The sequence below is a fragment of the Pseudophaeobacter sp. C1-32P7 genome (assembly GCF_041008775.1).
GTDB classification, from domain to species: Bacteria; Pseudomonadota; Alphaproteobacteria; order Rhodobacterales; family Rhodobacteraceae; genus Phycobacter; species Phycobacter gallaeciensis_A.
Map to the genome: position 1 here is coordinate 1 of NZ_JAXGFR010000016.1, position 57,231 is coordinate 57,231.

Below are 57,231 nucleotides of genomic sequence, written 5' to 3' on the forward strand. Positions count from 1 at the left end.
TCAACCGTCTTTCCGATCCGTCATCAGCGTCTCCGCCGCGCCCCGTAGCGCCTCAGCGCCGCCGGTGAAGGGGGTTCTAGTCCCAACTCCAAATACCCGCAACCCCAAAATCAACAAAAACCGAAAAAACGGGAATTTTTCCACAATACCTAAAAAAATCAATTCCTTAGACTACGTATAAATCTGGCCCCGATGTGCTATTGAGCGGTATCTTCTCCTTTTTGCAGGCCCTTTCGCCCACACTCGGCGAGGGACGCTTAGTCCTCCACAGGGTTATCCACAGAGCACCGTTGAATCACACCTGAATCGGGTTGGAATCGGATGGGAATCGCCCGGACGAGAGCCGGTCAGAGGGCCAAACCGACTCGACGACCATCGAAAATTGCCTGCGCCGCCATCCGGGGCGCATCGGCATCACCGACGAGTTGCGGCGTAACACCCAGCCCGATCAACTCGTCCCGCAGAGACATATCCGCATGGTTCGGGACCGCCATTACCAAATCGTCGGCCGGAATGGCCCTTTGCGAGCCGGTCAGCAGGCAGGTCACCGTCGCGCCCTGCCCGTCCCAGCCTGCGATGGCGGCCTCGGTCACGAAGGCGACACCCAGCTCCGCCAGTGCGCGGCGCAGGTGGAGATCCGTGGCCGAACGCTGCAGCTCCTTGCCCACCATCGGGTCCGGCGTCACCAGCGTCACCCGGCGCCCGTCTTCGGCCAGCCGCCAGGCGGTGCCGCAGCCGCGCCAGTTGCCGCCTTCATCCAGGACGATCACCTCCTGGCCCAGACGGGCACGGCGGGCCATCACATCCTCGGCGGACCAGACGTGGCCGTGTTCGATCCCCGGCAGGTGGGCCAGATGCGGTAGGGCCTTTTGGAACCCGGTCTCCGGCGGCTGGCTGCCGGTAGCCAGGACCACCCTATCGGCGCCCTCGCCCTTTATGTCCTCCGCATCCATATAGGTGTTGAGCCGGACATCAACGCCCAGACGAGTGAGCTGGCGATCGTACCAGCTGATCAGATCGGTGATCTGCCCCCGGCGTGGCTGCAGACCAGCCAGATGGAATTGCCCCCCCAGATGCGCAGCCGCCTCGACCAGGGTCACGTGGTGGCCACGCTCGGCCGCAACCCGGGCAGCCTCCAGCCCGGCGGGACCACCGCCGACCACCAGCACCTTTTTCGGATCGCTCGTCGGGGTGAAGCGATCACCGCCCCAGTCATGCTCTCGCCCGGCGGATGGATTGACCAGGCAGGAAATCCAGTAATCCCGGCTGCGCCTGCCCCAACACTGCTGGTTACAGGACAGGCAGCCCCGGATGTCTTCCGCCCTGCCCGCTTCGGCCTTTGCCACCAGATGCGGATCGGCGATCTGGCCGCGCACCAGGGACACCAGATCTGCCTCTCCCGCGCCCAGAAGGGTATTGGCATTCTCCGGCGTGCGGATATGACTTTCGGATGTCACAAGGGCCTGCTGCACAGCGGCCTTCAGCGTTCCGGCCAGATCCGAGGTCAGCTTCTCCCCGTGCTGAAAGCTGGGCAGCAACCGGGCGAAATCGAAATAGGAACCGGAGCCAACGGTCACATAGTCCATGGCACCTTCGCTGTCGTGCAGGGCGATGATCTCGGCCATGCTTTCACGGCTGAGCGCCACATCCACCCCCGGTTCGTCATTGACCGACAGGCCGATAATAAAGTCCTCACCGCAGGCGCGGCGGATGCGGTGCAGGATCGTGCGCGAGAGGCGCGTTCGGTTTTCAAGGCTGCCACCCCAGCGATCATCGCGCTGGTTGGAAAAGGGGGTCCAGAACTGATCGAGCAGGCAATGATAGGCGGCCCAGACCTCGACCCCGTCAAAACCCGCCTTCTGGCAACGGATGGCCGCCTGAACGAACCCTTCGATGCTCTCTTCGATCTCTGCCTCGCTCATGGCGTGGCTGGCGTCACTGTCGTGAAAGCTGGGCCCGCCCGAGGGCGACCAGGCCGCGTGCCAGGAATTGTCCTGATCGCCGTGGGCGCCCACGTGATAGAGCTGCTGGATCATCACCGCGCCTTCGGCCTGCGCCGCTTCGGTCAGGCGGCGGAAATGCGGGATTACTTCATCGCTGGAATGGAGGAAATTCCCGCGCGTCAGCACCGCAGCGGCATGCACCGGCATCGGTTCGACCACGATCATCGCCGCGCCGCCCAGCGCCCGTTCGCGATAATAGGGCGAATGCGCCTCCCCCGGCAGGCCACCATGGGCCATGTTTGTGGTATGGGCGCCAAAGACGATGCGGTTGCGCAGGGTCTTGTGGCGCAGGGTTACGGGGCGAAAGATATGCGGAAAGGTCGTCATGACTCAGCCCTCCAGATCGTTCAGTCCTGCTATCAGGTCGCCGGTCATCCCGGCGGCCTCCATATGCTGGCGCAGGCGCTGGTTATAGCCGCCCGGCGTATTCAGCGCCGCAATCAGATCGGCACAGCCTGTCTCGGCAAGGCTGGTGGCCACCAGCATCCGCAGGAAGGCCTCGCCCTGTGCGGGGTCCGAGACCCGCGTGCCCAGCCAGTCCGCCGCATCGCCCACCATGCGCGCCACCGGCGACAGCACCGCCTGTGCGCAGAGATAGGCGTCCAACTCGGCGCTATCTTTGAGGGCAAATACGGTATTGCGGGCACCAAAGAGAGCGTTGACCAGTTCGATGTCGCCCAGCGCCATGATGGCAGAGCCGCCCTGTGCGATGCCCGGAAAGGGCATCATCACCGCCGAAGCCCGCGCAGGTGCGACAAGCTCCCCCACCCGTGCCAGATCGGCGCCCGCCATGAAGGAGATCACCTGCTGATCTGCGCGGAAGGTGAGCGGCGCCAGAATGTCCGGCGCAGCCTCCGCCATCAGCCCCAGAAAGATCACATCGCTCTGGTCCAGAACCTGCTGGTTGGGCGCAGCCGAGACGTTGTCAAAGGCGCCTACCAGTTCGGCGGAGACATGCGCGCTGCGCTCGGAGACCGTGATCTGATGCCCGTCGCCTGCGATACCACGCACCACCGCGCCCGCGATGGTGCCGGTGCCGATGACGCCGATCCGCATATCAGATGTCCTTCATCAGGCGCAGGGCATCATAGATCGCCGCATGGGTGTTACGGGCAGACACCGCATCGCCGATGCGGAACAGCTGGAAGGTGCCATCTGCATTGCGCGTCACATCCTGCGGCGCACCTGCGATCAGTGCCTCGTGATCCAGCTCGCCTCCATTGCGGCTGAGCGGCTTCAGATCGAAGTAGAGATCATCCAGCGGCAGGGTACCATAGTTCACCACCGCCTGATCATAATCGGCGGTATAACTGTGATCGCTGTAATCGGTGCCGATGGTGGCAGTCAGCACATTGCCGTTCTTCGCCACATCAAGCAGACGACGCGTCACGGTAAAGCGCACATCCTTGTCCTGAAGGCTACGCATGTAAGGCACCAGGTTCATCGCCATGATATCCGGTGCGAACACACGATCCGGCGTCATCACCTCGACCGTGCTGCCTGCGGCAGCCGCAGCCTCGGCCGCCATCAGGCCGGGGTGATCGCCGCTTTCGTCATAGATCAGCACGTTCTGCGCAGGCTTCACATCGCCCGAAATCAGATCCCAAGCCGAAATCACGTTGGCAGCTTCCTCCTTGACCTCAAACAGGTGGCCGTTGGGCAGACCGCCAGTGGCGACGATCACCACATCGGGGTTGAGGGCGGTGACATCCGCCGCCTCGGCCCAGGTGTTGAAATGGAAGGTCACATCACGCGCCGCGCACTGCGCCATGCGCCAGTCGATAATACCGATCATCTCGCGTCGGCGCGGGCTTTGCGCCGTCAGCAGGACCTGCCCACCGGGATCGGCGGCAGCCTCGAACACAGTTACGTCATGACCACGCTCGGCGGCAACACGCGCTGCCTCTAATCCGGCAGGGCCGGCGCCGATGATGACAACCTTCTTCTTTTGCGTCGCCGCCGGAATGTCATGCGGCATGGTCAGCTCGCGACCCGTTGCAGCGTTGTGAATGCACAAGGCATCCCCCGCCTGATAGATCCGGTCGAGACAATAGGTGGCGCCGACGCAGGGCCGGATGTCTTCCTCGCGCCCTTCCATGATCTTTTTCACCACATGGGGGTCGGCCATATGGGCGCGGGTCATCCCCACCATATCCAATAGCCCCGAGGCCACCGCATGGCGCGCCGTGGCCACATCGGGAATACGGGCGGCGTGAAAGGTGGGCATGCCGGTGGCCTGTTTCACCGACCCGGCAAAATCAAGATGCGGCGCGGCGGCCATGCCCTGCACCGGGATCACGTCGGTCATCGCCGGGTCGGTATGGATGCGCCCCCGGATCACGTTGAGGAAATCCACCATGCCGGTGGCAGAGAGGCGTTTGGAGATTTCCAGCCCCTCTTCAGGGGTGATGCCACCTGCCTGATCCTCATCCGCCGTGTAGCGCAGGCCGACGATGAAATCCTCGCCGACCCGGTCGCGCACCGCCTGAAGCACATCCAGCGGCAATTTCATGCGGCTTTCCAGACTCGCGCCGCCATAGGGACCATCCAGATCATTGGTCAGCGGCGACCAGAACTGATCCAGAAGGTGCCCGTAGACCTGCAATTCGATACCATCCATGCCGCCTGCCTTCATCCGCTCGGCGGCATCGGCGAAATCGGTGATGATCCGTTCGATATCCCAATCCTCGGCCAGTTTCGGAAAGGCCCGGTGCGCCGGTTCGCGGTGGCGGGTGGAGCTGACCGAAGGCAGCCAGTCGCCCTTGTTCCAGTTGGTGCGGCGCCCCAGATGGGTCAGCTGGATCATTACCGCCGCGCCATGTTCGTGCACCCGGTCGGTCAGCGCTTGAATCCAGGGCACCACCTCGTCCTTATAGGCCAGCACATTATTGAACACCGGTGGGCTGTCCTTGGACACCGCTGCCGACCCCGCCGTCATGGTCAGCGCCACACCCGCCTTGGCCCGTTCGGCGTGATAGGCGGCATAGCGTTCCTTTGGCATGCCATCCTCCGGATAAGCCGGTTCATGGCTGGTGGTCATGATCCGGTTGCGCAGGGTGAGGTGTTTCAGTTGGTAGGGCTGCAAAAGCGGATCATTGGACATCTTGGCGCTCTCCTTGCGGGCATCTGTTGCGGGGTGGTCAGGTCAATGGTGAAACGGAAACGGGTTCAGGAAAAGGCCTCAGTGTCGGCTTTAATACCAGGCATCGGGGACCTCGGCTTTCTTCCGGGTGATAAAGGCCTGAAGCGCCTCATCGGTGGCCTCATCCATGGCAGGCGCCTCATAAGCGGCCAGCTGTGCCTTCCAGCGGGCGTTGGCGCGGGAGGCCGCATCGACGCCGCCCTTTTCATCCCAGGTTTCCCAAGGCTGGTGATCGTCCACCGCGCTATCCCAATAGGCGGTCTGGTAATGGCGCAGGGTGTGCTGGGTGGAAAACAGGTGCTGCCCGGGGCCGCCTTCGGCAAGAGCGTCGAACCCAAGCGTGTCGTCGTTGACCTCGAACCCGTTCAGATAGGCATGCAGCGCCCCGCAAAGGTCCGTATCAAGGATGAATTTCTCGTAGGACATCGACAAAAGCCCGTCGAGGAAGCCCGCCGAGTGCAGGATGTAATTCGCGCCGCATTGCACCGCCGACATCATCGACATCATCGCCTGCTGCATCGCCTGCGCATCCGGCAGTTTCGAGGTTGAGAAGTTCCCGGCGCAGCGCAGGGGCAGGTTCAGACGGCGCGCCAGCTGCCCCATGGCAAGCGAGGCCAGCGCCGGTTCCGGTGTGCCAAAGGTGGGAGAGCCCGACCGCAGCGACATGGAGCTGATGAAGGAGCCCAGAATGGTCGGGGCACCGGGACGCTCCAGCTGGGTGATGGCGCAGGACACCATGGTTTCGGCCAGGCATTGCGCCAGCGCCCCGGCCATGGTCAGCGGCGCCACTGCCCCGCCCAGCAGGAAGGGCAGATGGATCGACCCCTGCCCCGCCGCCGCATAGGCACGGATCCCCTGCGAGGTGACGCCATCGATCACCAGCGGTGAGGTGGTGTTAAAATTGCCCATGACGACGCAATTCTGATCGACGAAATCCGCACCAAACAGGATGCGGCACATCTCGATACTGTCCTCGGCACGCTCGGGCGCGGTGATCGAGCCCAGGAAGGCCCGGTCGCTATAGCGCATATGGGCATAGACCATATCCAGATGCCGCTTGTTGACGGCAATATCGGTTGGCTCGCAGATGGTGCCGCCGGAATGGTGCAGAAAGGGGCTCATCTGCGCCAGTTTCACGAAATTGCGGAAATCGGCGATGGTGCCGTAGCGGCGGCCATTGTCCAGATCCATCACGAAGGGAGAGCCGTAAGAGGGCGCCAGCACCATGGCATCGCCGCCGATCTCAACCGAGTTGGCGGGATTGCGGGCGTGCTGGGTGAATCGCGCGGGCGCGGTTTTCAGAATCTCCCGGATCATGCCGGGGGCAAATTTCAGATTCCAGCTGCTGGCGGTCAGATCGGTCACCTCGGCGCCCGCTGCGCGGAACAGGGCAACGGTTTCGGGATCGTCGCGGAACTCCAGTCCGATTTCGGACATGATACGCTCGGCGGTGGCCTCGATCTGCGCAAGACTCTCCTCGGACAGGATGTCATAGGTGGGGATACTGCGGCTGATATAGGGCACGCGCAGGTGTTCGTTCTGCCCCGGCTCTGCCGTGCGCCCGGCGCTGCGGCGCGCCCGCCGACCCCGCGATTTGACTGCCACCTCTGCCATCTGTGCGACCTCCTCTTATCGAATTGACATCATCAGTTGACATAAGTGTTAATTCAATAATCACATACGTCAACTTTGATTGCGTCACGAGGATGTCGCTGTTATGCAAAATACCATGAACGCTTCTCAGACCCTTGCAGAACTCTCCCAGCAGACCAGCAGCGCGGATGCCTGGCTGATGGCCGCCTATGAAGAGCTGACCGCCCATGGCGTCGGCGCGGTGAAGATCATGCCGCTGGCGAAAAAACTGGGGGTCTCGCGCACCAGTTTCTACTGGTATTTCAAGGATCGCGAGGCGCTGCTGGAGGCGATGATCCGCCACTGGGAGGACAAGAACACCGGCAATCTGGTCGCCCGCACCGAAGCCTATGCGGAGAATCTGTTCGAGGCGGTGTTCAACCTCTTTGATTGCTGGCTAGACCCGGATCTGTTCGATTCCCGGCTGGATCTGGCGATCCGCAACTGGGCGCGCAGCGACCCGTCGCTACAGGCCCGACTGGATCTGGCCGATGCTCGCCGCAAGAGGGCGATGACCGATATGCTGATCCGGTACGGGTATGATCCCGAGGACGCCGAGATCCGCGCACTCACCATGATCTACACTCAGATCGGCTATATCTCGATGCAGGTGCACGAGGACGCGGCCCAGCGTCTGGCGCGGATGCCGGGCTATATGGAGGTCTTCACCGGCCAGAAGCCCGCACAAAAGGACATCGACCGCTTCATGGCGCGCCATCGCTGAACAGCGCGCTGTTCCTTAGTCGTTGAAGATCGCCACCGCCCGAATGAACCCGGCAGAGGCACCCTTGATCTTGAAGGGAAAGCAGGAAATCTCGAATCCCGTGGGCGGCAGCTGGTCAAGGTTGGTCAGCTTCTCCATATGGCAATAGCCCACCTCCATCGAGGCGCGGTGCCCTTCCCAGATAATCGCGGGATCGCCCGATTTTGCGTATTCCTGCGCCGTCAGCGGAAAGGGCGCGTCCCAGCTCCAGGCATCCGTGCCCGTGACGCGTACACCCCGTTCGGTCAGGTACAGCGTCGCCTCCCGCCCGATGCCGCAGCCCCGCACCAGGTAATCGGGATGCCCATAGCGCGCCCCGGCCGAGGTATTGACCACCACGATATCAAGCGGCTGCAATTCGTGGCCGATCCGGTCCAGCTCGGCCTCCACATCCGCGGCTGTAACCACATAGCCATCGTCGAAATGGCGGAAATCCAGTTTTACCCCCGGCGCCATGCACCATTCCAGCGGCACCTCGTCGATGGTGATCGCCCGCTCCCCGCCATTCATGGTGGAATGATGGTGATAGGGCGCATCCAGATGGGTGCCGTTGTGGGTGGCGATCTGCAGCCGTTCGATCGCCCAGCCCTCACCGCCGGGAAGATCCTCCCGTTTCAGCCCCGGGAAAAAGCTCATCACCTGTTCAGCGGTCTGATCGTGAGAAAGGTATTCGATCTGCGGCAGCATGATCTCTGGGTCGGACTGGATACCTGTTTCTAGAGCAACGGAAAGATCGACAAATCGGCGCGGCATGGGAAATCCTTTTTGAAATCTGCCGCGATGCTAGCGCCTCAGGGCAGGCATGAGAACAGGGTTCTGTTGTCTCGAAACCAAGGTTCCAGAATGCCCTTGAGCGCCGTGACCTTGGCCGATCCTTGCAGGTCCCGGTGGCTTAGCAACCAGATCGGTGCGTAAGGCTGTACCGGCAGTTGCGGCAGCGGCACCAACTGCGGATAGGCGCGCCCAAGGAAGACGGGCATACGCAGGGCACCCATCCCCGCCAGCGCCGCCGCAATCATGCTGGGCATATCATCAAGCCGTGCCCGCACCCGTATATCGGGATGGATCTTGCTGGCGGCGGCGGGCGGCGCATCGTGCCCCGCATAAAGCACCCATTCCAGCGGTGCCTGCGGATCGCGCGCCGCCGCTTCGGCGATCTCGGGCAGCGCGAAAAACCCGCTCTGCTGTTCGGCAAGCTTGCGCCCCACCAGCGTCTCTTGCGGGTGGCGACTGATCCTGAGCGCCAGATCAGCCTCACGCCGGGCGAGATCCAGAACGCCATTGGCCGCCCTGACGGTCAGCTCCAACTGTGGGTGCGCGGCCGTGAACTTTGCCAAAAGCGGCGCCAGGAAGGTCTGGATCAGCAAGGGCGGCGCGGTGAGGCTCAAAGGGCCGCTCAGATCCTGCGCCCGGCCCGACAGGCGCCGCATCGCCGCCTGCTCCTCGGCCTCCATTCGGGCGGCGGCCGCAGCGATTTCATGCGCCTCTTCGGTCGGATGATAGCCCTCGGGGCGGCGTTCGAACAACGGACGACCCAGCGCCTCCTCGGCGCGGCGGATGCGGCGCGCCACGGTGGTATAGGTCAGCCCCAGCTGAGCGCCCGCAGCGGCCAGATTGCCGCCGCGCACCAGCGCAAGAACGGTCTGCATATCATCCCATGTGATCTTCATGCGTGCGTTTTTTGCATGTCCAATGTCGAAATTCACGCGTTTTTCTACACCGCACCGCCGGGCATTCAGCACGGGTTGAAACACGGGTCGCAAAACCGACCACTCCACAGAAGGAAACGCATCATGGTCTATGCCTATGTCAATCTGCCCATCACCAACCCGGACAGCCTTGCCGCCTATCGCGAAAAAGCAGGCGCCGCGCTTGCAAAACACGGGGTGCGGGTCGTGACCTCCTCCCCGCAGCAGCGGGTGATTGAAGGCTCCCGTGACGAAACCGGGGTCGGCGTGATCCTGGAATTCGACAGCACCGAGGCTGCGCTCGGCTGGATCAACGATGAAGAGTTGAAAGAAGTGCACGGCCTGCGTCAGGCCGCGGGCAACGGGGCCATCACCCTGTTGGGCTAACCCATACAAATAAAACCGGGCGCAATGTGGATGACATTGCGCCCGGTAACAGTCTCATTTGGCTGGATTACTCGGCCGCGATCTGCTCTTCCGCCTTTTCGACCCGGACCGCCGAGAATTTGAACTCGGGGATCATGCCGTAGGGGTCCAGCGCCGAATTGGTCAGCACGTTGGCTGCCGCCTCGACATAGGCGAAAGGCACAAAGACCATATCTTCGGACACGGCCCGGTCGGCGCGCGCCATGATCTTGATCGAACCGCGCCGGGTGGAGAGACGCACCATGCCGCCGGGCTCGACACCCAGTTTGCGCAGGGTCTTCGGATGCAGCGAGCAGTTCGCTTCCGGCTCTACCGCGTCCAGCACCAGCGACCGGCGGGTCATCGCTCCGGTGTGCCAATGCTCCAGCTGGCGGCCGGTGGTCATGATCATCGGATACTCATCATCCGGCGCCTCATCCGGGGCGATCACTGCCGCCGGCGTGAACATTGCCTTGCCACCTTCGCGCGGGAAGCCATCGCCGAACACCACCGACTGGCCCGGGTCCTCGGGCGACAGCGACGGGTAGGCCACGGTCTCGTTCTCCAGCCGCTCCCAGGTGATGTTGTTGAGCGATTTCATGTTGAGCTTCATCTCGGCAAAGACCTCGGACACATCGGTATAGGTCCAGGGCAGACCGATCCGCTGCGCCAGATCGACGGTGATCGACCAATCCTCGCGCGCCTCACCCGGAGGGGTGACAGCCGGGCGGACCCGCTGCACCTGCCGGTTGGTGTTCGAGACGGTGCCGTTCTTCTCGTAAAGGGCCGAGGCGGGCAGGATGATGTCGGCAAAGTTCGCAGTCTCGGTCAGGAAGATATCCTGCACGATCATCAGTTCCAGCTTAGCAAAGGCCTCCCGCGCGTGATCCGCGTCGGGGTCGGACATCGCCGGGTTCTCACCCTGGATGTACATGCACTTGATATTGCCCGCATAGACCTGATCGACGATCTCCGTCACCGTCAGGCCCTTCTCGTTCGAGAAGTCGCCGCCACCCCAGACATCGGTAAAGGAGCTGCGCACTTCGTCGCTGGTCACCGTCTGGTAATCCGGCAGGAACATCGGGATCAGGCCGGCATCGGATGCACCTTGCACATTGTTCTGACCGCGCAGCGGGTGCAGGCCCGTGCCCGGACGCCCGACGTTCCCGGTCATCAGCGCCAGACTGATCAGGCAGCGCGAATTGTCGGTGCCGTGGATATGCTGGCTGACGCCCATGCCCCAGAAGATCAGCGCAGATTGCGCGCCAGCGAACATCCGGGCCAAGCGGCGCAGCTGCTCCGGCGGAATGCCGCAGATTTCGCTCATCTTCTCAGGGGTGAACTGGCGCAGATGCTCTTTCTCGGCGGCCCAGTTGTCGGTCCAGCGGTGGATGTACTGGCTGTCGTAGAGCTCCTCCTCGACGATCACGTTCATGATCGCGTTCAACATCGACACATCCGCCCCGGGACGGAACTGCAGCATCTCAGTCGCGTAGCGGCGCATGCCGACACCGCGCGGATCCATCACGATCAACTTGCCACCGCGTTTCGTGAACTGCTTGAAGTAGGTGGCCGCCACCGGGTGGTTCTCGATCGGGTTGGCACCGATGATGATCGCCACATCGGCGTTTTCGATCTCGTTGAAGCTGGCGGTCACCGCACCGGAGCCGACGTTTTCGATCAGCGCCGCAACCGAGGAGGCGTGGCACAGACGGGTGCAGTGATCGACGTTATTGTGCTTGAAACCCTGGCGAATGAACTTCTGGAAGAGATAGGCTTCTTCGTTGGTGCATTTTGCCGAGCCAAAGCCCGCAACGTTGCGCGGATCCTCGTTGCGCAGCTTGATCAGCCCCTTGGCCGCGAGATCCAGCGCCTCTTCCCAAGTCGCTTCGCGGAAATGGGTGGAGAGGTTGCCCGGATCGACGTTCAGCCCCTTGGCCGGCGCGTCGTCGCGACGGATCAGCGGCTTGGTCAGGCGGTGCGGGTGGTGGATGTAGTCGTAGCCAAAGCGGCCCTTCACGCAGAGGCGGCCTTCGTTCGCCGGGCCATTGATGCCCTCGACGTATTTGACCTTGCCGTCCTTCACCTTGAGGCTGACCTTGCAGCCGACGCCGCAGAAGGGGCAGACGCTCTCGGTTTCGGAATCGTAATCCTTGCTGTCGCCAACCTGCGCCTCGTCCACCACAGAGGCGGGCATCAGCGCACCGGTCGGGCAGGCCTGCACGCATTCGCCGCATGCCACGCAGGAGGACGCGCCCATCGGGTCGGCGATATCAAAGGTCGGATAGGCATCGTGACCGCGCCCGGCCATACCGATGACATCGTTCACCTGCACTTCGCGGCACGCACGCACGCAGAGGCCGCAGGAAATACAGGCGTCAAGGTTCACGCTCATCGCGACATGGCTGTCATCGAGCAGCGGAATGCGGCCCTCTTCCAGCTTGGGGAAACGCGACTCCGAAACTCCGTTCAGCTCGGCCATATCCCACAGGTGCGAGGACTTATCGTGCGCCTCTTCCTGCTTGGGTTGGTCGGCCACCAGAAGTTCCATCACCATCTTGCGGGCGTTTTCGGCGCGCGCATTGTTGGTGGTGACAACCATGCCCTCGGCGGGTTCGCGGATACAGGAAGCTGCGAGCGTGCGCTCGCCTTCGATCTCCACCATACAGGCGCGACAGTTGCCGTCGGGGCGGTAGCCCGGCTGCGGCTTGTGGCACAGATGTGGGATCTTCAGGCCGCGACCGTTCGCGACTTCCCAGATGGTCATGCCCGCATCTGCGGTGACCTGTTCGCCGTCGAGGGTAAAGGTGATTTGCTTCGACATGGCTCAGATCTCCTTGGCTTGCGAAGATGAGAATAGGGAAGTGCCCGACCCGGGGTGGGCGTGAAGCGCCCGCCCATGGGGGCGGGTCGGGCGCTGTCCGGCGTTACCCGCCGGGCGGAACATCAACTGAAGGATCATGTTCAGATTTCCTCCGGGAAATGTTTCATGGTCAGGCGGATCGGGTTCGGCGCGGCCTGGCCCAGACCACAGATAGAGGCATCGACCATGGTCTGGCTCAGCTCCTCCAAAAGGCCCTGATCCCACTTGTCGGCCTGCATCAGTTTTACCGCCTTCTCGCAGCCAGCCCGGCAGGGGGTGCACTGGCCACAGCTTTCATCCTCAAAGAACCGCAGCATGTTGAGCGCGGCCTCGCGGGCGCTGTCCTGATCGGACAGGACCACCACGGCAGCCGAGCCGATGAATGTGCCATGTGGTTGCAGCGTGTCGAAATCGAGCGGGATATCGTCCATATGCGCTGGCAACAGACCCGAGGACGGACCGCCCGGCTGATAGGCCTTGAAGGCGTGGCCATCGAGCATACCGCCCGCAGCCTCGATGATATCAGCGATGGTGGAACCTGCGGGCAGCAGATGAACACCGGGGTTCTTGACCCGGCCCGAGACGGAGTAGTTGCGCAGCCCCTTGCGACCGTTTTTTTCAACCGAATTCAGCACTTCGGGGCCAAACCGGCAGATGCGCGCCACCCAGTAGAGGGTTTCGACATTGTGCACGAGCGTCGGCTGACCAAAGATCCCCACCTGCGCCACAAACGGCGGGCGGTGGCGCGGTTCACCGCGCTTGCCTTCGATGCTTTCGATCATCGCGCTTTCTTCGCCGCAGATATAGGCCCCTGCCCCGCGGCGCAGATCGATATAGCCTTCCTCGACAATACCAGCATCTTCCAGCGCCTTGATCTCGCGGCGCAGGATTTCCAGCACCGCCGGATATTCGTCGCGCATATAGAGAAAGGCTTTCTCGGCCTCGACCGCCCAGGCACCGATCAACATGCCTTCAAGGAACATATGCGGGTCGCGCTCAAGATGGTGACGGTCCTTGAACGTGCCGGGCTCTCCCTCATCGCCATTCACGGCCAGATAGCGGGGACCGGGATTGGCGCGCACAAAGCCCCATTTCTTGCCCGAGGGGAAACCGGCGCCGCCCAGACCGCGCAGACCGGCCTCAAGCACCTTGTCCTGCACCGCTTCCCAGTCGCCGCCCGCGCGCAGCTCGGCAAGGATGCGATAGCCGCCATCGGCGACATATTCGGCATAGGTTTGGTAATCGGGGATCTGCGGGTGCGTGTCACCGGCGTGAACGGCGGCAATCGCCTTTTCCGCGGTGGCGTGATCGATGTGATTGTGACCGATCTCCAGCACCGGCGCCGTGTCGCAACGGCCCATGCAAGGCGCGCGCAGCACACGCACCTCGGACGGGTCCAGCCCATCCTCCAGCGCTTTTTGCAACTGCTGGGCACCGGCCAGTTCGCAGGACAGGCTGTCGCAAACCCGGATGGTCAGCGCAGGCGGCGGGGTCTCGCCTTCCTTCACCACATCGAAATGTGCGTAGAAACTGGCGACCTCATAGATCTCGGCCTGACCGGTGCGCATTTCCTCGGCCAGCGCCCGGATATGCGCCGCACTGAGACAGCCATACGCATCTTGGATGAGATGCAGGAATTCGATCAGAAGATCGCGATTGCGGGGGCGGTCCCCCAGAAGTGCCAAGACTTCCTCGTGGGCCTGATCGTCAAGCTGACGACCCTTGGGGGTTTTGCGTCCCTTGCCCTTGCCGGATTTCCATACGCCCTTGCTATTGTCCAACGGTGCCACGTTGATCTCCACTTCGCTGGTGCCATGCGCTTTGGCATTTCATCAGCTGTGAATATCGTCAAATCGCATATTCATAAGGCACGATAACGAAGACTTATTGTTCAAAGGCGGCAACCACGTCCCTCAGCGCCCGGACCGTGGTCAGCTCGGGCTGGCGGTCCAGCGTGGCCATGCAGATCGGCCGCGCCTGTTCCGGCGCCTCCAGCCGCAGCACCCGGGTTCCTTCGATCGGGCCCAGCGCATCGGCCAGCGCTTGCGGCAGGATGGTAGCCACAAGCCCCTCACGCGCCATAATAATAGCGGACATAAAGCCGCTGGATTCCGACAAGACCTCGGGCCGCAGCCCCTGCTCGGCAAAGATCCAGTCCAGAATACGCCGGTTCTGCATCGATTGATCCAAGAGGCTCAGCGGCAGTTCAGCAGCCTGTGCCCAGCTGATTTCACCGGCGCCCGCGCCCGTCTGCAGAGCGATCTGCGCCACCAAGCGGACCGGCGCCAGAACCACATAGCGTTCATCGTAAAGCGGCTGCCTGATCACAAGATTTTGTTCGATGGAGTCCATATACGTGAGCCCCGCATCCAGCGTTCCCTCGAATAGACGCTGCTGGATGGCCGCCGAAGACATCACGTTGATTCGAGCTAGAATGCGCGGGTGGGCTTGTTGCAGCCGATTGACCAACCGCGCCGCGAAACTGGTGGCCGTCGGCACCACACCCAGATCCAGCGTGCCAGTAACCTGCCCGCGGGCCGCCGCGATCTCCTGCTCCAGCGCCCGGGCGTCATCTAGCAGCGACCGGCCCCGCGCCACGATCAGCTCGCCTTCGCCTGTCAAACCCTGAAACCGGTTGCCGCGCCGCACGATGGACACGCCCAACTTGTCCTCCAGGTTGCGGATCCGCATCGAGAAGGCAGGCTGCGACATGCCGCATTCTTGTGCAGCTTTGGCGAAATGCTGGTGTCGGGCCAGCGCCGTCAGCAGTTGTAGGTCTTTGAGCTCAATCATGCGGTGACATTAGGGGCTTGCAGAGTGCAACTTCAATGCCGCGCGGTTCGGTCCAGATCACAATGACTTTTCCAATAATCGAAAGCTCGCGATGCCTGACATAGGCAGAATGCGATGCCATGAATGGAATCGGCGGGTAGCCGCCCCTGTGCCGTCAATATTCAACCATCAAAAACGCCATGAAAACCGCGAGATAACACTTACAATTTTAAGCTTGTTATCTCCAATGCCCGCCTGCACACGCTTCCCTTCCCCCTGTTTCAAGGCTGTGTCTTCCTTACTGCGCCCTGTCACACAATCGTGATTTTGAATGTAATTCAGAGGCTTGCTGCATTTCGCAGGAACGCCCCTGACCAGTCGCTGCAACGCAGAATTTCCCTTCAAAACCTGGCCCAAAGGCCGCCCGGGACCCTCACTGCACCGTTAATTCATCCGTAAACCCTTGGACCTAGCGTCGATCATGGTCTGCATCCCGACCTAAATCACAGCAAAGAGTATCCAATGCGTATAGTTACCTGTTCCGCCCTGTTTTCCCTTGTTCTGTCGCCCGTCTGGGCCAACGACTTTGAGCCAAGCATGAAAGCGTATCTGGAAAATAGCATCCGTGACTGGGCAACCGCCCCGGTTCTGATTGATGCCATCAACGGGCAAAACGCCCGAACTTCCGGCTATTCGCAGGCTCAGATCGATGCCATGGACACAGCTTGGCGCGCCGAAGTGGGGACCGCCTCCACACCGACGATCACGCCTGTGCTGGAGAATGCCGCCGCCGACTTCCTGCGCGAGCAGGTGGTAAAATCGGGTGGCCAGATCACCGAAGTTTTCGTCATGGATGCCCATGGGCTGAACGTGGCTTCCTCGGCGGCGACCTCTGACATGTGGCAAGGCGACGAGGCCAAGTTCCAGCAGACCTACCCCGTCGGCCCGGATGCCGCGCACTTCGGGGATGTCGAGCTTGATGCATCTACCCAAAGCTATCAGGCGCAAATCTCGCTTACCATTGTGGATCCCGCAACCGGCGCTCCGATCGGGGCAATGACGGTGGCTGTTGACGCTGAATCGCTGATGTAATCCAGCGCGTTCCACGCACTGCAAAAGATCGAAAGGTGCACAAATGAAAGTCCGTCTTCCCTCGATATCCCTGTTCAAAGGCATGTCGGTATTCATGAAATGCTGCCTGTTGATCGCGGCAACCACTCTGGTGGTAGCCGGATCGCTGACCTACAAGAACGAGAAGACCTTCAAGGCCGCCGTTGAAAAGGGCGTCCGCACGCTGGGCAGCGGGGTCACAATCACCGTGGCAGCCCGCAGTGGCGGCGCCATCCGGTTTGGGGACTCGGACCGGCTGTCGGCTGATATCGAGAAACTGATCGAACTGTCCGATGGCCGCGCCCTGGCAGGGGTTGCCGTAAACAAGGATGGCAAGGTCGTTGCAACCGGTGGAGAAATCAGCGAAGCCGACCTGGCAAAGCTGAGCGAGCTCGGCCATGCCTCGGCCCAGTCTGGTCAGACGGAAATGTCGGCGGACGGTTACTATGTTGCTGCTCCCGCGACGGCCGGGGCCGATGGATCCGTCATTGTGGGCTCTGTCGCAATGCTCTGGTCGCCCGAGGTGGCATTTGCCGAAGCCGCCTTTGACGAAATGATGTCCATGGTCTTCGCGATTGCCGCCTTTGTGATCATGTGTACACTATCGGTCTTTGCACTGCGCTCTATCCTGTCGCGCCCGCTCAGCAGCGTCACCAAGTCGATCGACGTGATTGCCGACGGCGATTACGACACCGAAGTCAGCCACCTGGACCGCCGCGACGAAATCGGCCGGATTGCCCAGACGCTGGATCATTTGAAGTCCCAACTGGCCGCCGCCCGTGAGGTGGAAGAGCAGCGCAAGGTGGCCCAGGCTGAGCAGAAAAAGGTCGTCGAAACGTTGAACGTGGCGCTGCAGGACATGTCCGAAGGCGATCTGAGCAAGACCATCGACACGCCCTTTGCCACCGAATACGAAAGCCTGCGCCAGAACTACAATGCCACCGTGGAAAAGATGGTCGGCATCATCGACGCAGTGATCGACAATTCGACCCGCATCCGGGAAAACTCCGAGGAAATCAGCCAGTCGTCCAGCGATCTGTCGCAGCGCACCGAAAGCCAAGCGGCCACGCTGGAGGAGACTGCAGCGGCCATGGAAGAGCTGACCGTCAGCGTCCGCTCGGCCGCCGATGGCGCCAAGGAAGTTGAAACCATCGTGACCGAGGCGAAATCCACCGCCGAGCAAAGCGGCAAGGTGGTGACCGATGCGGTCAACGCGATGTCCCAGATCGAAACCTCTTCCGAAAAGATCTCGCAGATCATCTCGGTCATTGACGATATCTCCTTCCAGACCAACCTTCTGGCGCTGAACGCCGGGGTGGAAGCCGCCCGTGCAGGCGAAGCAGGCCGTGGCTTTGCCGTCGTTGCCTCGGAAGTACGTGCCCTGGCGCAGCGTTCCTCGGATGCTGCTCAGGAGATCAAGGGCCTCATCGCCGAAAGTTCCCAGCATGTGAACAAGGGCGTTGATCTTGTCGGCAAGGCCGGTGACGAGCTGAAGAAGATCATCGACCGCGTCGGCACCATCTCCGGCCATATCTCCGAGATCGCCGGCGGCGCGCGGGAACAGTCGACAACACTGGCCGAGATCAACACCGGCGTCACCCAGCTGGATCAGGTCACCCAGCACAACGCCGCCATGGTCGAAGAGGCAACCGCCGCAGCCCAGATCCTGCGCAACGATGCCAACGAACTGGCCCGGCATGTCTCGGTCTTCAACACCGGGGGCGGTCGTCGCCCCGTGGCCAGCATCGCAACGATGCCCGCGCCTTCGGCCCACCCGGCACCCGGCAGCGAGAACGACGATTTCTTTGCGGACGAGCCGCCTGCGAAAGTGGCGGTAGGCTGGGAAGACTTCTGATCCCTGCCCACTCCTCAAGGATAAAAAAACGCGGCCCAATAGGGGCCGCGTTTTTCATTGTAAGCGGGACACCATCGGCCTTTTGGGAAGGCCCCAGTGTCAACTTCCGTAAACGCTGCCCCAGCGCTCGATCAGCATCTGTTGCAGCGCTTTCGCCTTGCGGTTCCATCCACGCGCGCCTGGCGGGCGCTCGCGGTCGGCGCGTTTGATCCGTGACCGGGCCGTGGTGTTAGCAGCAAAGATCGCAAAGGCCAGCTCGGTACCGTCGGCAGCCGTCATGAAACCGCCCAGCCCCGAGACGAAATTCAGGGTCCCGGTCTTGGCCAGCACCTTGATGGGATGAGATTTCAAGACCCGCCCTTTGCGGTCCCGCATCGGAAACGGTTTCAGCAGGGGCTTCAGCTGCCCTGCCCCATGGGCCGCGATCAGCACCGTGACCAGATCATCCGGCGTCATCCGCGAGGCATCGCCAAGGCCCGAATGATCCACCAACCGGCTGTCTTTCATACCGTATTTACGCGCTGCCCAATCGCTCATCTGGGCAGCGGACTGCCGCAGCGATCCGGGACGATTACCCGCTGCTGCTGTCGCCGACATGCCGATCATTTCAGCCATCAGATTGTTGGAATACTTCAGCATCGCCTTCAGCATCACACTCAGCGGCGGGCTCTGATGCTGGGCCAGAACCTGCGTCTGCGGCAGGCTCTGCGTGACCTTGGCCTTGCGCAGGGCAATACCGTGCGACCGCGCCAGGGTCCGGAACACATCCCCTGCATATTCCGCCGGACGCCGCACCGGCAACCAGCGCGAACCACCATTGCCCAGCGCCTGACTGGCCACTGTCCATGTATCGGCGCCGCCCCGGTCCGCATAGGTATAGACCGGCAGGGCGCGGTTCTTCACCGCCATGCGCGCCATGGCAACTTCGGGGCGGTATTTCTCGGTGCGGGCATCCATGCTGACGGACCAGCCCTTGGCCCCGCGTTTCCATTCGAAATGAACACGGTTGAAATTGAGCGCGATGCCAGACACCGCCGGGCTGTAACCCACGTGATCCGGCTGCTCCGGATCGATCGACTGCACCTGTGGCAAGGCGCCATCCCAGACTTTGAAATCGCCACGCACCTCACGCAGGCCCGCGGCCTTCATGCTACGCGCCAGCTGCGCAAGATGGTCGGTGTTCAGCATCGGATCGCCGCCACCAGCAAGGATAAGATCACCATGCAGCACGCCACTGCGGATCTGGCCTGCGGCCAGAATATGGGTGGTAAACCGGTGTTCAGCCCCCAGCACATCCAGCGAATAAAGCGCCGTCAGGGTTTTTGCGACGCTGGCCGGCGGCAGCCCGGCCGCGCCCGCTTGCGATTCAAGCCGCGCCCCGGTTTTGACATCCGCCACCGCGCAGGCAACCTTGCCCTGCAGGCCAGAGCCCGCAAGCACCGTCTCCAGATCCGCCACCGCCGCAGCGGTCCGTTCTTGTGTCCGAGCTACAGGACGCAGGGACACTGTCGGCGCATTGGCCCAGCTTGCAGATCCAGCTAGCGCCGCCATCCCGGCGCCAAGGAATTTTCGTCGCGATATCATATCTGTCAGTGTCTTATAAAAACTGCCAAACGACAAACCCGGGCGGCTTTTTCTGTTTCGCCTCCGTGCCCTGCCTGCTACCGCTGGCCCCCATGTTCCAAGCAGTCACTATCATGTTCATCGCCATGTCAATGATCCCCGCCGGGGATCTTTGCGGGAAGTTATTGACCAGCAGCGGTCTGGCAACACCCGGGTTCGTGGCCTGGTCGCGTTTTGCCATCGGTGCGCTGCTGGTGCTGCCCTTTGCCCCCCCGGGGCAGCCTGCGGCTGCTGAAGGATTGGCGGATCTGGCTGCGCGCGAGCCTCATCACCGGCGGCATCCTGTCGATCCAGACGGCCCTGCAGACCGAGGCGATCGCCGATGTCTTTGCCGCCTTCTTCATCGGGCCGGTGATCAGCTATGTATTGTCCGTGACCCTTTTGCGGGAAAGTACCACGCCGCTGCGCGCAATCCTGATGGGCGCGGGCTTTTGCGGTGTGCTTCTGGTGGTCCGCCCCGGCTTCGGTGGCTCGGCCAATCTGATGTATGCGGTTCTGGCGGGCTGTTTCTACGGCTGTTTCCTGACGGCGTCGCGCTGGCTGGCCCATATCGGCAAACCGGTCGAGTTGAGCTTCACCCAGCTCCTACTCAGCGCGCTGTTCCTGTTGCCGCTTGGCCTTTCGAACCTGCCCGAGGTGACCCTGTCCACCGCCGCGCTGACCGTCGGAAGCGCGACCTTCTCAATGCTGGGTAACCTATTGCTGCTCTATGCCTATAGCCGGAGCGAGGCCTCGCGTCTCGCGCCCACGGTGTATTTCCAGCTGATCGCGGCGGTGCTGCTGGGCTGGGCTGTCTTCGGCCAGTTGCCGGACCTTCTAACATGGGCCGGGCTTCTGGTGGTGATCAGCGCCGGGATTGCCTCGGCCAGCCTACGACGCTGACCAGTCCCCTCGTGCGCGGATTTCCGTCGAACTGGTATCGACCATGGGCACATTGAGGAAACACCAGGCAGGAGTCTCGGCCCCGGCCAGCAGGTGGCTCTGGCTGCTTTTCAGCCGGTATTGCCCATAGATCTTCGCAGCCGGAGACAGCCGCGCCGAGATCCGGTCGCCGGGACGCGCCAGCACCCCGACCGGCACCGTCTCAAGGATCTCTCGCCAGTCCTTCCAGCGGTGAAAATGGGTGAGGTTGTCCGCCCCCATCAGCCAAACAAATCGCACGCCGGGATAACGCGACCGCAGATGCCGCAGGGTCTCCGCCGTGTAACGCGTGCCAAGGCGCGCCTCGATATCGCTGATCTCGATCCGCGGATGCTGCATCATCTCCCGCGCCGCCGCGACCCGCCGCTCCAGCGTGGCCGGGGCACGGGATTTGAGAGGATTACCGGGCGACACCAGCCAGAGCATCCGATCCAGCCCAAGCCGTTTCAGCGCCGCAAGACTGATCTGCACATGCCCCCGATGCGGCGGATCAAAGGAGCCGCCAAGCAGCCCCACGCGCATGCCGGGCCGAAGATATGGAAATCCACAGGTCATGGCCGCTTGATGCGCATAGTTCTGCGGGGAAATCAATTGGCTGCGCCCCTCGGTTCGGACGCGGGTCCTTCCCAGGTGAGGCAAACCGCGCATTAGAGCGTTGCACTGATGGTTTATGCACACCTCCAAGATGCTGTGCGTGTCAGAGCCTCAGCCCCGCGCGCCTACCCGATTGCTCCTTCCCTGCCCATCCGCTATCACACCGGGCAGCGAATTTCCCCGATTATGGAGCAGTCACATGGCCGCCTATCAATACGTCTACCACATGCAGGGAGTCTCCAAGACCTACCCCGGTGGCAAGAAATGCTTTGAAAACATCCACCTGTCCTTTCTGCCCGGCGTGAAGATCGGTGTCGTCGGCGTCAACGGCGCCGGTAAATCGACTCTGCTGCGCATCATGGCCGGGATCGACAAGGATTTCACCGGTGAGGCCTGGGCCGCAGAAGGCGCCAAAGTGGGCTATCTGCCGCAGGAACCGCAGCTGGACGAAAGCCTGTCGGTGCGTGAAAACGTCATGCTGGGTGTTGCGGAAAAGAAAGCCATTCTGGACCGTTACAACGAACTGGCCATGAATTACTCGGATGAGACCGCCGAGGAAATGGCCAAGCTGCAGGACGAGATCGACGCCCAGAACCTCTGGGATCTGGACAGCCAGATTGACGTGTCGATGGAGGCGCTGCGCTGCCCGCCGGATGACGCAGATGTGAAAACCCTCTCGGGCGGTGAAAAACGCCGGGTCGCCCTGTGCAAACTGCTGCTCGAAGCGCCGGACATGCTGCTGCTTGACGAACCGACCAACCACCTGGACGCCGAAACCATCGCCTGGCTGCAACAGCACCTCATTGATTACAAAGGCACAATCCTCTGCGTCACCCACGACCGTTATTTCCTCGATGACATCACCAGCTGGATTCTGGAGCTGGACCGCGGCGCCGGTGTGCCTTGGGAAGGCAACTATTCTAGCTGGCTGGAGCAGAAGGCCAAACGGCTGGAGCAGGAAGCCCGCGAAGACAAATCCAAGCAGAAAACGCTGGAGCGCGAACTGGAATGGATGCGTCAGGGACAAAAGGCACGCCAGGCCAAATCCAAGGCCCGTATCGCAGCCTATAACGAGATGGCGAACCAGTCCGAACGCGAAAAGGTCGGCCGCGCCCAGATCGTCATCCCCAATGGTCCGCGCCTTGGCTCCAAGGTGATCGAGGTCCATGGTCTGTCCAAACACTATGGCGACAAGCAGCTGATCGAAGGGCTGGATTTCTCGCTGCCCCCGGGTGGCATCGTCGGCGTGATCGGCCCCAACGGCGCCGGTAAATCAACCCTGTTCCGCATGCTGACCGGGCAGGAGCAGCCCGACGATGGCAGCGTCGAATTCGGCGATACGGTAAAGCTTTCCTACGTCGATCAGTCGCGCGATGATCTCAATGACAATGAAACCGTCTGGGAAGCGATCTCTGGCGGCGCCGAGGTCATCGAACTGGGCGATGCACAGGTGAACTCGCGCGCCTATTGCTCCTCCTTCAACTTCAAGGGCGGCGATCAGCAGAAAAAGCTGAACCTGCTATCCGGTGGTGAGCGCAACCGCGTGCACATGGCCCGGCTGCTGAAAGAAGGCGGCAACGTGCTGCTGCTCGACGAACCGACCAACGATCTGGACGTGGAAACCCTGCGCGCGCTCGAAGACGCGCTGGTGGATTTCGCGGGCTGCGCGGTTGTCATCTCGCACGACCGTTTCTTCCTCGACCGGATCTGTACCCACATCCTGGCCTTTGAAGGCGATGCGCATGTGGAGTGGTTCGAGGGCAACTTCGAAGATTACGAAGAAGACAAGAAACGCCGCCTTGGCGCCGACGCGCTGGAACCCAAGCGCCTGAAGCACAAGAAGTTTGTGCGCTAAACCTCGGCCGGGTCTGTCAATATGGCAGGCCCGGGTCTGACCTTGGGGAGGTGCGAAAGCGCCTTCCCACGGGGAAGGTCAGGCGTGGGCCGTGCGGCTCGCACCCACGTCCCGTAGGACAGATCACAACTGGTACACTTCAAGGACTGACATCTGCGAAGAGCTCCGCCCATTTAAGCCTTAGACAGTCCCACAGACAGTTTGCCCCCGCGGGAACCGACCCGACCTGCCGTGGAATTTTCACAGCGTCGCCGCAGACCCATCCAGATTTAAACAAAATCTTAAGAACTATTGTCTGTAGTGAAAGACACGGGCTGAGGTATCTTCCTTTCGTCGATCCACCCGGAAACAGGAGAAGACATGGCACTTGCAGGCATCATGATGGGAACGCTGACCGGTTTCTTCTCGGCGCTGTTCAGCCTTGTTGTACTGGGCCATTCCGTCTGGACCAGCCTTCTGGTCTACTCCGGCGTCGGCATTGCAACAGCGCTGGTGCTGACGATCGCGGTGCTGTTGCGCAATCTTGCTGATGCACCGCACCTGACTGACGAGGCGACGGCCGAGGCTTGAACGCTGCGTCCAGCCTCGAACGCAGCCCGCTTAGGCGACCGTTACGCCGGGCTTTGCACCCACCCCACAATCTGACCTTCGCTTAGCGCGCCTGACTGGCGTTTGCTCTCGCGGCCACGCTCAAAGGCGACCATGGTCGGAATACCGCGAATCCGATAGCGCGCCCCGGTGGACTGGTGATCCTGGGTGTTCAGCTTCACCAGCCGCGCCTTGCCCGCCAGTTTTTTCGACGCCTTGGAGAATTCCGGCGCCATCATCCGGCAGGGGCCGCACCAGGGCGCCCAGAAATCCACCACCAGCGGCAGGTCGTCATTCTTGGCCGCCTTTTGCAGGATGGCCGGATCGATATCCAGCGGCGCATCCGGGATCAGAGCCGCGCCACAGGTGCCGCACTTGGCGCCTGCGGTCAGTTTCTCCTCGGGCACCCGATTCAGTTGGGCGCAGGACAGGCAGGTCAGGGTTTTGGCTCCCATGACAGGATCCTCCTCAAAAGGGGTCTGGCGCAGAGGGCGCTGCGCCTCTGCTAAAATATTCAAAATTCCATATAGGAATGAAACCGTCCCCAGCAAGAGGCGCACATGCACTGTCAATCACTGCCTCAGGTCATTGTGATCACACCTCTGACTGCATGCTTCCCGCCCCCATTGACGCAAATTCAGCACCAGATCAAAATATTGATCTGTAACGTTCCATAGTAAATGAGGCCGATATGATTTCACGCCGCCTGTTTCTCGCCAGTTCCGCCCTCGCCGCGACCCTTCCTGGTTTTGCCGCTGCTGAGGGTGCTTTCGATCCGACTCCTCAGGTCGTGAGAATCAAGAAAGAATTCGCCCCCGGGCAAATTCTGGTCCTGCCCCGGTCCTATTACCTCTATTTCGTGACAGAGCCCCGCAAGGCGATCCGTTATGGGGTCGGGGTCGGCCGGGCGGGCCTGGAATTCACCGGCAGCGCGGTGATCGAGGCCAAGAAGGAATGGCCCACCTGGCGGCCGACGCAGGAAATGATCGAGCGCAGCCCGCGCACCTACAGCCGGTTTGCAGGCAACAAGTACATCCAGCCGGGCGGACCCGATAACCCATTGGGCGCGCGGGCTCTTTACCTGTTTCAGAACGGCATCGACACCTATTTCCGCATCCATGGCACCAACCAGCCGGACACCATCGGGCATTCCGTTTCCAACGGCTGCATTCGCATGCTGAACGAACACGTGGTGGACCTTTACGAACGGGTTCCGCTGGGCACAGTCGTGACCGTTCTTTAGGCGCCGCGCGCATCGCAACAGGCGCATTTTAGCCACACAGCAAAAATCCCCACCAAGATAAGGCGCGCGTTTTTCTTGCGTGATGGGGGCAGGATGGCCAATGCTGTTACTGCGACGTTACGCGAATGACATTACTGTACGCCTTACAGGCACGGTCGTGACCATCTGCTGATGCGGCCGCCTGACCGCACCGGCGGTTAGACTGAGACTAGACTTTAGGAGTACAGACGATGGCCACAGGCACCGTCAAATGGTTCAACACAACCAAAGGCTATGGATTTATTGCCCCCGATGCGGGCGGCAAAGACGTATTTGTTCACATTTCAGCGGTTGAACGCTCGGGCCTGACCGGCCTCGCAGACAACCAAAAAGTATCCTACGAGCTGCAACCGGGCCGTGATGGCCGCGAGTCGGCCGTGGATCTTCAACTGCTCTGACTGCCGGGTAATTCCTCCGGACCAGCGCTACGATGCCGCAGCTCCCTGCTTGGGGGCTGCTTTCTCGGTCGTTCTTGCTGCAGTGTTAAGGGTCGGCTCAGCCCGAAACCCGTGCCACGAGTTGCAGCGCGACCGGACCTAGCGCCTCGATATTTTCCCGAACGCCTTCGGCATTTGGGTGGATATCGTCGTCCTGCATGAATTCTTGCGCCTTGGCAGGATCCCCTCCGACACGTTCAAAAATCCCGGCGAAGGCATCCGGGTGCAGCAGGGCACCGAACTCCTCGGCCAGATCCGGGTACACAGCGTTGAACGCGGCCCGATAATCGGGTCCATAGTTATTGGGCGCCCGCATGCCGACCAGCAGGACCTCGGTGTCGGCCTGTTCTGCGGCGCTCAGGATCTTGCTCAAATTGGCGCGCATTTCCTCGGCCGACAGGCCGCGCAGCAGATCGTTGCCGCCCAGAAGGACGATCAGAGCGTCGGGGTCATCCGCCAGCGTCCAGTCGATCCGCGCCGCCCCGCCCGCGCTCGTGTCCCCCGAAACGCCCGCGTTGGTGATCTCGACCTCGGCGCCGTGCGCCTGCAGCCAGTGTTCCAGCTGGGGCACGAATCCATCCCCCTGTGGCAGGCCATATCCCTGCACCAGACTGTCGCCAAACGCCGTGATCCGCACCGGTTCGGCCCAGGCCGCAGAGACACTGATCAGAAATCCGATTATCACCCATACCTTGCGCATTGTCACAATCGCTCCATATCCGAAAGAACACATTCAACAGGCCGCCTTTATGACAGATCAAAACCGCCCCGTTCTTCACCTCAAAGATGCGTCTTTGACCCTGAATGGCAATACCGGTCCCGTCCGTATTTTGCAGGACATCACCCTGGATGTGCACAAGGGCGAGACACTGGGCATGATCGGCGCCTCGGGATCGGGGAAATCCTCGCTCTTGATGCTGATGGGCGGGCTTGAACAAGCCACCGGTGGTACCATTACGGCACTGGGGCAGGATCTGACCGCGATGAACGAAGACGCGCTGGCCCATTTCCGCCGCGATCACATGGGGATCGTCTTTCAGAACTTTCACCTGATCCCAGCGATGACAGCGCTGGAAAACGTGGCGACCCCGCTGGAGCTGGCCGGGGTTACGGATGCCTTTGAACGCGCGCAGGCGGAGCTCGACGCTGTCGGTCTTGGCCACCGTTCAGGCCACTACCCGGCGCAGCTGTCCGGCGGCGAACAACAGCGGGTGGCGCTGGCCCGCGCCCTGGCGCCGCGCCCGGCGATCCTGCTGGCGGATGAACCCACCGGCAATCTGGACGAGGCCAACGGCGCCGCCGTGATGGACCTGCTATTTGGCCTGCGCGACCGTTACGGCGCCACGCTGATCATGGTCACCCATGCGCCGGAACTCGCCACCCGCTGCGACCGGGTCGTGCGACTGCGCGATGGGCATCTGCTGGATGATCGGGCCGCGCATGAGGCCGCGGAATGAAGTTTCCAGATCTTCGCCTCGCCTGGCGTTTTGCCCTGCGTGAGTTGCGCAGCGGGCTGAAGGGATTTCGCATTTTCCTGGCCTGCCTTGCGCTGGGCGTCGGGGTGATCGCCGCCATCGGATCAATCCGTGCCTCGATCGAGGCCGGGCTAACCCGCGAGGGTGCCACCATGCTGGGCGGCGATGCGGAAATGTCCTTTACCTACCGCTTTGCTAACGAGGAAGAGCGCGCCTGGATGGCCTCCATCGCTGAGCGCAGCTCGGAAATTGCCGACTTCCGCTCCATGGCAGTAGTGGGCGAGGAACGCGCGCTGACACAGGTGAAGGCGGTCGATGGGCTTTACCCGCTGACGGGGACCCTGCGCCTGTCGCCCGACATTCCGCTGGAAGACGCGCTGGCGGGATCGAACGGGGTGCCCGGCGGTCTGATGGAGCGGGTCCTGGCGGATCGTCTGGGCCTTGCGCCCGGGGATGTCTTCCGTCTTGGTACCCAGGATCTGCGCCTCGCGGCCATTATCGAAAACGAACCGGATGCGGCGGCATCCGGCTTCACCCTTGGTCCCCGCACCATTGTTGCCACTGACGCGCTGGCGCAGTCGGGTTTGCTAGAGCCAGGAACGCTTTATTCCTCGAAATACCGGCTTGATCTGCCCCCCGGTGCAAACCTTGAACAGCTGCAAGCTGCCGCCGAGGAGCGGTTTGCCAATTCCGGCATGCGCTGGCGCGATGCCCGCAATGGTGCCCCCGGCATCACCTCCTTTGTAGAGCGCCTGGGCGGGTTCCTGGTGCTGGTCGGCCTCTCCGGCCTCGCGGTGGGCGGTGTCGGCGTTTCGGCCGCCGTGCGTGCCTTTCTGGCGGGCAAGACCGAAACCATTGCCACCCTGCGCACCCTTGGCGCCGGGCGGCAGGTGATCTTTCTCACCTATTTCCTGCAAATCGGGGTGCTGGCGCTCTTGGGCATTGCCATGGGCATGGCGATCGGCGGGCTTGGACCGGTTCTGGTGGGGCCGCTGATCGCCGCGCAGCTGCCATTTCCCGCGATCTTCTCAGTCTACCCCGGCGCGCTGGCCGAGGCGGCGCTTTATGGTCTGCTGACCGCCTTCATCTTTGCGCTCTGGCCGCTGGCCCGGGCTGAGCGGATCCGCGCAGCGGCACTGTTCCGCGATGCCTTTGCCGGTGGCAGCAGCCTGCCCGCGCCCCGTTATGTGCTCGCAACCGCGCTGGCACTGGCGCTGCTGGTGGCCGCGGCGGCCCTGTTCAGCGGATCGGTGCGGCTGACGCTCTGGACCGCTGGCGGCCTGGGCGGGGCGCTGGCCGTCCTGATGGTGGCCGCGCTGATCCTTGGCGGTCTGGCCCGGCGCGCTGCGCGCATTGCCCGTGGACGCCCGGCCCTGCGATGGGCGCTAGCGGCGATTGGCACCTCCCGCGATGGCGCGGCTCCAGCCGTTCTGGCGCTGGGTCTTGGCCTGACTGTTCTGGCCGCCATCGGACAGATCGACGGCAATATGCGCCGCGCCATCACCGGCACCCTGCCAGATGTCGCGCCCTCCTATTTCTTCGTCGACATCCAGCGCGATCAGATGCCCGCCTTTCTAGATCGGGTCGAAGGTGACCCCGCCGTCAGCCGTATCGAAAGCGCGCCGATGCTGCGCGGGGTCGTGACTGGCATCAACGGTCAGCCCGCCAGCGAAGTCGCTGGAGATCACTGGGTGGTGCGCGGCGACCGTGGCCTCACCTACGCAGGCGCCAAGCCCGAAAACACCCAAGTCACTGCGGGGGAATGGTGGGGCGAAGACTACAACGGCCCGCCACAGATCAGCCTGGCCGAAGAAGAGGCCGGAGAGCTGGGCATTGCCATCGGCGACACCATGACGGTGAATGTACTGGGCCGCGACATCACCGCAACAGTCACCAGTTTCCGCTCGGTCGATTTTTCCACCGCCGGGATGGGTTTCGTGATTGCCATGAACGAATCCGCGCTGGCCGCTGCGCCGCACAGCTATATCGCCACCGTCTATGCCGAAGAGCAGGCCGAGGCGCAGATCCTGCGGGATCTGGCCCAGGAAATGCCGAATATCACCGCGATCCGGGTGCGCGATGCGGTGGACCGGGTGTCCGACATCCTGCGCCAGCTGGCAGCGGCGACTTCATACGGGGCGGCGGCAACTCTGCTGACCGGGTTCCTGGTGCTGCTTGGCACCGCAGCCGCCGGAGAACCCGCCCGCCGCTACGAGGCTGCTTTGCTGAAAACACTCGGGGCACCACGCGCGCAGATCCTGAAAAGCTTTGCGTTGCGCTCCATCATTCTGGGCGCAGGCGCGGGCATGGTGGCGCTGGCGGCAGGTATCGCCGGAGCCTGGGCAGTGAATTCCTATGTGTTTGAAACCAGCTACAGCATCATCTGGCCGAATGCGCTGGCCGTGGTCGGCGGCGGGATCCTGACGACACTGCTGGCAGGTCTTGCCTTCGCCTTGCGTCCGCTGGCGGCACGCCCGGCCCGCATTCTTCGCGCCCGAGATTGATCAGCTGCCCCGACAACGGGGCGGCAACTGCGATCACTGGGTGCAGGTAGCTGGTTGCAGCAAGCGCATCAGATCCGGATTGTCGCAGATCAGAGAATCCAATGAGACGTTGTCGAGGGATTCGTAAAAAGCCTGCGCCGCATCCGAAAGGGCCAGCCGCAGCCGACAGGCATCGACCAAGGGACAGGTGTTATCGGCGTCAGCAAAACATTCCACCATCGGCAGATCGCCTTCGATATGACGAAACACGTCACCGATCCGGATCTCTGTGGCGGTTCGCCCCAGGCTCATACCGCCATTGCGGCCCCGCTGGGTGTGCAGGTAGCCAAGCTGGCTCAGCTGATTGATCACCTGCGCCAAATGATTTTCTGATATATTGCAGGACTCTGCGATCTCTGATTTGGTCACCAACCGGTCAGCATTGGCCGCACAGTACATCAGCAACCGGACGGCAATATTCGTCCTCTTTGTAATTCGCATCGTTCTGCACCCCTCAAAACATGCAGATTACAGTATATATTTTTTCAGCGCCCGATTTGACATAGATCAAATGGCAAGGAGGACCCGAGATGACCCAGACCGCTCCGTATTTCTTCGGATATGGCAGCCTCGTGAACACGGCGACCCACGATTACAGCGATCCGCGCCCTGCCCGACTGAGTGGCTGGCGCCGCACCTGGGCACATACCGATCTGCGCGACGTGGCCTTTCTGACCGCCAAACCGGCGCCGGGCGATAGCATCGACGGGCTGATCGCTGCTGTTCCCGGCGCGGATTGGGCGGCGCTTGATGAACGCGAGTACGCCTATGACCGGGTTCTCGCTTCGCAAGCGGTGGGCCACGACCTGCCCGGCGCGCCGGAAATCTCGGTCTACGCGGTTCCGGCTGAGCGCCAAGCACCGGGGTCGAACCGCCATCCGATCCTGCTGAGCTATCTTGACGTGGTGCTTCAGGGATACCTGCAGGTCTTTGGCCGCGAAGGCGTGATCGACTTTGTCGCGACCACCGATGGCTGGGACGCGCCTATTCTGGATGACCGCGACGCGCCCCGTTATCCGCGCCACCAACCCACCACCGCGCAAGAACGCAGCCTGTTTGACGATCTGATCGCATCAACCGGCGCCCGCAGACTGCGCCCTGCGTCATGATCTCGAAAACACTGCTCTATTTCCAGCGCCTGACGCGCCAGCTGTGGCTGAGGGTGGTTCTGATCTCGCTCTGCTCCGTGCTCGCTCTGGCATTGGCGCCGCTTCTGACCCCCATGCTGCCTGAGGGGCTGAGCAACCGGTTCGGGCGTGACGCAGTCCTGCCGATCCTGACCATTCTTGCCTCTGGCATGCTGGCGGTAACGACCTTTTCGCTCAACGTCATGGTCAGCGCCTACCGGACCGCCTCTTCGATGTCCACGCCGCGGGTCTACCGACTGCTGCTCGAAGACACGGTCACGCAAAGCGTTCTTGCCACTTTTGTCGGCGGGTTCGTCTATTCGCTGTGCGCGATCATCCTGTTCCGGGCCAAGGTCTACGCGCCTGAATCCGCCATTGTCGTCTTTGCCATGACCATCTTTGTCGTGGCACTGATCGTCATCGCCATCCTGCGGTGGATCGACCACTTGTCGGGACTTGGCAGCATGGACCACACCCTGCGTCTCATTGAAACCCGTAGCCGTACCAGCCTGAAACAGCAGGCAAAACGCCCCTGCCTAGGGGGCAAACCCGCTGACAGCGATGAACAGCCAGAGGGCGCCCTGCCCATTCCGGCCCGGCGCAGTGGTTTCGTGCGTTTTGCCGATATGGCGCGTCTGAACGAGATCGCCGCCGAGGCAGGCGCGCATATCACCATGCACCGCGCCCCGGGTGATTTTGTCCTGCGCGGCCGCCCTGTCGCTTGGGCAGAAAGCGGCGATGAGAGCCTCTGCAAGGAAGCCGCAAAGGCCATTGAAATCGGCGATGTACGCAGTTTCGATCAGGATCCGGTTTTTGGCCTGACGCTGCTGGCCGAGACCGCGCAAAAGGCCCTGTCGCCCGGGGTCAACGACCCTGGCACCGCAATTGAGGTGATGGGACGGCTGGAACGCCTGCTGTGGGAAACGCTCCCCGAAGATCCGACCGAGGATGACTGCATGTTTGAACATGTCAGTATGGTGCCAGTATCGCCCAAGCTTTTGCTGGACAGCAGCTTTGCCCCGATTGCCCATTGCGGCAAGGAGGACCCTTTCGTGATGAAATGGATGCAGCAAGCGCTGACTGCCCTCGCCTCGCATCCGAACAGGGAACTGGCGAATTCCGCTACCGACATGGGCAAAGAGCTGAAAGCATAGCCCTAGATCTGCTGGAACGACTGGCCTTCAAAGAAAAAGACGGCCCGGAAACCGGACCGTCTTTTTTATCTGGTCAATCAGGCGCAGGTCGCACCCCGGCCTCTCAGCCCTTGGCGCGGACCTTCTCCATCAGCGCCAGAAGGGCACTCATGTCGGGGCCGCGTTCCATGCCCGTGACTGCGTGGCGCAGCGGCATGAAGAGGGATTTGCCCTTGCGGCCGGTCGCCTCTTTCACCGCAGCGGTCCAGCTGCCCCAGGTGGTGGCGTCATACGGGCCATCAGGAAGCAGCGCCATCGCCTCGGCAATGAAGTCCTTGTCTTCATCCGCGATCAGCGGCTCAGCCCCGTCGCGGCACAGCGTCCACCAGCCTTCAAGGTCTTTCAGCGTGGTGATGTTTTCCTTGGCCATATCCCAGAAGGCGGCCTGTTTTTCCGCCGGAACACCCAGCGCCTCGACCTGCTCCTGGACGGCTTCCAGCGGCAGGCTCTGCAGATAGCGCCCGGTGAGCGGGAACAGATCCTCAACGTCGAATTTCGTCGGCGCGGCGCCAAAACGGTTGATGTCGAAGCCCTCGATCAGCTCGGCCATCTCGCTGCGCAACTCGACCGGGTCAGAGGAGCCCAGCCGCGCCATCAGGCTCAGCAACGCCATCGGCTGCACGCCCTGTTCGCGCAGATCGCGCAGCGCCAGCGTGCCAAGACGTTTCGACAGCGCCTCACCCTGCGGACCGGTCAGCAGCGAGTGATGAGCAAATTCCGGCACCTTGCCGCCCAGTGCCTCGATGATCTGGATCTGGGTCGCGGTATTGGTCACGTGATCCGATCCACGCACCACGTGGGTGACGCCAAATTCCGTGTCATCCACGACCGAGGCCAGCGTATACAGGAACTGCCCGTCGCCACGGATCAGAACCGGATCCGAAACCGAGGCCGCGTCGATCGAAATATCGCCAAGGATACCATCGTTCCATTCGATGCGCTGGTGGTCCAGCTTGAACCGCCACACACCATCGCCGCGCTCGGCGCGCAGGGCGGCTTTTTCATCTTCAGACAGCTCCAGCGCAGCGCGGTCATAGACCGGCGGCTTGCCCATGTTCAGCTGCTTCTTGCGCTTCAGGTCCAATTCGGTCGGCGTCTCGAAAGCTTCGTAGAACCGGCCCATCTCGCGCAGCTTGTCAGCCGCTTCATGGTAGCGGTCCAGCCGTTCAGACTGGCGTTCGATCCGGTCCCAGCCAAGACCCAGCCACTCCAGATCCTGCTTGATCGCATCGACATATTCTTCCTTAGACCGCTCGGGGTCAGTGTCGTCGATGCGCAGGATGAACGTGCCGCCAGCCTTGCGGGCGATCAGGTAATTCATCAGCGCGGTGCGCAGGTTACCCACATGGATATAGCCGGTGGGCGACGGAGCAAAACGGGTGGTGGTCATGAATGGTCTCCTGTTGCTGTGCCCCATCTCACATGGAACGGGTTTTGTCCAGTTTTGGCACCCATAGCGCCCTCTCCTTTCGGTTTGGTGTCTTTGCTGGGGCCAAAGCGGGATTTGCCGCCGCAGATCCTCGAAAACCGACACGATCCCGTGACCTCGCGCTGCGCGTACCTTGTCCCCCGCCAAAAAGCCCTATCTCGACCCCAAAGACCGCATAACAAGTGCCAACCAACACAGAGGAGACCAGAATATGACCGTAAAGATGTCCCGCCGCAGCGTGCTGACCGGCGCAACCGCCCTCCCCCTGGCCGCGACCGTCACGCCCGCCTTGGCAGAGGGCCACGCGGCCATGGCACCGGCCACCCACGCTCGCAGTTTCAAGCTGGGCGATTTCACCGTGACGACCCTGCTGGACGGCAGCCTGCCTCGCGACGGCGCCAAGGCGATTTTCGGCGGCGGTGCAACGGACGAGGAATTCGCCGAAGTCTCGGCCCAGAACTTTATCCCCGCCGAAATGGCGCAGTTCTTTTTCACCCCCACGCTTGTCGATACCGGCAAAGAAAAGATCCTCTTCGATACCGGGCTTGGTCAGGGCGGCATCCAGAAAGCCCTGGCAGAGGCAGGCGTCACCCCGGATCAGATCGATGTGGTCGTCATCACCCATATGCACCCCGACCACATCGGCGGCATGACCACCAGCGGCGCCGCGACCTTTGCCAATGCGCGCTATGTGACGGGGCGCACCGAGTATGATTTCTGGGCCAAGATGGACGCCGAAAACCGCGTTGCCGATCTGGTTTCCAAGAAGGTGACCCCGATGGCCGAAAAGATGACCTTTGTCGAGGACGGCGGCGAAGTAGCCTCTGGTATCACGGCGATGGCCGCTTTTGGCCATACGCCCGGTCACATGACCTATATGCTGGACAGCGGCGATCAACAGTTGCTGCTGACAGCGGATCTGGCCAACCATTATGTCTGGTCCTTCGCCCACCCGGAATGGGAGGTCCGGTTTGACATGGACAAGGCTGCTGCCACGGCATCGCGCCGCCGTATTCTGGATATGCTGTCCGCCACGCGCACGCCAATGATCGGCTATCACATGCCCTTCCCGGCAGCCGGTTTTGTCGAAACCCGTGGCGAGGGCTTCCGTTTTGTCCCGGTCAGCTATCAGATGATGGGCTGAGAATTGCGCCGCGCGCCTTAGCGGGCGGTGCCAATGACTTCGGGCGCGGGCACGGCTGTCCGCGCCTTTTTCGTGAACCGGCTCAGCGCAAAGGCGCGCGGGTCCACGATGGGCGCATCGCCCGTCACCAGATCTGCGGTCAGCCGCCCGGCAGCAGGGCCAATGCCAAAGCCATGGCCGGAATAGCCGGTCGAGACGAAAAGGCCCGGCAGATCGTCCACCTGCGAAATCACCGGAATGGCGTCCGGGGTCACATCAATCATGCCGCCCCAGCTTTGCACCACATCAGCAGACTGCAGGATAGGAAAGGCCTTTTGCGCCGCGGCCCAGCTGTTGCGGATCGCCTTTTGCGAGGGCGCGGGATCCAGCACCCGGCAGGTTTCGAACGGCGTGCGCTGATCCGGTGCCCAGCGCCGGTCCTGCCCCGCCTCGATCCGCCAACGGTCGGACAGGCGGAAGCGGAGGGAGCGCCATTCCTCCAAGAACGCCGGGAAAAACTTCAGTGCCAGCCGCAAGCTATCGGGAACGATGTCCACCACGTTTTCGGTGCCATCGGCGATGGAATAGCCACCATCGGCGCGCTTGCGCATGGCAAATCCGGCGGCCCACATGGCCGCCTCGGGACCGCCCTGCACCGCCGAGGTTCTCAGCACAGAATTCAACACCTTGAGCTGCGGCAGCGCCACACCCGCATTGCCAAGGAACAGCCGCGACCAGGCGCCGCCCGCAACCACCACGGCCGAACAGCCGACACGGCCGCGTTCGGTCATCACGCCGCTGACACGTCCAGCCTCGGTTTCGACGCTGCGCACGGCGCATTCGGTCATCACCTTGGCCCCGGCGGCCCGTGCAGCGCTGGCGATGGCATGGGTGGCCAGTTGCGGCTCGGCCCGGCCGTCTTCGGGCGTATACAGCGCCGCGATGATGCCGGTTTGGTGTCCCGGCATCAGCTCCGCCAGTTGCTCACCGCGCACCATCTGTGCCGGAATGTCATAGGGGGTCAGATGCTCTGCCCAGGCCGCCAGTTCGGCCTCGGCCCGCGCCCGTTCGGCAGTGAACAGAATACCGGATCGGGTATAGCCGGTGGGATGCCCGGTGCGGGCCTCCAGCCCAGGCCAGATTTCCATCGCCTTGGCCATCAGGGGCAATTCGCGTGGATCACGCTGCGAGATGCGCACCCAGCCCCAGTTGCGCGAGCTTTGCTCGGCACCGATCTGGCCCTTTTCACAAAGAAGAACGGAATATCCCCGCTCGGCCAATTCGAGAGCGGTCGTGGAGCCGATGATTCCCCCGCCGATGACAACTGCATCGACACGTTTGGGCAGGGCAAGATCAGCTTGGAAATGTGGCAGCTTAGGTCCAGGCATAAGAGGTCTATGCCGTGCCCCGCGCCCCTGGTCCATGGGGCAAGAGCGCTCTTTCATCCACCCCGTGCAAGCTGTGGCTTTTTCGCGTCAGCCCAGGCACGCGGGGGTATGGTTTTCCTGCCCCCGGACGCGCACTCTTGCTGGCAAATACGCCGGTTCAGCCCGGATCGCGCCAGCGGTTTGCAATCGGGTAACGCCGGTCCAGCCAGAAGGCGCGCGGCGTCAGGCGGGTGCCCGGAGCGGACTGGAAGCGCTTGTATTCACTGATATAAATCAAGTGCTCCACCCGTTTCGCCACATCGCGGTCAAACCCGGCAGCGACGCAATCGGCAATCGAGCCTTCCTCGTCCACCAGGATCGTGAGCAGCGCATCAAGCTCGGGGTAATCGGGCAGGCTGTCGCTGTCTTTCTGATCCTCACGCAGCTCGGCACTGGGGGGTTTGTCGATTACATTGGGGCGGATCACCTCGCCCGCCGGGCCCATCATCCAGGGCCGGTGATTGGCATTGCGCCAGCGGCAGGTTTCAAAGACGCGGGTTTTGTAGAGATCCTTGATCGGGTTGTAGCCGCCGTTCATATCGCCATAGATCGTGGCATACCCCACCGCGACCTCGGACTTATTGCCGGTGGTCAGCAGCATCTCACCAAACTTGTTCGACATGGCCATCAGCAGAAGACCGCGTAGGCGGGACTGGATGTTTTCCTCGGTGATGTCGGCATCGCGCCCTTCGAACAGCGGCGCCAGCGTGTTGGTGATGGCGGCCCGCCCTTCGCTGATCGGCACATAGTCGTAATGCACGCCCAGCGCCTTGGCGACGGCTTCGGCATCTTCCAGGGATTCCGCGCTGGTATATTCCGAGGGCAGCATCACGCAGCGCACATTTTCGGCCCCGATGGCATCGACGGCAATGGCAGCGACAATGGCCGAATCCACCCCACCGGACAGACCCAGAAGCGCCTTTTTGAACCCGGTCTTGGCCATGTAATCGCGCAGGGATTCGACCATGGCACGGTAGTCCTGCTCCCATTCATCGGGGAAATGCGCTTTCTCGCCCTCGACCGCGCGCCAGCCTTCGTCGGTGCGTTCAAGATCCAGCTGGGTCACCGCCTCGTCATAAAGCGGCATCTGCAGCGCCAGCGCGCCGCCAGGGTTCAGCACGAAACTGCCACCGTCAAAGATCTGATCGTCCTGCCCGCCAACCATATTGAGGTAGATGACCGGCAGATGGGTTTCGATGCAGCGCGCCACCATCATGTTATAGCGCACCTCCATCTTGCCGCGGAAATAGGGCGAACCGTTCGGGATCAGCAGGAACTCGGCGCCGGTCTCTGCAAGCGTCTCGGCCACGTCTTCGTGCCAGCCATCCTCGCAGATCGGGCTGCCGATGCGGGTATCGTCAATCGCATAAGGCCCACCCAGCGGCCCGGCATCAAAGACGCGAACCTCGTCAAAGACGGTTTCATTGGGCAGGTGGTGTTTCAGGATGCGCGATGCGATCCGCCCGTTCTTGAGGATCAGATAGGCATTATAGAGCTTGCCACCCTCGGCCCAGGGCGCGCCGATGGCCAGCGCGGGCCCGTCGGCACAATCCTGCGCAAGCTGTTCGGCAGCCGCCATGGCGGCGCGGTGGAACACCGGCTTCATTACCAGATCCTGGGTGTTATAGCCGGTCAGGAACATTTCGGGCAGCGCCACAAGCTGCGCACCGGCCTTGCGACCTTCCTCCCAGGCCGCGTGGGCCTTGGCCGCATTGCCCGCAATATCGCCGACCGTCGGGTTCAGCTGCGCCAGAGAGATACGGAAACGGTCTGCCATGGTGGTCGTGCCCTTCGCAAAACTTCTTCTCAGCCGTTTACCAGATCCCCGGCCAAGGGAAAGAGTGCAGGCCGCAAAAGACATTGCGACAGGCCGCCCTGTCGCATAGTTTCGCAGCTGAGATGCAACATCAGGCGGTGTTCCATCCGCAGACTGGCACCGCGCCCGGCCCATTGGTCCGGCGCAGAACTAAAGGGCAGGCAGAAGTTTCATGACCCGTTTCGGCTCCGTATTCGTGATTTCAGCAGCTATGGCGCTGGCCTCTCCCCTGCAGGCGCAGGACGGTCAGGTCCTCACCACGCAGGATGAAATCGGCGGCGAATACGAAGGCACCTTTCGCGGCGGCCTGCAGCATGGCACCGGCACCTACCGGCTTCCCAATGGTTATGAGTATTCCGGCAACTGGGTCGATGGCGAAATCCGCGGTCAGGGCGTGGCGCGCTATCCAAATGGCGCCGTCTACGAAGGCGAGTTCGCCAAGGGCAAACCCGAGGGGCTCGGCAAGATCACCTTTGCCGATGGCGGCACCTATGAAGGCGAATGGACCGATGGTCTGATCAGTGGTCAGGGCATCGCGGTCTACGCCAATGGCGCGCGCTACGAAGGCAGCTTTGTCAACGGCCAGCACCATGGCAAGGGCGTGATGCGCAATCCCGGCGGTTATGAATACGCTGGCGACTGGGTGGAGGGCCGCAAGGAAGGCGAAGGCAAGATCGTCTATCCTGACGGTGCAACCTACGAAGGTGGGATCGCAGACGGTCTGTTGCATGGCACCGGCACGCTGACCATGCCCGACGGGCTGATCTACGAAGGCGACTGGGCCAACAACCAGATGCACGGCACCGGCAAGCTGACCCAGCCCAACGGCGACGTCTACGAAGGACCGCTGGAAAACGGCCGCAGGCAGGGCATCGGCAAACAGACCCACGCCAATGGCGACGTCTATGTGGGCGAATTCCAGGATGACCTTCGCCATGGCACCGGCACTTTCACCAAGACCGATGGCTACGTCTACGAGGGCGAATGGCTGGCGGGCCAGATCGAGGGCACGGGCAAGGTGACCTATCCTGACGGCTCGGTCTACGTGGGGGAATTCCGCGATGATCTGGCTGATGGCACAGGTAAGATCACCTATCCCGATGGCTCGACCTATGAAGGCGACTGGATCGCCGGTGTCATCGAAGGCACCGGCACCGCCACCTATCCTAACGGCGTGACCTACACCGGCGGCTTCAAGAACGCCCGCAACCATGGTCAGGGCGTGATGACCTATGCCAGCGGATACCGCTATGAAGGTGAATGGCAGGACGGGCAGCGCCACGGTCAGGCCAAGGTCACATATGCGGATGGATCGGTCTACACCGGGCAATTTGCCAACAGCCAGCGCCACGGCAATGGCCGGATCGAGATGCCCGGCGGCTTTGTCTACGAAGGCGACTGGCAGGAAGGCAAGATCACCGGCGAAGGTGTTGCCACCTATGCCAATGGCGACGTCTACGAAGGCAGCTTCGTCAACGGCAAGCGGCAGGGCCCCGGCAAGATGCGTTATGCCACTGGTCAGGAAACCGACGGTGACTGGCAGAATGGCGCCTTGGTGACCGAAACTACTGAAACGGACGCCGCTGCGGACGACAACGCCGCCAGCACCGACAACTGATTCAGCGGCGGCCTGCCCTTCGGGTCAGACCGTATCGCCCGCTTCCAGCCGGGCCAAAAAGGAGTCAGCCTCTTCCAGAATCTGCGCGCGCTTCTCCGCATCCATCCGGTCCCAGCTGCGATACATGTTGCCCATGCGCGGATTTGCCGAGAACCGCTCCCGGTGTCGGTCGAGGAAATGCCAGTAGAGCAGGTTGAACGGACAGGCGCCCTCTCCCACCTTGCGGCTGACGGAATAGGTGCAGGATTTACAGTAATCCGACATGCGATTGATATAGGCGCCGCTGGAGACATAGGGTTTGGAACCCACGATACCGCCATCGGCAAACTGGCTCATCCCGACGGTATTAGGCGCCTCGACCCACTCAAAAGCATCGGCATAGACTGCCAGATACCATTCGTGCACCGCCTGCGGATCAATCCCGGCCAGAAGCGCGAAATTGCCGGTCACCATCAGCCGCTGGATATGATGGGCATAGGCCTCTTCCCGGGTCTGCGATACCGCCTGTGACAGGCAGTGCATGCCCGTCTCAGCGCCCCAGTAAAGCGGCGGCAGCGCGCGATCATGGCCCAGCACATTGCGCTGCGGATAGTCCTCCCCTTCGAGGAAATAGATCCCACGCACGAATTCGCGCCAGCCAAGGATCTGCCGAATGAACCCTTCGGCGGCGTTGAGCGGCACATCACCTGCTTTCCACGCCTCTTCGGCCGCGACGCACAGCTCCATCGGATGCAACAGACCGATATTGAGATAAGGCGACAGCACCGAATGGTAGAGCCATTTCTGCCCTGTCATCATCGCATCCTGATAGTCCCCGAACAGTGGCAAGCCATGCCGGATGAAATGCGCCATTGCCCTCAGGGCATCGGCACGGGTGACCGCGAAATGGAACGGACGCAGATCGCCGAAGTGGTCCCCAAACCGCCGCTCGACAAGGTCCAGAACCTCTTCCGTCTCGTCATCCGGGGTGAACTGCGTGGGCCCTGGGGTCTTTATGTCCTTGGGCGGTGCCTTGCGGTTCTCCTGATCGTAGTTCCATTTGCCCCCAGCGGGGTTGTCACCCTCCATCAGCACTCCGGTCTTGCGCCGCATCTTGCGATAGAAATACTCCATGCGCAGTTGCTTGCGCCCCTCGGCCCAGTCGTTGAAATCAGCCCGCGTGGCAATGAACCGCGTATCCGGCTTGAGGCCGACCTTCAAAGGCAGAGACTGCAGATGCCGGATCAGCCGCCATTCCCCCGGCGTTGTGGCGATCACCTCATCAGCGCCGCTCTGGGCCGCCCGGCGCAGGATTTCCTCCGCGATGGAGCCGGTGTTGTCCGCATCGTCAAGCCGGGTATAGGCGACAGTCCAGCCCTCTGCCCGCAACTGCTCCGCAAACTTCCGCATCGCCGCGAGAATCAGCGCGATCTTCTTGGGATGGTGACGCACATAGGTACCTTCCTCGGCAACCTCGGCCATGACGATGATGTCGGTGTCCTTGTCCGCGACCTGCAGCGCCGACAGCGACAGGCTCAGTTGATCGCCAAGAATTAGGATGAGTTTTGCCATGTGTCCTGCCTCTGCCGCACCTTTTGCCTATGGCTCATCGCCAAGGCTCTGGCGCAGCTAGGAGGAATTTCCCACAAATCAAATCTGCCCGCACCAAAGCGCTCTGCCGACCGCCAAATGGTCAGGATCACTGAGCTATTTTCGCTCTTTCCATTCGCGGCGCGCTCTGTATAACTTTGCCGCATGACAGCTCGCGCACATATCTTCGGCCCGGCCACCGCCATTTGCGGTGCGGCTCTGCGCGACCTACTGATCCTAACCCGCCTCTGAGCGTGCCATTCGGCGCGCCCGCTCAGAGGAGGAGGCTTGCGCGCCACGAGAATGGATCCAGGACAGAGTTTTAAGAAAGCTACCGACATGACGACTGCACTTGAAAAAGATCGCGTATTGATCTTCGACACCACTTTGCGCGACGGCGAGCAGAGCCCCGGCGCCACCATGACCCACGATGAAAAGCTGGAAATCGCGGGCCTTCTGGACGAGATGGGCGTCGACATCATCGAGGCCGGTTTCCCCATCGCCTCCGAAGGCGATTTCAAAGCGGTGAGCGAGATCGCCGAACGCTCAAAGAACGCGGTGATCTGCGGTCTGGCGCGCGCCAATTTCAAGGATATTGACCGCTGCGCCGAAGCCGTGCGCAAGGCTGCCAAACCCCGCATTCACACCTTTATCGGGACATCGCCCCTGCACCGCGCCATTCCGAATCTCACCATGGATGAGATGGCCGAGCGGATTCACGACACGGTGACCCATGCGCGCAATCTCGTCGATGACGTGCAATGGTCGCCCATGGATGCGACACGCACCGAATGGGATTATCTCTGCCGGGTGATCGAGATCGCCATCAAGGCCGGCGCCACCACCATCAACATCCCCGACACCGTTGGCTATACCGCGCCGCTGGAATCGGCTGATCTGATCCGCCGCCTGATCGAAACCGTACCGGGCGCGGACGAGGTGATCTTTGCCACCCACTGCCACAACGACCTGGGTCTTGCCACGGCCAACGCTCTGGCCGCCGTCGAGGGCGGCGCGCGTCAGATCGAATGCACCATCAACGGTCTGGGCGAGCGAGCCGGCAACACCGCGCTCGAAGAGGTGGTGATGGCGCTGAAGGTACGCAATGACATCATGCCTTGGCACACGCAGATCGACACCACCAAGATCATGCATATCTCCCGCCGGGTCTCCACCGTCTCTGGCTTTCCGGTGCAGTTCAACAAGGCCATCGTCGGTAAGAACGCCTTTGCCCACGAAAGCGGCATCCACCAGGACGGGATGCTGAAGAACAAAGAAACTTTCGAGATCATGCGCCCCGAGGACGTAGGTCTTTCAGGAACCTCGCTGCCGCTTGGTAAGCACTCAGGCCGTGCGGCGCTGCGCGACAAGCTGAATAACCTTGGCTATGAGGTCGGCGACAACCAGCTCAAGGATATCTTTGTCCGCTTCAAGGAGCTTGCCGACCGCAAGAAGGAAGTCTTTGACGACGACATCATCGCGCTCATGCGTTCTGGCGAGGATGCCGAGAACGATCATCTGCAACTGGTGTCGATGAAAGTGATCTGCGGCACCGGCGGCCCGGCCGAAGCGACGCTGGAAATGGAGATCGACGGCAAGGATCTGAGCGCCACGGCACAGGGCGATGGCCCGGTGGATGCCGCCTTCAAAGCGGTGCGCGAGCTTTATCCGAACTCGGCGCACCTGCAGCTTTATCAGGTTCACGCCGTGACCGAAGGCACCGATGCACAGGCAACGGTTTCCGTCCGGCTGGAGGAAGACGGCAATATCGCCACCGGCCAGTCGGCCAACACAGATACTGTGGTTGCCTCGGCCAAGGCCTATATCAACGCGCTGAACCGGCTGATCGTGCGCCGCGGCAAGGTCGGCGAAGGCGCCGATACCCGCGAAATCTCCTACAAGGATGCGACCTGAGCGTCTGAAAGATTCGGCGCCGTGCCGCAGGCGCGGCGCTAGGCCCAACGCCTTGTCGCCCATCTCTGATGGGCGGCCAAGGGGGCGGGAGATCCCCCCTCCCCTACAGGTCTTCGCCTCAGCCCTGATTGAGCCTGTCGAACAGGGCCGAAATACGCGCGGCTTCCTCTTCGGCGCCAAAGGGCGCATTCACTACGAACATACCTGATCCAGCCATCCGGTGCCCGGCGCGCACCGGCGGAAAGCGCACCTCGTGGCGCAGGGCGCCCGGCAGCGCCTGCGTCTCTAGCGCGCTCAGCATCTTTTGATGCGCCCCATCTGTCAGGATCGGATACCACAGCGCGATGACGCCGACGTTCCATTTCCGGTGCAGCTTGCCGATGATGCCGGGGATACGGGCGTAATCGGATTTCACCTCATAAGACGGATCGATCAGCATGAGCCCTCGGCGCGGCGTCGGCGGTGCCAGCGACAGGGCCAGCTCGAACCCATCCTGCTGATGCACCTTGGCATGCCAGGGCCTCAGCGCCTGCCGCAGGGCAGCGTATTCCTGCGGGTGCAATTCGGCAAAATGCAGGCTGTCGATCTCGCGCAGCAGGGCCGCCGCCACCAGCGGCGATCCGGGATAGCTGGTCTCGCCAAACCGCTCGCGGCAGGCATCAATGGCGCGGCTCAGCGGATGATCCTCCCCCAGTCCGTGATTTTCCAGCACCCGGGAAATCCCCGCGGCCGCCTCCCCCGTCTTAAGCGCCTCGGGCGCCTCCAGCTCATAGACGCCCCGCCCGGCATGGGTTTCGATATAGCTGAGCGGTTTGTCCTTGCGGGTCAGATAGGCCAGCATCCAGGCCAGAAGCGCGTGTTTCTGGACATCCGCCAGATTTCCGGCGTGGTAGATATGTTGATAGGACAGCATGACACAGCCCCTACCCCGGTTGGCGCGCCATAGAAAGATCCTTTCGCCGATGCTGCGCCGCAAAACGCCCTGCCCGGCATCGTCCAAGAACCACCCGAACCACAGTGTTCAACATGCCCAAGGCGTGGCCAACCCCCATGTTTCACAGGCGGAAAGGCGCTAGTTGGAGGTAATCGGCCCTTTCGCGGCAGCGCTGCGCTGCTTATAAGATCTACAATGCGCGTTGGCAGCAGAGTCGCGGGCACGAACGGCAGAACTTACAGGATCCCTCATTTATGGCGCTCTTTGGAAATCTAGGCGGTCTGTTCACTTCGGACATGGCCATCGATCTCGGCACTGCGAACACTCTGGTCTATGTCAAGGGCCGTGGCGTGATCCTGTCCGAGCCGTCGGTTGTTGCCTATCACGTCAAGGACGGCGTAAAGAAAGTTCTGGCCGTGGGCGAGGACGCCAAGCTGATGCTGGGCCGCACCCCCGGCTCGATCGAGGCGATCCGCCCGATGCGCGAAGGCGTGATTGCGGACTTCGACACCGCCGAGGAAATGATCAAGCATTTCATCCGCAAGGTGCACAAACGCTCGACCTTCTCCAAGCCCAAGATCATCGTCTGCGTGCCCCATGGCGCGACCCCGGTTGAAAAACGCGCGATCCGTCAGTCGGTTCTCTCCGCAGGCGCCCGCCGCGCCGGGCTGATCGCAGAGCCCATCGCAGCCGCCATCGGCGCGGGCATGCCTATCACCGACCCCACCGGTAACATGGTCGTGGACATCGGCGGCGGTACCACCGAGGTGGCGGTTCTGTCCCTTGGCGATATCGTATACGCACGCTCGGTCCGCGTCGGCGGCGACCGCATGGACGAGGCAATCATCTCCTACCTGCGCCGCCAGCAGAACCTTTTGATCGGTGAAGCCACCGCCGAGCGTATCAAGACCTCCATCGGCACCGCCCGCATGCCCGACGATGGCCGAGGCCAGTCGATGCAGATCCGCGGCCGTGACCTGTTGAATGGCGTGCCCAAGGAAATTGAGATCAGCCAGGCGCAGGTCGCCGAGGCGCTGGCCGAACCGGTGCAGCAGATCTGCGATTCCGTGATGACCGCGCTGGAAACCACCCCGCCGGATCTGGCCGCCGATATCGTCGACCGTGGCGTCATGTTGACCGGCGGCGGCGCGCTGCTGGGCGATCTGGATCTGGCCCTGCGCGAACAGACCGGCCTTGCCGTTTCCATCGCCGACGAAAGCCTGAACTGCGTGGCCCTTGGCACCGGCAAGGCACTGGAATTCGAAAAACAGCTGCGCCACGCCATCGACTACGACAGCTGAGGCGCCCAGCCCCGCGCCTGCCGGGGTGATCCACACCCGAAAGGAGTCCCTTGGCCAAAGACCGGTCACAGCGCGAAGATTATTCCGCCCCGCTGCGCCGTTTGCTGATCGGGCTGGTGTGCCTGTGCCTTGCCGCCATTTTTCTGGTCTGGCGGATCGATAGCCCAAGGGTCGAACGCTTCCGCGCGCAGCTGGTGAATACCGTTGTGCCGAATATGGACTGGGCCATGGTGCCGGTCACCGCGACGGTCAACCTGTTCCGGGACTTCCAAAGCTATCAGCGCCTTTCCGAACAGAACCAAGAGTTGCGCTCCGAGCTGCGCCAAATGCGCGCCTGGAAAGAAGCTGCGCTGCAGCTGGAACAGGAAAACGCCCGCCTGCTGGATCTCAACAACGTACGGCTCGATCCCAAGCTGACCTATATCACCGGTGTGGTGATGGCCGACAGCGGATCGCCCTTTCGCCAGTCTGTGATCCTCAACATCGGCGCCCGGGACGGGATACAGGATGGCTGGGCCGCCATGGACGGGATCGGTCTGGTGGGACGTATTTCCGGCACCGGACAGGATACCGCGCGGGTCATTCTGCTGACTGATGCCGCCAGCGCGGTGCCTGCCACCATCCAGCCTTCGGGGCAGACCGTTCTGGTGACCGGTGACAACAGCGCTGCGCCAGTGCTGGATTTCCTTGAAAACCCCGATCTGATCCGCCCCGGCGACCGGGTCATCACCTCTGGCGATGGCTCCGTCTTTCCGCCCGGGCTGCTGATCGGTCAGGTGACCGAGGACCGCACCGGCCGTAAGCGGGTGCGCCTGTCTGCCGACTACGAACGGCTGGAATTCCTGCGGGTGCTGCGCCATCAGGGCTCTGAGGTGATCAAGGAGCCCGGCGGACTGGTTGTCCCGGCGCCGGATGCCACTGTGCCTCTCCCGCGGCCGCAAAACCTGGCGCCCGAGGCCCTGTCCGCGTCCGAAGGGGAGAGCAATGGCTAGCACCTCGCCCGCGCGGATCTGGATGATGCGGATGGCCTTTCCGGCTCTGGCACTGGTGCTGATCTTCTTTCACCTGCTGCCGCTGGACACGCTGCCGCGCCGTTGGGCGCCGCCAGACCTGCTGCTGGCGCTTGCCATGGCCTGGTCACTGCGGCGGCCGGATTTCGTGCCTGTTCTGCTGCTGGGGGCAACCATGCTGGTCGCCGACATGATGTTCCAGCGCCCGCCCGGCCTTTTTGCGCTGCTGGTGGTACTGGGCTGCGAATTCCTGAAGTCGCGAATCCCGCCGCACCGGGAAACCGCCTTTGCCGCGGAATGGCTCGCCGTCGCCTTTGTGATCGCAGGTATCGTGGTGCTCAACCGAGCCATTCTTGCTATTCTGGCCGTGGCGCAGGCACCCTTGGGTCTCACGCTGATTCAAGCCCTGCTGACGATTGCTGCCTATCCGCTTGTCGTGATCTTTAGTCAAAGCCTTTTGGGTGTGCGCAAACTGTCACCTGCCGAAGCCGAAGCCCTGGGAAGCCGCTGATGAAACGCAATCCGAAAGAGCTGGAATTCAGCCACCGCAAGCTGACCCGTCGGGCGCTGCTTCTGGGCGGTTTGCAACTGGGGTTTGCGGGCGGGTTGGCGGCCCGCATGCGCTATCTGCAGGTAGATCAGGCCGATCAGTTCCGGCTGCTGGCCGAGGAAAACCGGATCAATATCCGCCTGCTACCGCCAGCACGCGGTGAGATCTTCGACCGCAACGGCATCACCCTGGCGCAGAACTCGCCCTCCTATCGCATCACCATTGTCCCCGAGGACGCCGGCGATGTGGGCGAGGTGATCGCCAAACTGTCGCGGCTGATCGAAATCGACCCTGAAGATATCGAGCGCGCCATGGCCGAAATGCGCCGCTCTCCGCCCTTCCTGCCGGTAACGCTGGCCGATCAGATCGGCTGGGAGGACATCTCGAAAGTAGCGGTCAACGCCCCTGCCCTGCCCGGCATTACCCCCGAGGTCGGCCTGACGCGGATCTATCCGCAACGCGGCGCCTTTGCCCATGTGGTCGGCTATGTCGGGCCGGTCTCGGATTATGACCTCAGCAAGATGGAATCGCCGGAACCGATCCTGCGCATTCCTCGTTTCCAGATCGGCAAGGTTGGGTTTGAGGCCAAGCGTGAGGACGCCCTGCGCGGCAAGGCCGGCGCCAAGCGCGTCGAGGTGAATGCTACCGGCCGCGTCATGCGCGAGCTGGACCGGCGCGAAGGTGAGGCCGGCGCCGACATGCAACTGACCGTCGATGCCGAGTTGCAAAGCTATGTGCAGGCGCGCCTTGGCAACGAAAGTGCCGCTGCGGTGATCATCGATTGCGAACATGGGGACACCCGTGCCATCGCCTCCTCGCCCAGCTTTGATCCCAATCTCTTTGTGCGTGGCATCTCGGTCGCCGACTATAGCCTGCTGACCGGCGACCCCTACCGTCCGCTGGCGAACAAGGCGGTGCAGGGCACCTATCCGCCAGGTTCGACCTTCAAGATGGTGACAGCGCTGGCTGCACTGGAGGAAGGGTTGATCGGCCCCGAGGAAACCGTCTGGTGCCCCGGGTATCTGGAGGTCTCCGGCCGCAGGTTCCACTGCTGGAAACGCGCAGGACACGGGCATGTGGATCTCAACACCTCGCTGAAACAATCCTGCGACGTCTATTACTACGATCTGGCGCTGAAGGTGGGGATCGACAAGATTTCTGCCATGGCCAACCAGCTGGGGCTGGGTGTCCGTCACGATCTGCCGATGTCGGCCGTGGCCAGCGGCCTGGCCCCGAACCGCGAGTGGAAGCAGCGGGTGCACGGGCAGGACTGGCTGATCGGCGACACTGCAAACGCCTCTATCGGGCAGGGCTATATGCTGGCCTCGCCAATGCAACTGGCAGTGATGACCGCGCGGATCGCCTCGGGGCGCAGTATCACCCCGCGTCTGCTGAAATCCATCGACGGGATCGAACAGCCTAGCGGCGGCGGCGAGCCTTTGGGGCTCAATGAAAACAACCTGCGCACCGTGCGCCGGGGCATGTTCTCGGTCAGTAACGACCGGCGCGGCACCGGCTACCGCTCACGCATCATCGCCGAAGACATCCGCATGGCCGGCAAAAGCGGCACCAGCCAGGTGCGCAATATCACCGCGGCCGAACGCGCCGCCGGGGTGATCCGCAACGAGGATCTGCCCTGGGAGCGGCGCGACCACGCGCTTTATGTCTGCTTTGCGCCTTATGACAAACCCCGCTTTGCGGTTGCTGTCGTGGTCGAACACGGGGGTGGCGGGTCACGCGCCGCCGCACCCATTGCCCGCGATGTCATGTTGCAGGCGCTGTTTGATGGAACGCCGCCCCTGTCCGCCTACCCCAAGGGCGATCGCAGCCGCATCAAGGCGCAGCAGGAGCGGCTGGAACGCGAACGTCTGAAACGGGAAGAAACCGGGGGCAGCGACCGGGCATGAGTTATCTTGAAAGCCGCGCCAAATCCGTCCCCTCGGGCCTGCGCAAGATCCTGTATCTGAACTGGCCGCTGACCTTGCTGCTGGCCTCGGTCGCCGGGGTGGGCTTTCTGATGCTCTATTCCGTGGCAGGTGGATCGTTCTCGCCCTGGGCCGAGCCGCAGGCAAAACGCTTTGCTCTTGGCATGGCGGTCATGATCATGGTGGCCATGGTGCCAATCTGGTTCTGGCGCAACATTTCCGTCCTTGCCTATCTGATGTCCATCGTGCTGCTGCTGGCGGTGGAGTTCTTCGGCACCGTCGGCATGGGTGCGCAGCGCTGGATCGACATTGGTTTCATGCGGCTGCAACCCTCTGAGCTGATGAAGATCACCCTAGTGATGCTACTAGCCGCCTATTATGACTGGCTGCCAACGGAAAAGACCTCGCGCCTGTTCTGGGTGTTGGTGCCGGTGATCATGATCCTATTCCCCACATTTCTGGTGCTGCGGCAGCCGGATCTGGGCACCTCGATCCTGCTGATGGCCGCCGGGGGTGGGGTCATGTTTCTGGCAGGTGTGCACTGGGCCTATTTCGCAACGGTGATTGCTGGCGCCGTTGGTCTGGTCACGGCGGTGTTCTATAGCCGCGGCACCGACTGGCAGCTGATCAAGGACTACCAGTTCCGCCGCATCGATACCTTTCTTGATCCCTCTCAGGATCCGCTCGGCGCGGGCTATCACATCACCCAGTCCAAGATCGCCCTTGGCTCGGGCGGCTGGTCCGGGCGCGGTTTCATGCAGGGCACCCAGTCCCGATTGAACTTCCTGCCGGAAAAACACACCGATTTCATCTTTACCACCCTGGCAGAGGAATTCGGCTTTATCGGCGGCTTTACCCTGCTCAGCATCTACGTGCTGATCATCGTCTTCTGCGTCGCCACCGCGCTTGCGGCGCGAGACCGGTTCTCGTCACTGGTGACGCTTGGCATCGCCATCACCTTCTTCCTGTTCTTTGCCGTGAACATGTCGATGGTGATGGGGCTGGCACCGGTTGTCGGCGTGCCCCTACCGCTGGTTTCCTACGGGGGCTCGGCCATGCTGGTGCTGCTCGCCGCCTTTGGCCTGGTGCAAAGCGCAAACGTCCACCGCCCGCGCTAGAACGGGCGGCCCAACCAACAACAGGAATTCCGGAATATGAGCATATTTCACCTTGCCTATCATGTTGACGATCTGGAGGCAGCCCGCGCCTTTTATGGCGGTGTTCTGAGCTGCAACGAGGGGCGTAGCACCGATACCTGGGTCGATTTCAATTTCTTCGGCCATCAGATTTCGCTGCATCTCGGGCCGGTCTTTGCCACCGCCAATACGGGCAAGGTGGGTGAGCACATGGTGCCGATGCCGCATCTGGGTGTGATCCTGCCACAAGAAGAATGGCGCGCTCTTGCCGACCGGCTGGAGGCCGAGGGGATCGACTTCACCATCCCCCCCACCACCCGTTTTGGCGGAGAACCGGGCGAGCAAAGCACGATGTTTTTTCACGATCCCGCAGGCAACCCGATCGAGATCAAGGGCTTCCGGGACATGGCAGGAGTATTTGCCACATGATCAACGTTCAGTTCGCCGCCCTGCCCGCCCGCTGGGACACCTACCGCGAGCCGCTGAAACGCGCCTTTGCCGAGGCCGGACTGACGGTAGATATGCGGCAGGATCATCCCGCCGATCAGGTGGATTACGTGGTCTATGCGCCCAATTCCGACCTGCAGGATTTCACCCCCTATACCCGCTGCAAGGCAGTGCTGAACCTCTGGGCCGGGGTGGAAAAGATCGTCGGCAACCAGACCCTGACCATGCCGCTGTGCCGGATGGTGGATCCGGGGCTGACAGCCGGCATGGTGGAATGGGTCAGCGGCCACGTGCTGCGCTATCATTTGGACATTGACCGCTCCATCGCCATGCAGGACCGGTGGGAGCCGGTGGTACCACCGCTAGCCTTTGAACGCCCGGTGACTGTGCTCGGCCTTGGCGCATTGGGCAGCGCCTGCGCGCAGAGCCTGGCCCGTATCGGATTTCCGGTCACCGGCTGGTCGCGCTCGGCCAAGGAGATCGACGGGATCAAATGCCTGCATGGAGACCACGGGCTGAAACAGGCGTTGTCAGAGGCGAAAATCGTGATCCTGTTGCTGCCGGATACGCCCGCGACCAACAACATCCTGAACGCCGTTACTCTGGCGATGCTGCCGAAGGGTGCGCGGATCATCAATCCGGGCCGGGGGCCACTGATCGACGACGCCGCCCTGTTGGAAGCGCTGGACAGCGGTCAGGTGGGCCATGCCACGCTGGATGTGTTCCGCGTGGAACCCCTGCCCGCAGAGGATCCCTATTGGGCACATCCCAATGTCACCGTCACGCCCCATATCGCGGCGGAAACCCGGGCCAGCACGGCATCGCAGGTGATCGCCGAAAACATCCGCCGCGGCGAGGCGGGTGAGCCGTTCCTGCATCTGGTAGACCGGTCTCTGGGTTACTGACTGGACCATTTTCTGCCCCTGAAACGAATGGCGCCGGGAAGAGCAATCTTCCCGGCGCCAGTTTTTTTGTTCAGCGGCTTATTCTGCGGCCAGCCCCCGCCCCTTGAGCAGCGCATCCACCCCGGGCAGACGCCCGCGGAAGGCGGTGTAAAGCTCTGCCGGATCCTTGGAACCGCCAGTGGACAGGATATGCTCCTCCAGCGCCTTGGCGCGTTCGGGATCAAAGGCCCCGCCTGCCTCTTCAAAGGCGGCAAAGGCATCAGCGTCCATCACTTCGGACCACATGTAGCTGTAATACCCGGAGCTATAGCCATCGCCGGAAAACACATGCGCAAAATGCGGTGTGGCATGGCGCATGGTGATGGCGTGGGGCATGCCGATCTCGGCCAGAACCTCGGCCTGACGCGCCATCGGATCCGCCGGGGCGGCGCCATCGTGGAAGGCCAGATCAACCAGCGCGGAGGCAACGTATTCCACCGTCTGAAAGCCCATGTCATAGGTCGCAGCGCCCAGAACCTTGTCCAGCATTTCCTTAGGCATCGGCGCCCCGGTTTCGGCATGGGTGGCAAACTCGCTGAGCACCTCGGGCACTTCCAGCCAGTGTTCATAGAGCTGCGAAGGAAGCTCCACGAAATCGCGGGCCACCGAGGTGCCCGAGATGCTTTCATAGGTCACATCCGACAGCATCTGGTGCAGCGCATGGCCGAACTCGTGGAACAAGGTGCGCGCATCATCATAGGACAACAGCGCCGGATCGCCCTTGGCAAAGTTGCAGACGTTGATCACGACAGGCGCCTGTTTTTCCGGAAACTTCGCCTGACCGCGCATGGCCGAACACCAGGCGCCCGAGCGTTTCGATCCACGGGCAAAATAGTCGCCGATGAAGACCGCCATATGCTCACCGTTGCGCGTGACCTCCCAGGCCCGGCAATCGGGGTGGTAAAGCGGGATATCAAGCGGCGCGAACTCCAGCCCGAACAGGCGGTTCGCACAGGAGAAGGCCGCCTCGATCATCTTGTCGAGCTGCAGATAGGGCTTCAGCTCGGCCTCATCGAGGTCATGTTCGATCTTGCGGCGCTTTTCCGAGTAATAGCGCCAGTCCCAAGGCTCCAGATCACCATTGATACCATCGGCCTGCATCATCTCGGTCAGGATGGCCGCATCCGCATCCGCCCGCGCCTTGGCCGGGCCCCAGACATCCATCAGCAGGCCCCGCACGGCTTCGGGCGTCTTGGCCATTTCAGTTTCCAGCTTGTAAGCCGCGAAATTCTCATATCCCAAGAGCTTGGCTCGTTCCTCGCGCAGGGCAAGGATCTCTGCCGCAATCTCCCGGTTGCACGTCTTGCCGCCATTGGCTCCGCGCGCCGCCCAGGCCTGGAACGCCTTTTCCCGCAGATCCCGGCGCGGAGAGAATTGCAGGAACGGCGTGATGATGGAGCGCGAGGTCGTTACGACAGGCCCGTCCACGCCCTTTTCCTTGCCCGCAGCCCGGGCAGCCGCGATGGCGAAGTCCGGCAGGCCTTCCAGATCCTCTTCAGAGAGTTCCATGAACCAGTTGCTCTCATCCGCCAGCAGGTTCTGAGTGAATTCGGTGCCAAGGGTGGCAAGCCGTCCCTTGATCTCCTGCATCCGGGCATCCTCCGCCCCTTCCAGTGCTGCACCACCGCGCACGAAACTGCGGTGGGTCAGCATCAACACGCGCTGCTGTTCCTCGGTCAGGTCCAGCTCATCGCGCTGATCCCAGACCGCCTTGATCCGTGCATAAAGCGCCTTGTTCGCAGTAATGGCCGAAGAATGCGCCGCCAGTTTCGGTGAGAATGCACGCTGCAACTCCTGCCGCTTGGGATTACTGTCGGCGCCTGCCACCGTGTAGAACACCGACAGGACCTGCTCCAGCGCCTGGCAAGGTGTTTCCAGCGCCCCGATCACATTGTCAAAGGTCGGCGCATCGGGATTTGACGCGATAGCGTCGATCTGGGCGTTATGGGCCGCAAGGGCCTGATCCAGCGCGGGCCCGAAATCTTCGTCGGAAATCTGGTCGAAGGGCGCGATTTCAAACGGGGTATCCCAGTGGGACAACAGGGGGGTGGTCATAGGCAAGGCCTCCTTTGCCCAGAAGCTATGCCCGCGCCCCGGCAGCGTCCAGAGACGCACGCGGATTTTCCGCAAATACTAGCCGCCCGGCCTCAGATCTTCGACCAGATCGGCGGCAATGATGCGGATCGGAACGCCTGCAATATTGGCAGCCCGGGCAATGCGCCACTCGAACCGGCCCATGACCCCATCGGTGTCGATCAGCACCACGACGGCCTCCTTGCCGGTGATTTCGGCCGCGAACAACGCCTGTTGCAGACTGTCAAGGCTGCTGCGCTTGTCGAGGCCAAACTCCACCACCCGATTGCTGTTCTCGCAATCGACCCGGATCGAGGCCCGGCCTTCGGGATAGTCGAATTGATGCACCTGTTCCGGCTCACCGCCCATCAGGGCACCGCACAACAGGGAAATATATAGCGCTTCGGACACGTGGACTTCGCTCTATGCGTGGCGTTTGACGCTTATTCGTTGCCAGAGGCAGCTGTGCCACCGCTGTCGTCAGACCCGTTCCCATCGCCCCCCGCGCCGCAGATCGGGCAGTCGACCCGCTGTTTCAGCGCAATGCGGCGGGTTTCGCTGTAAAGGGCATCGTAGATCAGCATGGCGCCGCGCAGCACTTCGCCCGCTCCGGTGATCTGCTTGATCGTCTCCACCGCCATCATCGCGCCGACGACCCCGGGCAAGGGACCGATGACGCCGGCTTCGGAACAGCTCGGTGCCAGCCCCGCTGCCGGGGCCTCCGGGAAGATACACTGGTAGCAGGGGCCGCCTGCCTTGGGATGAAAGACGGACAGCTGCCCCTCCCATTGCGACAGGGCGCCGGAAATCAGCGGCTTGCCCAGCGCCACGGCGGTGCGGTTCGACAGATAGCGGCTTTCGAAATTGTCGGTGCCATCCAGAATGATGTCATATTCCGCAAACAGGTCGGCGGCGATCTCATCCGTCAGGCGGCGATGATAGGGGCGCACGGTGACAAAGGGGTTCTGCGCCTCCATCGCCTTTTGCGCCGAGAATACCTTGGGCAAACCGATATCCTGATCGCGGTGAATAATCTGCCGCTGCAGGTTGGCGTTTTCAACCACATCGTCGTCGATGACACCGATGGTGCCAACGCCCGCCGCCGCCAGATATTGCAGCGCCGGTGCGCCAAGCCCCCCGGCCCCGATCACCAGCACCTTGGCGTTCTTCAGCTTCTTCTGTCCCGGGCCGCCCAGTTCCCGCAGCACGATATGGCGCGCATAGCGGTTCAGCTCTGTCTCGGAAAACCGGCCCGGTTTGGCCGCCGTTTTCGCTTCGGCCGTGGGTGCTTCCCCGCCATCTTCGGCTTCTTCATCAGCCTCCGCCCGGGCGCGCAGGAGGGAGACGCCCCAGCTGTAGAAACCGATCAGCAGCACAATCCCGCCAAGGATCAGCCAGGAGGAGGCAGAGCCACCGGTGGCGGCCCGCAAACCATGGCCATTGGGCAAGGTCAGTTGCAGGATCACGACGGCCGCAAACAGCAGCGCCAGCAGGCTTCCCCGCATCGCACGCGGCAGGCCCATCAGGCGCCCGCCCCACCAGATCAGCCCTGCAAGGCCCAGAACCAGTATCATCAGCCTCTCCCCGTGGAACCGAAGCCACCGCTGCCGCGCTCTGTCTCGCTCAGCTCCTGCACCTCGACGAAGGTCGCCTGCAAAACCGGCGCGATCACCATCTGCGCAATCCGCTCCCCGTGGCGGATCTCGAAGGGTTCCTGCCCCGCGTTCAGCACGATGACGCCCAGCGGGCCGCGATAATCGCTGTCGATGGTACCCGGCGTGTTCGGCAGGGTGATCCCGTGTTTCAGCGCCAGGCCGGAGCGGGGCCGAATTTGGATCTCGTATCCCGCCGGGATTTCCACCCGCAGCCCGGTTGGCACCAGCGCTCGCTCTCCCGGCGCCAGCAGGATGCTGCCGCGCCCTGTCAGGTCGGCCCGCAGATCCGCGCCTGCGGCGCCCGGCGTTTCATACGAGGGCAGCGGCAGATCATGATCCGCCTCTGCATCACGGCGTATACGGATTGTCACCATATCGGAACCTGCGGTTTGATGTGCTGTGTCAGTGGCTGGATGGGACGGGCTTAGCTATCGAGGGCAGCAGCGATGCGGTTGGCCAGTTTCCCGGCAACCTCCTGCTTCGCCATGCGCGGCCATTCCTCGGCACCGGTGTCCGTGATCAGGATCACCGCGTTCTCGCTGCCACCCATGATACCGGTGGCGGGTGAGACGTCATTGGCGACGATCCAGTCGCACCCCTTGCGCAGCCGTTTAGCGGTGGCGTTGTCCACCACGTCGTTGGTTTCGGCGGCGAATCCCACCACCAGTCCCGGTCTGTTTGCAGTCATATGCGAGACCGTTTTCAGGATGTCGGGGTTTTCAGCGAATTCCAGCGTCGGCAGGCCATCCTTGGATTTCTTCAGTTTCCGGTCCGAGGCGCTGGCAACCCGCCAATCCGCCACGGCAGCAGCGAATACGGCCGCATCGGCGGGCAAGGCTGCCTCTACCGCCGCCTGCATTTCCAGCGCACTTTCGACGAGAACGACCTCTACCCCCTCAGGGGGGCTGACCGTTGCCGGGCCCGTGACGAACACCACTTCCGCTCCCAGATCACGCAGAGCACGGGCCACCGCTGTGCCCTGCGCCCCGGAGGAGCGATTGGCGATATAGCGCACCGGATCAATGGGCTCATGCGTCGGGCCAGAGGTCACGACGATGCGTTTGCCGCTGAGCGGTCCATCACGGAATTCGGTCGCGACGGCGGCGACGATTTCATCCGGCTCGGCCATCCGGCCCGGGCCGAATTCGCCGCAGGCCATGCCGCCCGCGTTGGGGCCGACAAATCGGATGCCGTCTGCTTTCAGCGTGGCGATATTACGTTGCGTGGCGGCGTGTTCCCACATGCGCACGTTCATGGCGGGCGCCACCAGAACCGGCGTGTCGGTGGCCAAGAGCAGGGTCGAGGCCAGATCATTGGCCAGCCCCTGCGCCATCTTCGCCATCAGATCCGCGGTGGCAGGCGCCACAACAACCAGATCCGCACTGCGCGACAGTTGGATATGGCCCATCTCCGCCTCGGCGGAGAGGTCAAACAGATCCCGGTGCACCGGCGCCCCAGCGAGGGCCGAGACCGACAGCGGGGTCACGAATTCTTCCCCGGCCTTGGTCAGGACTGGCGCCACGCTGGCGCCCTGATCCTGCAGACGGCGGATAAGTTCCAGCGCCTTATAGGCCGCGATGCCGCCACCGATGATCAGTAGAATATGTTTGCCTGCCAGCATATTATCCGCCCCTGCGCCACCTTGGAGTTCTGCGTCAGCGCCGACTTTACTTGGCCCGGGCCAAAGTGTGAAACGGTTTTCCCCTCAACCCTTGCCGAAGGCGAGACAGGGGTCCGGGCGCTCTGCCGCCGCGCTATCCAGCAGCAGATCGAAATCCCCGGATATCGCGCCGCCCTCGCTTTGGCCAAGGCTCTGGATCCGCACCTCGGGCCGCGCCTTTGACAGGTAGACCGCAAGACCCCGATCCAGCCGCGCATGACCATTGCCGGTGATCACCGCCACCGGCCCGCCAGTCTCTTCCAGCGCCTGATCCACCGCTGCAGCAAGTGCCGCATCACGCAGCCGCTGGAAATCAACCAGCACCGGCAGCATTTCGGCAGGCATCGCATTGCAGTGATTGGCCATCTGATCCGCCTCGCGTTCCGTCTGCTCCGCCTCTGGCAGGGGCTGATCCAGCCCGAAATCTGCTGCCCGGGTGCCAAAATAGACCGCGATCCCCTGATCCAGCGCCTGACGCGCGACCGAGCGCGGTACCAGCGCGCCGTACTGCCGCGCGGGCGCGGCGGCTGCAAAGACTGGCGCGTAGAGCGCAAACTCCGGCCAGCCCGAGGCCTCCCAATCGAGCGCGTCGGCAGTCGCTTCCGCGTCGCTCATCATTGGCTCGCTCAGCCTCTCTGCCTGCGCCTCCGTGATCATTTCCCAAACCACGGCGCGCGGCGCCAGATGCCGCAGGATTTCGGCCTGCTTCTGGTGGTGGGCCGCGTTGTCATGCACCTCACCCAGAATGGCCACATCGGCTTCCTGCAGGACTTCGGCCGCAGCCTTGGCCGAGGGAAGGACGGCAGGCTCGGCCACGGCGGCGGAGTTT

At 62.3% G+C, this 57,231-nt stretch carries 50 protein-coding genes (1 of these 50 only partly in view); 23 read left to right on the forward strand and 27 right to left on the reverse strand.

The annotated features are described in order from the left end of the window. Positions 1–347: 347 nt before the first annotated feature. The 4 genes from SM763_RS18815 to SM763_RS18830 all read right to left on the reverse strand — a co-directional run bounded on the left by SM763_RS18815 (position 348) and on the right by SM763_RS18830 (position 6,759). Entirely contained in the window at positions 348–2,330 is a 1,983-nt protein-coding gene (locus tag SM763_RS18815; RefSeq protein WP_368999407.1) for an oxidoreductase, read from the reverse strand. A gap of 3 nt (positions 2,331–2,333) precedes the next feature. Continuing rightward, entirely contained in the window at positions 2,334–3,059 is a 726-nt protein-coding gene (locus SM763_RS18820) for an NAD(P)-binding domain-containing protein (protein ID WP_368999408.1), read from the reverse strand. 1 nt (position 3,060) lies between these two features. Continuing rightward, positions 3,061–5,106, reverse strand: a complete 2,046-nt coding sequence (locus SM763_RS18825; RefSeq protein WP_368999409.1) for an oxidoreductase — start codon at positions 5,104–5,106, stop codon at positions 3,061–3,063. Between the two features lie 90 nt (positions 5,107–5,196). Beyond that, a complete protein-coding gene (locus tag SM763_RS18830; protein WP_368999410.1) occupies positions 5,197–6,759 on the reverse strand; it encodes a trimethylamine methyltransferase family protein in 1,563 nt (520 codons plus the stop codon). Between the two features lie 103 nt (positions 6,760–6,862). Here SM763_RS18830 and SM763_RS18835 point away from each other — a divergent pair, with 103 nt between their 5' ends. After that, positions 6,863–7,501, forward strand: coding sequence for a TetR/AcrR family transcriptional regulator (locus SM763_RS18835; RefSeq protein ID WP_274869708.1), 639 nt, complete (start codon positions 6,863–6,865; stop codon positions 7,499–7,501). A 15-nt stretch (positions 7,502–7,516) separates the two neighbouring features. On the opposite strand, the gene SM763_RS18840 is transcribed toward SM763_RS18835, so the two are convergent. Together SM763_RS18840 and SM763_RS18845 are read right to left on the reverse strand one after the other, a co-directional pair. Continuing rightward, positions 7,517–8,293 carry a cyclase family protein gene (locus SM763_RS18840; RefSeq protein ID WP_274867112.1) on the reverse strand — a complete coding sequence of 259 codons (777 nt, stop codon included), beginning with the start codon at positions 8,291–8,293 and terminating at the stop codon, positions 7,517–7,519. A gap of 38 nt (positions 8,294–8,331) precedes the next feature. Then, positions 8,332–9,189: a LysR family transcriptional regulator gene (locus SM763_RS18845; protein WP_368999411.1), complete on the reverse strand. Its 858-nt coding sequence runs from the start codon at positions 9,187–9,189 to the stop codon at positions 8,332–8,334. A gap of 144 nt (positions 9,190–9,333) precedes the next feature. Here SM763_RS18845 and SM763_RS18850 point away from each other — a divergent pair, with 144 nt between their 5' ends. Next, positions 9,334–9,615, forward strand: a complete 282-nt coding sequence (locus SM763_RS18850) for a DUF1330 domain-containing protein (protein WP_368999412.1) — start codon at positions 9,334–9,336, stop codon at positions 9,613–9,615. 67 nt (positions 9,616–9,682) lie between these two features. Here SM763_RS18850 and fdhF read toward each other — a convergent pair whose 3' ends face one another. The 4 genes from fdhF to SM763_RS18870 form a co-directional block, all read right to left on the reverse strand. Further along, positions 9,683–12,457 carry a formate dehydrogenase subunit alpha gene (gene fdhF, locus SM763_RS18855; protein WP_368999413.1) on the reverse strand — a complete coding sequence of 925 codons (2,775 nt, stop codon included), beginning with the start codon at positions 12,455–12,457 and terminating at the stop codon, positions 9,683–9,685. A 3-nt stretch (positions 12,458–12,460) separates the two neighbouring features. Further along, a complete protein-coding gene (locus tag SM763_RS18860) occupies positions 12,461–12,595 on the reverse strand; it encodes a hypothetical protein (protein ID WP_368999414.1) in 135 nt (44 codons plus the stop codon). 2 nt (positions 12,596–12,597) lie between these two features. Next, the gene (locus SM763_RS18865) at positions 12,598–14,286 is read right to left on the reverse strand and encodes an NAD(P)H-dependent oxidoreductase subunit E (RefSeq protein WP_368999415.1); all 1,689 of its coding nucleotides are present in this window, start codon (positions 14,284–14,286) and stop codon (positions 12,598–12,600) included. A gap of 94 nt (positions 14,287–14,380) precedes the next feature. After that, on the reverse strand, positions 14,381–15,289 hold the full coding sequence (locus tag SM763_RS18870) for a LysR family transcriptional regulator (RefSeq protein WP_368999416.1): 909 nt from the start codon (positions 15,287–15,289) through the stop codon (positions 14,381–14,383). Between the two features lie 501 nt (positions 15,290–15,790). Here SM763_RS18870 and SM763_RS18875 point away from each other — a divergent pair. Beyond that, the gene (locus SM763_RS18875) at positions 15,791–16,360 is read left to right on the forward strand and encodes a hypothetical protein (protein ID WP_368999417.1); all 570 of its coding nucleotides are present in this window, start codon (positions 15,791–15,793) and stop codon (positions 16,358–16,360) included. 43 nt (positions 16,361–16,403) lie between these two features. Beyond that, complete coding sequence (locus SM763_RS18880; protein ID WP_065272784.1) at positions 16,404–18,233, forward strand: methyl-accepting chemotaxis protein; 1,830 nt, start codon at positions 16,404–16,406, stop codon at positions 18,231–18,233. Positions 18,234–18,332: 99 nt separating this feature from the next. On the opposite strand, the gene dacB is transcribed toward SM763_RS18880, so the two are convergent. After that, a complete protein-coding gene (gene dacB / locus SM763_RS18885) occupies positions 18,333–19,817 on the reverse strand; it encodes a D-alanyl-D-alanine carboxypeptidase/D-alanyl-D-alanine endopeptidase (protein ID WP_368999418.1) in 1,485 nt (494 codons plus the stop codon). A gap of 13 nt (positions 19,818–19,830) precedes the next feature. Then, complete coding sequence (locus SM763_RS18890) at positions 19,831–20,037, reverse strand: hypothetical protein (RefSeq protein WP_368999419.1); 207 nt, start codon at positions 20,035–20,037, stop codon at positions 19,831–19,833. A 23-nt stretch (positions 20,038–20,060) separates the two neighbouring features. On the opposite strand from SM763_RS18890, the gene SM763_RS18895 reads away from it, so the two are divergent. Next, complete coding sequence (locus tag SM763_RS18895; protein ID WP_368999420.1) at positions 20,061–20,738, forward strand: DMT family transporter; 678 nt, start codon at positions 20,061–20,063, stop codon at positions 20,736–20,738. Here the strand turns inward: SM763_RS18895 and SM763_RS18900 are convergent. Further along, the gene (locus tag SM763_RS18900; RefSeq protein ID WP_368999421.1) at positions 20,727–21,332 is read right to left on the reverse strand and encodes a nicotinate-nucleotide adenylyltransferase; all 606 of its coding nucleotides are present in this window, start codon (positions 21,330–21,332) and stop codon (positions 20,727–20,729) included. The two genes, SM763_RS18895 and SM763_RS18900, sit on opposite strands and share 12 nt — an antisense overlap. Before the next feature lie 238 nt (positions 21,333–21,570). On the opposite strand from SM763_RS18900, the gene ettA reads away from it, so the two are divergent. Next, positions 21,571–23,226, forward strand: coding sequence for an energy-dependent translational throttle protein EttA (gene ettA / locus SM763_RS18905; RefSeq protein ID WP_368999422.1), 1,656 nt, complete (start codon positions 21,571–21,573; stop codon positions 23,224–23,226). A gap of 360 nt (positions 23,227–23,586) precedes the next feature. After that, positions 23,587–23,796 (forward strand): hypothetical protein, encoded by a 210-nt coding sequence (locus tag SM763_RS18910; protein ID WP_065272780.1) that lies wholly within the window; start codon positions 23,587–23,589, stop codon positions 23,794–23,796. A gap of 41 nt (positions 23,797–23,837) precedes the next feature. On the opposite strand, the gene trxC is transcribed toward SM763_RS18910, so the two are convergent. Then, complete coding sequence (gene trxC, locus SM763_RS18915; protein WP_274831238.1) at positions 23,838–24,269, reverse strand: thioredoxin TrxC; 432 nt, start codon at positions 24,267–24,269, stop codon at positions 23,838–23,840. A gap of 236 nt (positions 24,270–24,505) precedes the next feature. Here trxC and SM763_RS18920 point away from each other — a divergent pair, with 236 nt between their 5' ends. Both SM763_RS18920 and SM763_RS18925 read left to right on the forward strand, forming a co-directional pair. Further along, positions 24,506–25,057 (forward strand): L,D-transpeptidase, encoded by a 552-nt coding sequence (locus tag SM763_RS18920; protein ID WP_065272778.1) that lies wholly within the window; start codon positions 24,506–24,508, stop codon positions 25,055–25,057. Between the two features lie 230 nt (positions 25,058–25,287). Beyond that, complete coding sequence (locus tag SM763_RS18925) at positions 25,288–25,494, forward strand: cold-shock protein (RefSeq protein ID WP_065272777.1); 207 nt, start codon at positions 25,288–25,290, stop codon at positions 25,492–25,494. Positions 25,495–25,591: 97 nt separating this feature from the next. On the opposite strand, the gene SM763_RS18930 is transcribed toward SM763_RS18925, so the two are convergent. Then, on the reverse strand, positions 25,592–26,233 hold the full coding sequence (locus SM763_RS18930; RefSeq protein ID WP_368999423.1) for an arylesterase: 642 nt from the start codon (positions 26,231–26,233) through the stop codon (positions 25,592–25,594). Between the two features lie 49 nt (positions 26,234–26,282). On the opposite strand from SM763_RS18930, the gene SM763_RS18935 reads away from it, so the two are divergent. Beyond that, positions 26,283–26,990 carry an ABC transporter ATP-binding protein gene (locus SM763_RS18935; protein WP_368999424.1) on the forward strand — a complete coding sequence of 236 codons (708 nt, stop codon included), beginning with the start codon at positions 26,283–26,285 and terminating at the stop codon, positions 26,988–26,990. After that, positions 26,987–29,512, forward strand: coding sequence for an ABC transporter permease (locus SM763_RS18940; protein WP_368999425.1), 2,526 nt, complete (start codon positions 26,987–26,989; stop codon positions 29,510–29,512). The genes SM763_RS18935 and SM763_RS18940 overlap by 4 nt, the downstream gene beginning before the upstream one ends. Before the next feature lie 33 nt (positions 29,513–29,545). On the opposite strand, the gene SM763_RS18945 is transcribed toward SM763_RS18940, so the two are convergent. Next, complete coding sequence (locus SM763_RS18945) at positions 29,546–29,992, reverse strand: RrF2 family transcriptional regulator (protein WP_368999426.1); 447 nt, start codon at positions 29,990–29,992, stop codon at positions 29,546–29,548. An 89-nt stretch (positions 29,993–30,081) separates the two neighbouring features. Between SM763_RS18945 and SM763_RS18950 the strand changes: the two genes are divergently transcribed. Together SM763_RS18950 and SM763_RS18955 are read left to right on the forward strand one after the other, a co-directional pair. Beyond that, positions 30,082–30,660, forward strand: a complete 579-nt coding sequence (locus tag SM763_RS18950) for a gamma-glutamylcyclotransferase family protein (RefSeq protein WP_368999427.1) — start codon at positions 30,082–30,084, stop codon at positions 30,658–30,660. Next, positions 30,657–31,832, forward strand: coding sequence for a DUF2254 domain-containing protein (locus SM763_RS18955; protein ID WP_274839484.1), 1,176 nt, complete (start codon positions 30,657–30,659; stop codon positions 31,830–31,832). The genes SM763_RS18950 and SM763_RS18955 overlap by 4 nt, the downstream gene beginning before the upstream one ends. 103 nt (positions 31,833–31,935) lie before the next feature. Here SM763_RS18955 and gltX read toward each other — a convergent pair whose 3' ends face one another. Continuing rightward, entirely contained in the window at positions 31,936–33,261 is a 1,326-nt protein-coding gene (gene gltX, locus SM763_RS18960) for a glutamate--tRNA ligase (protein WP_368999428.1), read from the reverse strand. Positions 33,262–33,511: 250 nt separating this feature from the next. Between gltX and SM763_RS18965 the strand changes: the two genes are divergently transcribed. Beyond that, entirely contained in the window at positions 33,512–34,444 is a 933-nt protein-coding gene (locus SM763_RS18965) for an MBL fold metallo-hydrolase (RefSeq protein ID WP_274867098.1), read from the forward strand. 17 nt (positions 34,445–34,461) lie between these two features. Here SM763_RS18965 and SM763_RS18970 read toward each other — a convergent pair whose 3' ends face one another. Then, positions 34,462–35,811, reverse strand: a complete 1,350-nt coding sequence (locus SM763_RS18970) for an NAD(P)/FAD-dependent oxidoreductase (RefSeq protein WP_274836370.1) — start codon at positions 35,809–35,811, stop codon at positions 34,462–34,464. Between the two features lie 157 nt (positions 35,812–35,968). Beyond that, on the reverse strand, positions 35,969–37,627 hold the full coding sequence (locus SM763_RS18975) for an NAD+ synthase (protein WP_368999429.1): 1,659 nt from the start codon (positions 37,625–37,627) through the stop codon (positions 35,969–35,971). Between the two features lie 211 nt (positions 37,628–37,838). Here SM763_RS18975 and SM763_RS18980 point away from each other — a divergent pair, with 211 nt between their 5' ends. Further along, positions 37,839–39,284, forward strand: a complete 1,446-nt coding sequence (locus tag SM763_RS18980) for a 2-isopropylmalate synthase (RefSeq protein WP_368999430.1) — start codon at positions 37,839–37,841, stop codon at positions 39,282–39,284. A 24-nt stretch (positions 39,285–39,308) separates the two neighbouring features. On the opposite strand, the gene SM763_RS18985 is transcribed toward SM763_RS18980, so the two are convergent. After that, positions 39,309–40,835 carry a cryptochrome/photolyase family protein gene (locus tag SM763_RS18985; protein WP_368999431.1) on the reverse strand — a complete coding sequence of 509 codons (1,527 nt, stop codon included), beginning with the start codon at positions 40,833–40,835 and terminating at the stop codon, positions 39,309–39,311. 357 nt (positions 40,836–41,192) lie between these two features. Between SM763_RS18985 and SM763_RS18990 the strand changes: the two genes are divergently transcribed. Beyond that, positions 41,193–42,767 (forward strand): 2-isopropylmalate synthase, encoded by a 1,575-nt coding sequence (locus tag SM763_RS18990; RefSeq protein ID WP_065272765.1) that lies wholly within the window; start codon positions 41,193–41,195, stop codon positions 42,765–42,767. 118 nt (positions 42,768–42,885) lie between these two features. Here SM763_RS18990 and SM763_RS18995 read toward each other — a convergent pair whose 3' ends face one another. Next, positions 42,886–43,680 (reverse strand): 23S rRNA (adenine(2030)-N(6))-methyltransferase RlmJ, encoded by a 795-nt coding sequence (locus tag SM763_RS18995; protein WP_368999432.1) that lies wholly within the window; start codon positions 43,678–43,680, stop codon positions 42,886–42,888. 275 nt (positions 43,681–43,955) lie between these two features. Between SM763_RS18995 and SM763_RS19000 the strand changes: the two genes are divergently transcribed. The 7 genes from SM763_RS19000 to SM763_RS19030 are packed head-to-tail and all read left to right on the forward strand — an operon-like array spanning position 43,956 to position 50,975. Then, on the forward strand, positions 43,956–45,002 hold the full coding sequence (locus tag SM763_RS19000) for a rod shape-determining protein (RefSeq protein ID WP_065272763.1): 1,047 nt from the start codon (positions 43,956–43,958) through the stop codon (positions 45,000–45,002). Between the two features lie 50 nt (positions 45,003–45,052). After that, a complete protein-coding gene (gene mreC / locus SM763_RS19005; protein ID WP_065272762.1) occupies positions 45,053–45,994 on the forward strand; it encodes a rod shape-determining protein MreC in 942 nt (313 codons plus the stop codon). Then, positions 45,987–46,523, forward strand: coding sequence for a rod shape-determining protein MreD (locus SM763_RS19010; RefSeq protein WP_274827799.1), 537 nt, complete (start codon positions 45,987–45,989; stop codon positions 46,521–46,523). The genes mreC and SM763_RS19010 overlap by 8 nt, the downstream gene beginning before the upstream one ends. Continuing rightward, positions 46,523–48,469 (forward strand): penicillin-binding protein 2, encoded by a 1,947-nt coding sequence (gene mrdA, locus SM763_RS19015; protein ID WP_274827798.1) that lies wholly within the window; start codon positions 46,523–46,525, stop codon positions 48,467–48,469. Before SM763_RS19010 ends, mrdA begins: the two co-directional genes overlap by 1 nt. Further along, on the forward strand, positions 48,466–49,605 hold the full coding sequence (gene rodA, locus SM763_RS19020) for a rod shape-determining protein RodA (RefSeq protein WP_065272759.1): 1,140 nt from the start codon (positions 48,466–48,468) through the stop codon (positions 49,603–49,605). Before mrdA ends, rodA begins: the two co-directional genes overlap by 4 nt. 36 nt (positions 49,606–49,641) lie before the next feature. After that, positions 49,642–50,052, forward strand: a complete 411-nt coding sequence (locus tag SM763_RS19025; protein WP_368999433.1) for a VOC family protein — start codon at positions 49,642–49,644, stop codon at positions 50,050–50,052. Continuing rightward, on the forward strand, positions 50,049–50,975 hold the full coding sequence (locus tag SM763_RS19030; protein ID WP_368999434.1) for a 2-hydroxyacid dehydrogenase: 927 nt from the start codon (positions 50,049–50,051) through the stop codon (positions 50,973–50,975). The genes SM763_RS19025 and SM763_RS19030 overlap by 4 nt, the downstream gene beginning before the upstream one ends. Before the next feature lie 78 nt (positions 50,976–51,053). On the opposite strand, the gene SM763_RS19035 is transcribed toward SM763_RS19030, so the two are convergent. The 6 genes from SM763_RS19035 to SM763_RS19060 all read right to left on the reverse strand — a co-directional run. Continuing rightward, complete coding sequence (locus SM763_RS19035) at positions 51,054–53,069, reverse strand: M3 family metallopeptidase (protein WP_368999435.1); 2,016 nt, start codon at positions 53,067–53,069, stop codon at positions 51,054–51,056. Positions 53,070–53,147: 78 nt separating this feature from the next. After that, the gene (locus SM763_RS19040) at positions 53,148–53,498 is read right to left on the reverse strand and encodes a hypothetical protein (RefSeq protein ID WP_065272756.1); all 351 of its coding nucleotides are present in this window, start codon (positions 53,496–53,498) and stop codon (positions 53,148–53,150) included. Between the two features lie 32 nt (positions 53,499–53,530). Beyond that, positions 53,531–54,661 (reverse strand): HesA/MoeB/ThiF family protein, encoded by a 1,131-nt coding sequence (locus SM763_RS19045; protein ID WP_368999436.1) that lies wholly within the window; start codon positions 54,659–54,661, stop codon positions 53,531–53,533. Further along, a complete protein-coding gene (gene dut / locus SM763_RS19050; protein WP_368999437.1) occupies positions 54,661–55,116 on the reverse strand; it encodes a dUTP diphosphatase in 456 nt (151 codons plus the stop codon). Before dut ends, SM763_RS19045 begins: the two co-directional genes overlap by 1 nt. 50 nt (positions 55,117–55,166) lie before the next feature. After that, positions 55,167–56,363: a bifunctional phosphopantothenoylcysteine decarboxylase/phosphopantothenate--cysteine ligase CoaBC gene (gene coaBC / locus SM763_RS19055; RefSeq protein WP_368999438.1), complete on the reverse strand. Its 1,197-nt coding sequence runs from the start codon at positions 56,361–56,363 to the stop codon at positions 55,167–55,169. 84 nt (positions 56,364–56,447) lie between these two features. Next, positions 56,448–57,231, reverse strand: the 3' portion of a protein-coding gene (locus tag SM763_RS19060; RefSeq protein WP_368999439.1) for a ChaN family lipoprotein. The gene runs 11 nt beyond the window's last position; 784 of the gene's 795 nt are visible here — the last part of the coding sequence; the start codon falls outside the window, past its right edge; the stop codon is at positions 56,448–56,450.

Coding starts and splice junctions, on each gene's coding strand:
- SM763_RS18860 (WP_368999414.1), bottom strand. CDS start 12,595: ATGATCCTTCAGTTGATGTTCCGCCCGGCGGGTAACGCCGGACAGCGC.
- SM763_RS18980 (WP_368999430.1), top strand. CDS start 37,839: ATGACCCGTTTCGGCTCCGTATTCGTGATTTCAGCAGCTATGGCGCTG.
- SM763_RS18965 (WP_274867098.1), top strand. CDS start 33,512: ATGACCGTAAAGATGTCCCGCCGCAGCGTGCTGACCGGCGCAACCGCC.
- SM763_RS18890 (WP_368999419.1), bottom strand. CDS start 20,037: ATGGCAAAACGCGACCAGGCCACGAACCCGGGTGTTGCCAGACCGCTG.
- SM763_RS18835 (WP_274869708.1), top strand. CDS start 6,863: ATGCAAAATACCATGAACGCTTCTCAGACCCTTGCAGAACTCTCCCAG.
- SM763_RS18955 (WP_274839484.1), top strand. CDS start 30,657: ATGATCTCGAAAACACTGCTCTATTTCCAGCGCCTGACGCGCCAGCTG.
- SM763_RS18820 (WP_368999408.1), bottom strand. CDS start 3,059: ATGCGGATCGGCGTCATCGGCACCGGCACCATCGCGGGCGCGGTGGTG.
- SM763_RS18850 (WP_368999412.1), top strand. CDS start 9,334: ATGGTCTATGCCTATGTCAATCTGCCCATCACCAACCCGGACAGCCTT.
- SM763_RS18880 (WP_065272784.1), top strand. CDS start 16,404: ATGAAAGTCCGTCTTCCCTCGATATCCCTGTTCAAAGGCATGTCGGTA.
- SM763_RS19045 (WP_368999436.1), bottom strand. CDS start 54,661: ATGATACTGGTTCTGGGCCTTGCAGGGCTGATCTGGTGGGGCGGGCGC.
- SM763_RS18910 (WP_065272780.1), top strand. CDS start 23,587: ATGGCACTTGCAGGCATCATGATGGGAACGCTGACCGGTTTCTTCTCG.
- fdhF (WP_368999413.1), bottom strand. CDS start 12,457: ATGTCGAAGCAAATCACCTTTACCCTCGACGGCGAACAGGTCACCGCA.
- SM763_RS18900 (WP_368999421.1), bottom strand. CDS start 21,332: ATGACCTGTGGATTTCCATATCTTCGGCCCGGCATGCGCGTGGGGCTG.
- SM763_RS18990 (WP_065272765.1), top strand. CDS start 41,193: ATGACGACTGCACTTGAAAAAGATCGCGTATTGATCTTCGACACCACT.
- SM763_RS18995 (WP_368999432.1), bottom strand. CDS start 43,680: ATGCTGTCCTATCAACATATCTACCACGCCGGAAATCTGGCGGATGTC.
- SM763_RS18870 (WP_368999416.1), bottom strand. CDS start 15,289: ATGATTGAGCTCAAAGACCTACAACTGCTGACGGCGCTGGCCCGACAC.
- SM763_RS19035 (WP_368999435.1), bottom strand. CDS start 53,069: ATGACCACCCCCCTGTTGTCCCACTGGGATACCCCGTTTGAAATCGCG.
- SM763_RS18830 (WP_368999410.1), bottom strand. CDS start 6,759: ATGGCAGAGGTGGCAGTCAAATCGCGGGGTCGGCGGGCGCGCCGCAGC.
- gltX (WP_368999428.1), bottom strand. CDS start 33,261: ATGACCACCACCCGTTTTGCTCCGTCGCCCACCGGCTATATCCATGTG.
- SM763_RS18815 (WP_368999407.1), bottom strand. CDS start 2,330: ATGACGACCTTTCCGCATATCTTTCGCCCCGTAACCCTGCGCCACAAG.
- coaBC (WP_368999438.1), bottom strand. CDS start 56,363: ATGCTGGCAGGCAAACATATTCTACTGATCATCGGTGGCGGCATCGCG.
- SM763_RS18970 (WP_274836370.1), bottom strand. CDS start 35,811: ATGCCTGGACCTAAGCTGCCACATTTCCAAGCTGATCTTGCCCTGCCC.
- SM763_RS18825 (WP_368999409.1), bottom strand. CDS start 5,106: ATGTCCAATGATCCGCTTTTGCAGCCCTACCAACTGAAACACCTCACC.
- SM763_RS19025 (WP_368999433.1), top strand. CDS start 49,642: ATGAGCATATTTCACCTTGCCTATCATGTTGACGATCTGGAGGCAGCC.
- ettA (WP_368999422.1), top strand. CDS start 21,571: ATGGCCGCCTATCAATACGTCTACCACATGCAGGGAGTCTCCAAGACC.
- rodA (WP_065272759.1), top strand. CDS start 48,466: ATGAGTTATCTTGAAAGCCGCGCCAAATCCGTCCCCTCGGGCCTGCGC.
- SM763_RS18935 (WP_368999424.1), top strand. CDS start 26,283: ATGACAGATCAAAACCGCCCCGTTCTTCACCTCAAAGATGCGTCTTTG.
- SM763_RS18930 (WP_368999423.1), bottom strand. CDS start 26,233: ATGCGCAAGGTATGGGTGATAATCGGATTTCTGATCAGTGTCTCTGCG.
- SM763_RS18945 (WP_368999426.1), bottom strand. CDS start 29,992: ATGCGAATTACAAAGAGGACGAATATTGCCGTCCGGTTGCTGATGTAC.
- SM763_RS18985 (WP_368999431.1), bottom strand. CDS start 40,835: ATGGCAAAACTCATCCTAATTCTTGGCGATCAACTGAGCCTGTCGCTG.
- SM763_RS18940 (WP_368999425.1), top strand. CDS start 26,987: ATGAAGTTTCCAGATCTTCGCCTCGCCTGGCGTTTTGCCCTGCGTGAG.
- SM763_RS18840 (WP_274867112.1), bottom strand. CDS start 8,293: ATGCCGCGCCGATTTGTCGATCTTTCCGTTGCTCTAGAAACAGGTATC.
- SM763_RS18950 (WP_368999427.1), top strand. CDS start 30,082: ATGACCCAGACCGCTCCGTATTTCTTCGGATATGGCAGCCTCGTGAAC.
- SM763_RS18845 (WP_368999411.1), bottom strand. CDS start 9,189: ATGCAGACCGTTCTTGCGCTGGTGCGCGGCGGCAATCTGGCCGCTGCG.
- SM763_RS18975 (WP_368999429.1), bottom strand. CDS start 37,627: ATGGCAGACCGTTTCCGTATCTCTCTGGCGCAGCTGAACCCGACGGTC.
- trxC (WP_274831238.1), bottom strand. CDS start 24,269: ATGGGAGCCAAAACCCTGACCTGCCTGTCCTGCGCCCAACTGAATCGG.
- mrdA (WP_274827798.1), top strand. CDS start 46,523: ATGAAACGCAATCCGAAAGAGCTGGAATTCAGCCACCGCAAGCTGACC.
- dut (WP_368999437.1), bottom strand. CDS start 55,116: ATGGTGACAATCCGTATACGCCGTGATGCAGAGGCGGATCATGATCTG.
- SM763_RS18875 (WP_368999417.1), top strand. CDS start 15,791: ATGCGTATAGTTACCTGTTCCGCCCTGTTTTCCCTTGTTCTGTCGCCC.
- dacB (WP_368999418.1), bottom strand. CDS start 19,817: ATGATATCGCGACGAAAATTCCTTGGCGCCGGGATGGCGGCGCTAGCT.
- SM763_RS19030 (WP_368999434.1), top strand. CDS start 50,049: ATGATCAACGTTCAGTTCGCCGCCCTGCCCGCCCGCTGGGACACCTAC.
- SM763_RS19010 (WP_274827799.1), top strand. CDS start 45,987: ATGGCTAGCACCTCGCCCGCGCGGATCTGGATGATGCGGATGGCCTTT.
- SM763_RS18920 (WP_065272778.1), top strand. CDS start 24,506: ATGATTTCACGCCGCCTGTTTCTCGCCAGTTCCGCCCTCGCCGCGACC.
- SM763_RS18925 (WP_065272777.1), top strand. CDS start 25,288: ATGGCCACAGGCACCGTCAAATGGTTCAACACAACCAAAGGCTATGGA.
- SM763_RS19000 (WP_065272763.1), top strand. CDS start 43,956: ATGGCGCTCTTTGGAAATCTAGGCGGTCTGTTCACTTCGGACATGGCC.